Source organism: Flavobacterium glucosi, assembly GCF_048286535.1.
Taxonomy (GTDB): Bacteria; Bacteroidota; Bacteroidia; order Flavobacteriales; family Flavobacteriaceae; genus Flavobacterium.
The window spans coordinates 346,029-403,699 of record NZ_JBLVPK010000004.1; the positions used below are offsets into that span (position 1 = coordinate 346,029).

The following is a 57,671-nucleotide window of genomic DNA, read 5'->3' on the forward strand; positions in this document are numbered from 1 at the left end:
ATTTAAACTGGATTGCAAACGCAATAAACTGGTTGTAACAGTAGATTTCAAAGATGCAATTTGCTGATCCATTTTAACTACAGATGGATTTTCAACGGTGGCTGATTTCAAGATTCGGTTTCGGTCTAAAACTAATTGATTGTAAGAACTTATTAAACCCGACGCGTCGCCTTCACCTGCAATAATATTGCTGGGCAGTAAATCAGAAGTAGTGCTTTTCTTTATAAAGTTCAACATCGAGGAAACCACATTCAGCTGTATTTCTGTTTCTACCCCTTTTTTATCATATTCATTAGAACCCTCAATGAAAAGCTTGGCTTCTGATTCGATATCGGTTAGTTTGTTGGACTTTTTAAAACTCGCAACATCTTGCTCGACTCCATCTAACTCTTGGGTTATCAATGTTAATCGCTCGGCAATAAATTTCGAAGTGTTTTCGGAAATAAAATTCTTATCGGCAGCTGCATCTTCATTATAAATTTGAATTAAATTATCCAGAAAAGCCTCCGATTTTTCAACAACAGGATCAGTGATCGAAACAGCCACTACACTGCTTGTTTTACTGATAGGCTCTACTTTTAGTCGTCCCTGAAAACTCGCAACAACATTCTCCAGAGGATTTATGATAATATCAATTGATTTGTGATTGTCTTTTGCCTTATTATTATATAACTTAGATTTAGTAATAATCAAACGTCCGTGTTGAGTTGAAATTTCTTCCCCATATCGATAGGCTGTTTTATTACTTAGGAGTATCTTTGGAATATCATCTTTAGACTCGTTTTTAAGTTTAAAAGTAGTAGCTGTTACTTCGGTAAACTGTAAGTCAATTTTATTTTCATAAAATTCATTACTTTTATCTACAAAATACACTTCGATTGGAACGTTTTGATAAATTTCTTTATCCACTACGTTTCCTTCAATGCTTAAAGAAGTGTTCAGATTGAGTTTTTTCACAGTACTTCCCACTAATTTTCTGGACTTTAAAATTTCAATTTCATTGTCTAAATTACTTTTCATACCCCCTCCTATTCCCATATCGGCAAAAGCGGACAACTCAGAAAGCATACCTCCTTTTTGTTCGTCTTTTACTAATATCGTGGTGGAAGCTTGGTATTGCGGAATGGTATAGCGTAAATACAAGAAAGCAAAAAGCAAGCATAAACTGACGCTAAAAGCAAACCAGTGCCAATGTATGGAGTACTTATTTAAAATTTCTTTAAATTGAAAATCAGTATCGAAATCTTCATCAAAATTATTGTTTTCCATTCAATATTTATTTGGTAGTAGTAATTATTAAGGTAATCAAGGTAATCAATATGGAAGTGATCGAAATAATTACTCCGGTATTGGAACCAATTGCAGCTCCATTAATTTTAGTTTTATTAGGCTCTACATATATTACATCATTCTGTGCTAAATAATAAAAAGGAGAGTGGATAAACCCTGCTTTTGTAATATCCACCCTGTTATACGATTTCACACCATCTATTTCACGAATGATTAAAATGTTGTCTCTCTTACCATAAATGGTCAAATCCTTGGCCATAGTTAAAGCTTCAATTAAAGTGACCCTATCGGAAGATACCGGGAAGGTGCCAGGCACATTCACCTCTCCTTGTACCGAAATTTTAAAGTTCATGACACGAAGATTAATAATAGGTTTTTTAATGTACGTTGCAATTTTATCCTGTAGCAACTGAAGCACTTGCGTTCGGGTTAAACCGCTCACTTTCAATTCACCTAAAATTGGAAACTCAATAGTACCAGCGGCATTCACTAAATACAATTGCATACTCTGCTGACCGGAAGTAGATTCTGGTGCACTGGCACTGGGAATTGAAATTGATGCTAAATTAAAAGGCATGGCAATTTCTGGATCTTCGGCAGAAACAATAATCATCAGCAAATCATCCGGTTGAATTTTGATTTCGTACGAAGGTGAGTTTTGTGATGAATTTACTCCATCAATATCTTGATAGTACACCAAATCCTTTCGGGCAGCACATGAAAAAAGAAGCAGTGTTAAAAACAGTGGTATTGTTTTATGTAGTAAAAAAAAATATTTCATATGTTTATAATTATTATTCTTTTGCGATTAGACATCAGTAGCATCATTTAACTAAATAACGCTTTGCTTTGTAAACTTATTTTAAATTATTTTAAATTGCAAAAATTGCAAATATAGGTATTAAAAATTGCATCAATTTTAGAAAACAAAAAAATCAATACACTAAATTTTATATAATTTACAGATTGGGTGTAATTAAGATCGTTCCATATTTCATAATTAAATAAAGAAAATCCCAGGCAAGTTTATCATTTGACAGCATATTCACTAAAAACTGATCAATTAACACTGAACACTAAAACTAATAAGCCTTCTCCTCTCCCTTAAATACATTAAGAACTGTTTTATAAATAATTTTGAAATCCAACAATAAACTCCAGTTTTCAATATACCAAATATCATAATCAACACGGTCTTTCATATCTATCAGTTCTTTAGTTTCACCTCGAAAGCCATTCACTTGGGCCCAACCTGTAATTCCAGGCTTGGCATAATGGCGTACTAGATAGTTGTTAATCAATTCCGAATATTGCTCGGTATGCATTAGCATGTGGGGACGCGGACCTACAACCGACATATTACCCCAAAATACATTTAAAAACTGTGGCAATTCGTCCATATTGGTTCGACGCATGACAGCACCTAATTTAGTAATTCGCTTATCCCCTAATGTGGCCTGCTTTTTATCAGCAGAAGCATTCACACGCATCGTTCTGAATTTTAAACAGCCAAATGCACGATTGTCTCTTCCGGAACGTTCTTGTTTAAAAAAAACAGGACCGGGAGAATCCAGCTTAATTAATATCATTAAAACAGGAAAAAGCCAAGGAAAAATCAATACTATTACGAGAAAGGAAAAACCAAGATCAAATGCCTTTTTAAAAAGAAGATTAGAAGTAATTTCTAAGGGTTCTTTCCTGAGCATCAATACAGGAGTATTTTCGTAAAAACTAATTTCAACCTTACGCGACTTAGTGTACAACTGAAAATCTGGAATAAATTTAATCCGCACCATATAACGTTCACAAAGCTCGGTCAACTGATTGATTATTTTTATATTATCAATATGCAAGGCAATATACATTTCATCTACATTTTCAGCGCTGATATAGTCATGAATAGCATTGAATCCGCCTAATAATGGGGCGGATATAAAGGCAAATGGATCTACTTTATCATCAAAAAACCCTAACACACGATAGCCATAAGTAAGATCTTTCGATAAAATCTTACGCATACCCTCACCAGTATCATTTGCACCTACAATAATTACATTCTTAAAATTGTATCCATGAAGCCGAATAAACTTCAACACTTTCATAAAAAGCACCCGTGAAACAAAAAGAAATGCAAAAAATAACAAATAAAAATACAGCAAACGCAAACGGGAAATTTCAGAATATTTTAAAAGAACTATAAACCCAACAATCAGAGCACCATGAATCACTATCAGGCGAATGGTCCGCATCAGTATAGTCTCAATACGCTCAATCCGTATAATCCGGAAGGAATCCTTATACAGCAACAAAACAACCCAAAAAAGATTGGATAATAAGGAAATCGTACGTACTTCCTTTAAATCCAACCGATCCAAATTATCATATCGGCTTAGAAAAGACAGAATAATAGCTGCATTCAATAAAACGATGTCCCACATAAGAAAACAAAGTTTAAAATAACGCGAAAAACGGTAAGCGGCAAGTTCTTTTAAAAGTGACATATAATAATTAACGTATTTATTCCAATACTAATTTAAAATTTAATTGAAAACATAATTTATATAAGAAAATTACTTATATTTTTATAATAATAATAATAATAATAATAGGTAATAGACTGTTCAGTAGCTTTTAACTATTTATTAAAATATTGAACCATTGCTTGTAATTTTTTAAGAAAAACAGTGCGTACAGCTGAAAGATGATGGTATTTATAAATGTTGTAATCCTCAGACAACACTTCAAAAGCTCTTTTATAACTGGTACTTAATCCTCCCATCCTCATTTTTACGACAAATTCATTGAGGTAGGTCATGTTAATTTTATGTTTAAATAAATACCGCAATAAAAACTCGGTATCTGAAGCTATCTTGAATGATAAATCATAACAGCCTAATTTATCCATTACTGATTTCTTTATATAAACAGTTGGATGCAATGGCAACCATCCTGATTTTAATTTTTCGAAATCATATACCCCTCCTATTCGGTTTCGAACGATTCTTTCTTCTGCATCATTGGACACATAAATCCCATCTCCATAAACACCATCTGTATTAGGAGAATTTTGGAAAGTAGCGACGATTTTGGAAACAACAGTAGGATCATAAAACTCATCATCGGAGTGCATAAGTCCTACAATATCCCCAGTAGCCATAGACAAACCTTTATTGATAGCATCATACATGCCGCTGTCAGGCTCAGATATATAAATTGCAATTTTATCCGAATAGGATTGAATAATCTCCCTCGTCCCATCAGTAGAATTACCGTCAATAACAATATATTCAATGTTAGGATAATCCTGATTCAAAACACTTTCCATGGCTTTTGCAATAGTGTCTTTTCGGTTGTAACAAACGGTAATTATGGAAACGCGCATTATTTTATAAATTTTACCAACGATTTTTTATTAACTGAGCGGGATTCCCGCGATAAATTCCATTTCCTTCTAATGACTGGCTTATTACAGAACCGGCTGACACAACTGTATCTGTTCCAATTATCACATTAGGTCCTATAAATGTATTGGCTCCTACCCAACTTCCATCATTAAGAGTTATTGGGCCGTTGCGGTATGGCATAGAAGAAATTTTATAATCATGATTACCTCCGCAAAGAAAAGCTCGCTGACTAATACACACATTATTACCAATAGACAGTAACTCAAAATTCAACAGAAATGCTTCCTCACCGATCCATACATCATCCCCTATCATTAATTTCCAAGGAAAGTGAATATTTACTCGTGGTTTTATAACTAAACCCGCACCTATTTTAGCACCAAAAAGACGTAATAACATCACTTTAAAACTGGAAGGATAGGGAATTGAAGAAAGAAAGAAAATTATTTTGACGAGATACCATATTATTTCAGTTGATTTTTGAACTTCTCTATTTAAACCAATATTGGCATCAAACTTTGATAAATTTACTTTTGATTTCATTTTTAGAATTATTAAACTTTATTAACAAATATCTTAATGAAAAAACGTTAAAATTTTATCTGTAAATATTTTCTCTGTAAAACATTTTTTTGCATAAGCCATATTGGTTGTCGAAAACTCTTCTACATTCACAGCTAGATCTTTTGCTATTTTTTCAACGCAATCTGCAATTGAAAGTGCCGATTTTGGAACCACAAAGAATCCATTTTTAATGGAAATAACATCTGGAATACCACCGTGAGCAGTCGTAACAACAATATTACCCGTTGCCAATGCCTCCAAAATTGAAATTGGCTGTCCTTCCATTTTATAATAAGTCGGAAGTATAAATATGTTACTTTGTTTTAAAATTTTATACTTGTTACTTCCACTAACGGATCCTAAATATTTAACATTATTGTTAAGTACAAGTAGTTTCTCGTGTACTTCCTTCTCAATATCTAATTCGATAGCACCAGCTATAAAAGCTTCAAAATCAATGTTTTTGTTTTTTAAAATTATTAACGCATCCAACAACTCGAGGATCCCTTTTTCTTTCATTAGATTACTTAAATAAACGATACGAGGCTTATCGTTGAGCTTTACAACGTTATCCATAGAGCTGTAAATTCCATTCTCTACAAAGTTTTCTACAACAAATACTTTGGAAGATATAAGTAATCCATCAAAATTCGATCTTAATGATTCTGACAAAACAATCCCTATTGAAGCATTAGAAATTAAATATTTAAAAATATTTCTTTTAATCCCTCTCAATTCCTTAAACTCCGTTCCTAGGTGATTCCCATGCACATGAATAACATATGGTTTCCCTAAAAGGATACAAATTAAAAAAAAAGGAGAGTACTTGACAATACCATAAAACGTTTGCCCCGGCGTGAAATAAATGTGTGTAGCTGAAAAAATTTTGTGAATAAAACCATATAGAGCTAGAAAAGAAAAGCCTTTTTTTAGAGAAAAAGAACTTCCTTGTTTTGACGAAATAGATTTTGTACTCGTGTTCATAACATCATAATCATATCCCCGCAAATTAAGGTTTCTGCACAAAATAAAATTAGCATAAGAACAACCATTAATAGGATTTGGCATCGGACCAATTACTAAAATTTTCATGTTTAATTATTTATAAAGATAAACTACCGTTTCAAAAAAGTATAAAATATTTATTTTCTAACCGCTTTTATTAAATCTACAGCTGATTTAATCATATTGTCCATATTGAGCACTTCGTGTGCATAATTTTTACCATTAGTACCTAGAGTGTTTAGCTCCTCATCAGAAATCGTATTGACAGTCTCTAAAAATGAATTAAAAGAATCGAATATACAACCATTTACATTTTGTTGAATATAATGATATTCTACACATTGTAATATGTCTTGACTCCTTTTAAATGTAAAAGTGGGTTTGCCATAAGCCATTGCCTCAACTACAGAAAGGCCCACCCAACCCGGTTGGAAATAGATATCTGCAATACCAAAAAGTTTATTTTTAAGTTCTCTATCATAAACAGCTCCAAAATCATAGACGTTTCTATACTTACTGAAATCAGGTTTTAGATTTCCCTGCCCTATTATTATAAATCCGAATTTAGAAGAATCTAACTTTTTTATTGTTTCTAGCAGAACATCTATTCTGCGATGTGTCGAATTAAAACGGGCACAAAATATCAATATAGTGCTTTGTTCGATATTGTATTTGTTTTTAATTTGGCTTTTTTCCGATGATTTAGTTTCTACAATATGTTCTATCCCTGAAATAGTGTTGTTGATAGCAATAATTTTTTTAGTTGGAAAAATAGTTTTCCATATTTCAACCTCTTTTTCAGTATACAACCAAATCCCATCGGAGCGTCCAATCATCCATTTTAAAAATATACTGGGATTTCTTTCTTCTTTTTCATATCTTTTTATTGATATTCCATGTCCCCAAAGAATTATTTTTTTTTTATGAATAAATTTAGTGAGTAATAATAGCCATGTCGTCAAATGACCAATATGAAGCATTAAGACAAGTACCTCATATTTATTTTTTAGAAAAGCAAAAGGATTGTAAACCAAAAAACCTCTGTTTTCTATAGCTAGTATTGACCGATTGGGGATATTGGAATTTACAAATTCACTATTTTTTACTTTTTCTCGGTTTTGGTAACAATAAATATCCGTATCCATTTTATTTCTAATCCCCTCAAAAAAGGCTTGTCTGTAATTAGGAATATGGGGCTGCAAAAAAGCGATCATTTTATTTCGTGGTATGTTATTAAAATACTGATTATTTAAAAAAAATAATTTTGTGTTACGAAAGGCGGTCATAAATTCAAAGAATTTATATTATTTAAAAATACAATTTTATGAATTCTTTTTCCAGGGTGGCATAACTAAAGTATTGTTGTGCAAACAATCTATCATATATTTCGAAATTGCTTCTCCATTAATCTTTTTCGACCATTCAAGTCTTGCATTTCTCCCACTTTTAATCTCTTTACTATTTTTAATATAGTAATTTAAAGCTTCTAGGAGTGAGTTTAAGTCTTTATTTTTAAAAACTACACCTCTATCTGAGTTTTCAATCAATGTAATTGCCCCACATGCATCACTTGAAATAATATATAATCCATTTTGCAAGCCTTCATTAATAACTGCGCCCCATCCATCATGAATTGAGGGCAATATCAGAACATCATAGTTAATTAATTTTGCATGTATATCACTCATTGAAAAAGTACCGTGAAAAGTGACATGCTCAGTAAGATTATTTTTAGTAACGAAATCTAATAAATTGCAATGTTCTTCACCATTCCCAATAATATCTAAGTGATAATCGCATTTAGAACTAAGATGGGCAATAGAGCTTAATAATAACGAAACATTTTTCCGTTTAGTTAAACTACCCACATACACGAAACGCATTTTATTACTTTGTAAAGCTGGTAAATCATTGGGAATAACATCTACGCAATATCCAAACAAAAAAACCCTCCATTTTTTAGACCAAAAATTATAATAATCTTCAGCCGTATTTCCCATTGCAAAGACGTAATCAATCTTTGAAACATACTTATAATCGTAAAGTAAAAATCTAATTTTATGAAGTAACATTCGTGCTTTAAACACGAATGGCGACTCTGTAATTAACCCGCGCTTAACATCGTATTTCAAACTAATTTTAAAATACTCATAGACCAACCTATCTGCGCGAATCCCCGAGAATAAATGAATCGAACTATCCTGATTCTCAAAAAAAATACGTTTAATTTCGCTTACTGTTGGTGCAATGATAATTTCTATTCCATCTAGGGTAGAATAATTATGCCAGCCCATCTTTTCTCTTTCTGACAATACTCGAACAGGTGCAATAAGTATAATCCGATTAATTCTTTGATCCCTTACAAGTTCTTTTATATAAGGTATTTGATGCGGACTTAAACAATTTTGCCAAAAAATAATATTCATTGTAATTTCTTCTCTTTTTAAATATATTCACTGTAATTATTAGCCAATTAAATAAGCGCAAAAAAGCCTCTGGTTCTTGAAATAACTCTGCTATTTTAAATTATTTATTATTGCCTTAAATTAGTTGATTTTTTCTAATTTTCGAGAGAGCTATATTTTCGTTGAAAAATAGAGAATAGATAAGGATTATATACAAAGGAGCTATATAAGAAGGTCTTTGCAATAAATTAATAAAAACTATTAATAACATAAAAATAGTGAACTTATCTTTCTTCCTAATTGCAGTAAGTCCAATATATAAAAAAGGCAAAAGATAGAATCCTATACCGAAAATTCCAAAATATATAATTGGACCCCAAAAAGTTTCATGCACAAATTCGGGATAATCTCTACTCACATCCTCTTTGGAAACACCAAAGGAATTTTTATTAAATATTTTCAGACCCAAATCCAACCCACCTTGTCTTCCAGCATCCTCTCCTCCAGAAATAAAATCTGTGAAGCGGCCAATTGTTTTTTCTTTTAAAATTTCACTCTTTTCTGCTGAAAAAGTATTAGCAAAAAACAAAATCATTACCCCAAAAATTCCGACGAAAATCATCATTTTTATGATATTATTTTTATTTAAATGAAAGAGGGCACCAAAAATGAATATTGTAAAAATATGTGCCATCGATGTTGTAAATAATGGTAAGAATATTAATGCGTATTCCCACTTCATATTTTGAAAGTACTTTCTATTTAAAAGTAGTAAAAACATCACTACATAAGCAAATGTACCAGCTTCATCATAATACCCTGCTGGTCTGAATTGATTGTCGATTTCTGATGCTTTTTTAACAAAAAAGTAGCCAAAATTAATAATTGTAGTATTTTGATATTTAAACTCACTAACAATGTTTAATTTTCCAATAGCAAAAGCGATTGTACCAATCAAAATTAGAACTGCTGATAAAATATTAGCTAAAATAAAGTTTTTGATAAAAAACTTAATAGTAATCGTATTCAATAATACCCATAAAAACACCCATGATAATCCCAAATTAAGCATTTGAATAAATATGGATTCAGAGTCATAAATTATTCCGGCGAAAAAGAGGAATATAACTTGAATAAACACTATTTTATTAAAAACACTTGCTGGTAGTATTATTTGTTTGTTAAAAATAAGCATTAAGGCTATCCATATTACAAGAAAAAAAAGTGAAATATACACTTTCAAATCTCCAAAAAAAAGATAGTTATGTACAAAAGGATAAAATGCCCCTAAAGCAAAAAATGCTAAAAGAAGAAATAACCAATTTTTTTTATTTTTATTTCTAATACTATTCAACTATAAAAATATTTTCATTATTATTTGTTCTGCAAACTCATTGGTGTTATGTTTTTCTTTAAAAGACTGGAATCTTGTCTGATCTATAGAATAATCTTTGAGATTAATAATTGCCTTTGCAATATCTTTTGGGTTAACTTCTAAAATCGTAATTCCAAGGTTATTATTTTCTACCAATTCTTTCAAAAGACCTTTTCTTGTAGCAATAACCAATTTGTTGGCTGCAACTGCATGTCCAAGAATCCCGCTTGAAGCCTCGGCATTTTTGTACGGTATCAGTACCGCTGTGCATTGGTCAAAAAGGCTCTTCATCATTTTACTAGAAACAAATTGATTATCCCATAACACAGTAACTTGTGATTCTTCCGCAGCTTTTTCAACGTTTTGGGATATACACTCTGATTCTCGGTCGCTCGCTTTTCCAACTAATAAAATTGCAATTTCACTTTGTTTATCATTCGAAATATATTTTGCTGCTTCTATTATTTCAAAAGTACCTTTCCTATCACCTAATGAACCAATATGCAAAAAAATTTCACGGGTTCTTTCAATATTATAATATTCATATATATCAAAATGTTCTAAAGGGGTTAAAACTGGTATGGGATCTGGTAACATAGTAAAAATAGTAGTATTGAACTCTCTATTTAAATATTCTGCCGTTTTTACATCATTCAGTAGCGAAACACTCTTAAGTTGAGTATTTAAGGCATATAATTTTGTTATATAATATTTACGATAATATTTTAATTTATCTTTAAGACTACTCCTAGACATTCTGTAAAATTGCAAGAACAAAATTCCGCTCATGGAATAATTCGGGCGATAAAAGATACACGGGAGTTGAAAGCTGTTAAAATACAATAGAAAAACATGGTTGACCTTGTATTTGTTCGCATAAGAATCCATTAATCTATGTAAACTAAAAGAACTTCTAATAAGTCCTCCACGCTGGCTTTTATCAAATTCTTCGAAAGTTATTTCGATCCAAGTTACATTTGATAACTGTTGCGCTTTAAAAACTATTTCCGGAAATTCTTTTGAAAAATCAGGATGAACAACAAAAAAATATTCGTCAGTTAAATCATCATTTGCAAATAAATAATCTACTAAATGATTTATATATTCCGAATGGTGTCCGGTGATCTGAATATCAAAAAAAAGTTTTTTCATTAAAAAGAAGTTTTATTTAATCCCAATACTTTTAATATACTTTTAATAAAGAAATTGATCAGATATAAAAAAAAATTTACTTTTCTAGCTAATAAGAAAATTGGCTTATCTATAACTAAATCAGATTCTTTCGTATTTAAATTAAACAACCGGTCTTGTACTAAATATTGATTTGGAAATCTTCCATAATCTGTTGGGTCGGAAAATGGTTTTATTCCCTCGGTTTTAGCTAAGACACTAAGAATTGATTGATCTTCTCGATGTGCTTTAAAAAAAGCGGTCTCCTCATTTTTTTGGATAATTAATAATTTCTCGTCACAACATAAAGACAACCATTTCTCAATAAATGCAACACTAACTTTGTTTTTTTTTAAAACAACAAAACCTCCCATAATCTGATTGGAGAAAACTAACTCGTTTGTAAAATTATCAAAATGTTCAAAAACAGTTTTTTGTGTCCATTGACATTCTAAAAGAGGTAGTTCAAACAACATAATAGATTGATTACTTTGTTCTAAAGCCTTTGTAAGTATCTTCAAATCTCTTAATATAATGGCACCCGAATCGCAATAAATTAAATATTCATTTTCTTTTATATCTTTTAACGCTTTTAAAATAAAATAAGGTTTCCAAAGCCAATGTCCCCCTCCACGCTTCGTGTCTAATATTTTTTTATTTTGATTATAAAAATCGGAATCAATATCTTTAGGAGAAAACTCAATAATTTTGTGTACTTTACCCAGCCATTTTGCAGAAAAACAATTCCATTTTTGTTTTTTTTTAAAATTTAAGTCAGCGAAGTTTATTAATGTAATCATAAATTATTTATACGTTTATTAAGTTCTTATTCATTAAAAGCTCATGTTTATTTGAAGCTATATTTTTTCATAGTAATCATAATACTTATTAATGAATAGTAATCCTTAAAAGGATATTTCTACTTAAAGTTGCTACTTATTCCAAATACCTACAGCTTTTTTATTAATAATTTTATGTACTTGGATTGGAGCAGTAATTGCAAAAGGAATTAAACAAATTGTTGTTGCAATGATAACTCCAGAAACTCCAAAATTCATGTTTTTTGCTAAAAATATCGATAATGGAATATTAAGTATTCCTGCAGCTAAAAAACAGTATAGTTGTAGCTTAATTTTTGCTGTTCCATTTAACACTACATTAAATGGATTACAAAATATATTAATAGCAAAATATAAAGATGTATAGAAGGAAAGAAAAAAAGGTATACTTACTTTATCTCCAATCCAGATTTTATAAATCCAAGGGGATAGTACTAACATAACGACCAATAATAACATAGATAACATAGCTATTTTAATCAATGATTTTACAGATTTTCTTAACCAAACAAGATCTTCTTTTACATAAGCCTCTGTTATCGAGGACCAATATGGAACTATTATCATTGTCAATATCATATTAGAAGCAGAAAAATATTTATAAACTATGTTATAAGGTACTACGGCTTCTGTCCCGTATAATTGTGCTATGATAAAATTATCTGTTGAATACAAAACCATCATTGCCATTTGAATAATGAAAAACTTAAATCCCAATCCAAAAATATCTTTCAAATATTCTTTTTTCCATAATAAAACACTAGGTAAAAACTGCTTATAAGTGCTCCCGAAAGCAAAAAAATTCATTCCCAATAATATCAATACCGGTAATATTGAAAAAACAACACCAAAAACCAACAAAGAATTTTTCTCTGTAAATGTCAATAACCATATCACTAACAATGAGATTGCTTGGGTATAGAAATTAATTTTTCCCTGCATAGAATGGTTTTGGTCTGCTGTATAAATCGTTGTTATTAGTTTTACCACCATCTGTACGCAAAACAAACCGAATACTATCGGCATTAAATAGTTCAAATCAGATGCTAATTTAGCACTAGAATTAAATACTTTAGACCAATCAATAAAAAAGTTAGCTCCTAAAAAAACAATTAGTAAAGCAGTACTTACCGCAGCAATAGTGAAATACGCAGTACTAACATAACCTTTAGCAAGAGTCATATCATCTTTAGCTTTGGCTTCAGCAAACTTATTTCGTAAACCATTACCTAAACCAATATCAAAAAAATAAAACCAAGATACAAAAGAACTTAAAATAAGCCACAGTCCATAACTTTGTGTGTCTAAATAATTCATGGTTATAGGAACTAAAAGAAATGAAGCCAAAATACTTCCTCCTTTATAGATAAAAGAAACTAACACATGTTTAGTGATGTTTTTCGTACGATCACTTTTAACACCCATTTTATCGTACAACTTATGTAACATATTTTTTAATTTACTTTTTTAAAAATTGCAAGAATTATCAGCATTCTACTCAAAATAAATTTAAAGTTGCTGATCCACTGTCTTTGAAATACGGTTCTTAAACTAATACAATTTCAAATCACTCGCCACCATCTCTTTCACCAATGCAGCCAAATCATATTGTGGTTTCCAACCCAATTGTGTTTTAGATTTGGTTGGGTCTCCAATTAACAAATCTACTTCTGTTGGACGGTAATATTCCGGATCTACACGTACCACCACGGTACCTATTTCCAACTGATACAAAGGATTGTTACAAGCGACTACTTTAGCGATTTCACTTTCATTTTCACCTTCAAATCCTAGTTCCACACCAACCTCAGCAAAGGCCATACGAACAAAATCTCTGATATAAGTTGTAACACCCGTTGCGATGACATAGTCTTCAGCTACATCCTGCTGTAAAATACGCCACATCGCTTCTACGTAATCTTTAGCATGTCCCCAATCTCTTTGCGAATTTAAGTTCCCTAGAAAAAGACACTCTTGCTTTCCTTTTGCAATAGCAGCAGTTGCCATTGTAATTTTACGCGTTACAAAAGTCTCACCACGTCTTGGAGATTCATGATTAAAAAGAATTCCGTTACAAGCAAACATATCATAAGCCTCACGGTAGTTTTTAGTAATCCAAAAAGCATAAATCTTAGCCGCCCCATACGGAGAACGCGGATAAAAAGGAGAATTTTCGTCATAAAAACCTTTTACGTTTTTATTCTCTGCTAATCCTCCATACAATTCAGAAGTGGAAGCTTGATACACTCTGGTTTTTTTACATAAACCTAATATTCTCACTGCCTCAAGGATTCTTAATGTTCCTATTCCGTCCACGTTAGCCACATATTCTGGTGAATCAAAAGAAACCTTTACATGTGACATCGCTCCTAAATTATAGATTTCATCCGGCTGTACTTCCTGAATGATTCGTATAATGTTAGTGGAGTCAGTCAAATCGCCATAATGCAATTTAAAATTAACATGTACTTCATGCTGGTCTTGATAGATATGATCGATACGTTGCGTATTAAAAGAAGAAGCGCGGCGTTTCACACCATGAACCATATATCCTTTTTCTAATAATAATTCTGCCAGATAAGATCCGTCTTGACCTGTAATTCCTGTTACTAAGGCTGTTTTTTGTGAAGTGCTGTCCATATTTTTGTCTTGATCGTCCGCTAGAAAAACACACCCCTACCCCTCTCAAGAGGGGGAATAGCTGCATTCATGTATCTGAAACTATTTGTTAATTAGTGTTATTTTTTTTACGTTTTGTATATTGTTCACAAACCAGTCATAGGTTTTTTGTATTCCTTCTTCTAATTGCACCTGATGTTTCCATCCTAAAGCGTGCATTTTAGATATATCCATTAATTTTCGTGGAGTTCCATCTGGCTTGCTACTATCCCATACAATTTCACCCTGATGTCCCGTGATCTTCTGGATGGTTTCCGCCAATTCCTTGATGGTTAAATCCTCTCCGGTTCCCACATTGTATAAATAGTCTGGTAACTTATTTTCTAAAGCAAAAACAACCGCCTGAGCCATATCATCCACAAATAGGAATTCACGCATCGGTATTCCGCTTCCCCACAGAGTTACTGGAGCATGGTTATCCTCCTTCGCCTCATGAAATTTTCGCATCATCGCCGGTAAAACGTGCGAAGAAGTTAAATCAAAATTATCACGCGTACCGTATAAATTCGTCGGCATCAGACTCACGTAATCCTTCCCAAATTGTTTTCTGATAGCTTCACAGGCTTTCACCCCGGTGATTTTTGCAATAGCGTACCATTCATTAGTGGGTTCCAAAGGCCCCGTAAGCAGATATTCTTCTTTTAACGGTTGGGGTGCCAGTTTTGGATAAATGCAGGAACTCCCCAGAAAAATAAACTTCTCCACACCGGACTGTAATGCGGTATTGATTAGATTATTCTGAATTTGCATGTTTTCCATCAAGAACTGGTACGGAAAATTATTGTTGGCCAATATCCCGCCCACTTTTGCGGCAGCATCAATAATCACATCCGGTTTTTCAGTAGCAAAAAAATCCTTTACTGCTTGCTGATTCCTCAGATCCAATTCCTTGCTGGAAGCTCCTATCAGATTCGTATAGCCTTTAGCAGTCAGTGTACGCCAGATAGCACTACCCACCATACCGTTATGCCCTGCTATATATATTTTAGTGTTTTTATTCATATCCTTTTCTAATTCAACAAATCTGGATTTTCTCTTTCCAGCTGATTGTATATATTCTTAACATCTTGAGAACTATCTTTATGCAAAATTAAATTAGCTGTTTCCGTATAGACAAAAATTGTGTTTTTCAATCCCACAAAAGCCGTATAATTACCCGTCCCAATGACCATATTTCCATTTTTATCAACAGAATGACCAGTAGAAACCAGATAGTCATAAACGGACTCAAAAGAACCCAAATCAGACCAAATGAATGTCGAGGATACTACTTTTATTTTTTTACTTCTTTCCATAACTGCATAATCAATGCTAATAGAAGGAATGTCGAGAGACAATTGTAAATCTAAACTACCATTGTTGTTACTCTCCCAGGCCATTTTAGATTTTTCATATACTTCCGGTTGGAATAATTGTAATTCTTCCAAAAACACACTCGCTTTAAAACAAAACATCCCACTGTTCCATAAAAAATTTCCTTTGGCTATGAAATCCTTTGCAGTTACTTGGTTTGGCTTTTCTCGAAAAGAAATCACGTCATCTCCTTTGCGTTCAATATAACCATACCCTATTTCCGGCTTGGTTGGTGTAATTCCAAAAGTGACAATATATCCTTTTGAGGCTTTGGCAACAGCCTCATTGATAGCTGCCTCATAATTTTCCATTGCATCAATAATATGATCGGATGGGGTAACAATTAAAATATCATCCGGATGCGAAGCAAATGCGGCAAAAGCTATTGCGGCAGCCGTATTTCTTGGAGTGGATTCAATGATGTCTATATAAGGAGTATTGGATTTTTCCATCACTTTTCTGCTCAGGTGACAATTATCAATATTACCCACAACCATAATTTGATTGGCAACATTACGATTGCGCTCTACAGTCATTTCAAACAATGATTTACCATCAAATAATTCTAAATATTGCTTAGGTTGACTTTTACGAGATAAAGGCCATAATCTACTGCCAACTCCACCAGTAAGAATGACATGTGTAATTGAAGGCTTATTTTCCATACTTTTTTTTGTAATTAGTACTTTGCAGTGATTTGTTAGGGCTATTTATAATTTACGAAACAGCACTTTGGAGTATTTAAATGATATTTTTATTAAAGCAGAAATCAAATTAAATCCTAATTTTTTTATTTTATTTTTTCTACAACACTTTAAAAGCAGATTATAATTATTGTCAAACTTCTAAAACCATGAACCAAAAGTCTACTTCGCCTTCAGCAATTCTTTTTCCGTAACTTCCTTTCGCAGGCTACTACTTGAAAAGCGATGGTCGCGAATATTGAAAAAAAGTGCGATTCCTTTTTCCTCACAATAGCTTCGTCCGGTAAAATTCTTATCTTTATATTCATCTCCTACGATGCGCACATCAATTTTAAACGAACGTAAAATGTCCTCCAAATCTTGTTCTGTCGCATAAGGAATTATTTCATCAACATACTTACAGCCTTTAAGTTGAATATAACGTTCTACTACAGATTGGGTAGGCCTGTTTTTTTCAGGGCGATCAATAGTAGGATCCGTTTGTAGTCCCACAATTAAATAGTCACATTGTCCTTTTGCCTCTTCTAACATTTTGATATGTCCTGCATGTAACAAATCAAAAGCACTAAATGTTATTCCTATTTTCATGTTTTCCACTATTATAGTTTGAATCTGTAAGTTATTATTCTATAATCTTCCATCAGCTGCATCACCCAAAACCCCTTTTACATCATACAGTAAACTGTTAGCATTTTGCAGCACAGCTAAGTCTAAATCCAAAAATTGATGGTGGGCAACCCCTAAAATCACGGCATCAAATTTCTGCTTTGGTATTAAATTTGTCGTAATTAAGTTATACTCATTTTTTACTTCTAATGGATTAGCAATAGGGTCGTAGGTTGTTACCGTAATTCCGTAATCCGTTAAAGCAGCAATAACATCCACAATTTTTGTATTCCGAACATCTGGACAGTTTTCTTTAAACGTGATCCCTAGCATTAAAACGGTAGCGCCATTAACCGATATTCCTTTTTTTATCATCAGCTTTACCACCTGAGAAGCAACATATTCGCCCATACTGTCATTTAATCGTCTTCCTGCCAAAATAATTTCAGGATGATAACCAAACTCTTGGGCGCGCTGAGCTAAATAATAAGGGTCTACGCCAATACAATGTCCTCCTACTAATCCCGGTTTAAAAGGCAGGAAATTCCATTTGGTACTTGCGGCTTCCAAAACAGCTTGCGTGTCAATATTCATTAAATTAAATATTTTGGCTAATTCATTTACAAACGCAATATTGATATCGCGCTGTGAGTTTTCAATTACTTTGGCCGCTTCCGCTACTTTTATCGAAGGAGCCAGATGCGTTCCTGCGGTAATGACGGATTGATACAGTTCATTTACTTTAATTCCTATCGCTGGTGTGGAACCCGAAGTTACTTTCAAAATTTTTTCTACGGTATGTTCTTTATCTCCGGGGTTAATCCGTTCTGGAGAATAGCCCGCAAAAAAATCAACGTTAAATTTCAATCCGGAGACGCGTTCTAAAACAGGAACACATTCTTCCTCAGTTACCCCAGGATATACCGTAGATTCATAAATAACGATATCCCCTTTTTTTAAAGCCGCGCCCACTATTTCACTCGATTTGTATAATGGCGTTAAATCGGGGCGATTGTTTTTATCTACCGGAGTAGGGACTGTTACAATATAATAATTACAATCCGCAATAGCTGCAACATCAGTGGTGCAGTATAAACCAATAGCATTACTTGGTCGATTTAACAGCACTTTTTGTAAAGTAACATCATCTACTTCAAAAGTGGTATCGATTCCTGATTGTAAGGAGCTAACCCTGGATTGATTAATATCAAATCCTACAACAGCATGTTTGGTTGCAAACAATCTTGCCAATGGCAATCCTACATAACCCAAACCAATTACTGCTATTTTTGTACTAGAATTCATTTTTTTGAACAATTATAATTAGCTATCATTAACATTATGGTACTGCTTCGCACTTCATACTCACAGAAATAAACTGAAAATAGAATAATTGACGAGGGCAAATATAGCTACATTATGCCGGTTTTTTAAGTATTACTTAGCCCTCGAAATCATACATTACTTTTAAAGAAACCAAACAGAAACATAAATAACTGAGAGCCAATAAGAACTGCTTATGAAAATGGTTTAATACCAAATAAAAAATCACCTAAATTAGTGATACAAAAAAAGACTTAAAAGTAGTCTTCTAAAGCCTAAAATCTTAATGAATTATGCGACTGAAAGTTTATAAGTGATTTTGATACAAAATATATTGATTTAATCGTCAGATAGAGAATATGGTTATTAAGCAAATAATCACCTTTAGTTAAATATCCGAAACAAATAAAAACTAAGCGCATTTAATTTAAGTAGAAACCACAAATAACTTAAAATACTGTCAGAAATTCAGTAAATTCCGCGATCTCATACCTCGTCTATTTTATGAACTGAGACAGCCTAACTTAAGTGAGTTAGGCTGTTTAAAATAATCCAAATTTAAAGGCTACTGAGTACTGTATCGCACATACAATTCACAAAAATGGTATAATGGTTCTTATTTAATTTTTATCTTCAACACACAACCCAATGATTCCAAAACCAATACATAATGGGTATTAGTCACCTCTTGGACAGTTGCTTTTTGAGTTGAAAATGGTCCGGAATCCAATTGTACCGCATCACCGACTTTATATGAAAGTACTGAAACTTCATTTCCTGCAGACGGATCCATCCATTTTTTTATAATATTGATCTCTTCATCGCGAACTACAGCCGGTTTTCCCAACCAAAATAAATAACGTACTACTCCTACTGACTGGAATACTGCATTCCTTTCATTATCTGGCAATTGGACAAAAACATAGGAATTAAAAAGTGGCACCTCCACTTTTTTCTTCCTGTCAGACCATTGTCGTACTTGTGTAATCAAAGGACAATAGCACTCAATTCCGCTGTTTCTTAATTGTTCTGCAACTTTCTTCTCCCACTTGGGCTTTGTATAAACTACATACCAATTCATATTGTATTTTGTATTGTACTAAAATTAGTGTTCAGTTTCACTCCGTTCTGTATAACATGTAGACGTACCAATACCTCCACGTCTCATTCTGAAGTAACCTTGTAACTTATTTTTTGTTATTTTACCGCTTTCTAACGTTGCTTTCTTTTTATTTCGCACCCTGTCTTTATGACCCAATAGCCTGATAAACAAAACCAATAGCCTTTAATTCTGATGCATCCAATAAATTTCTCCCGTCAAAAACAAAAGCAGGTTTTTGCATCGAATCGTATATTTTTTGCCAATCGTAATTTATGAATTCATCCCATTCCGTAAGTATCGCAATCGCATGTGCGTTCTGACACGCTTCGTAAGGATTATCAAAAAAACTGACACTATTGCTATTTAATTCCGTACTTCTGGTTTCTAAATAATTTAAATCGTCAATAATCTTTTTCTTGGACACCTTTGGGTCATAAACCGCAATTTTCGCATGTTCATTAATCAAATCATCAGCAACATAAATAGCAGCCGACTCTCTGGTATCATTCGTGTCTTTTTTGAAAGCCCAACCTAGAAAGGTTATTTTTTTATCCGAAACCGTATTGTAAAGCGTTTGCACTATATTGTTAGAAAAACGTCTTTTCTGATGGTCATTCATTATAATTACCTGCTCCCAATAATCAGCAACTTCATGCAATCCATACGATTTTGCGATGTACACCAAATTTAATATGTCCTTTTGGAAACAAGAACCACCAAATCCCACAGATGCTTTAAGGAATTTCGATCCTATTCTGCTATCCATTCCGATCGCTTTTGCTACTTCATTTATATCTGCCCCTGTTTTTTCACATAGCTCAGACATCGCATTTATCGAAGAAATTCGTTGTGCCAAAAAGGCATTTGCCGTAAGCTTAGACAGCTCTGATGACCAAACATTAGTCGTTAATATTTTATCGGAAGCAACCCAATTCGAATATACAGCAACAAGAGATTGAATGGCACACTGTCCTTCTTCTGAAGAATCTCCTCCTATTAAGATTCTATCAGGATTTAGCAAATCCTGAACCGCAGTTCCTTCTGCTAAAAACTCTGGATTAGATAGAATTTGAAACTGAACGCCGTTCCCCGTATTATCTAAAATACTTTTTATCGCTTCGGCTGTTCTTACCGGAAGCGTCGATTTTTCAACTACAATTTTGTTGTCTTTGGCTACTCTGGCAATTTGTCTCGCACACAATTCAATATATTTCAAATCAGCCGCCATCCCTTTCCCTTTTCCATAGGTTTTGGTAGGGGTATTAACCGATATAAAAATAATTTGAGCTTCGTCTATTGCTTTTTCCACATCCGTAGAAAAAAACAAGTTTTTCCCTCTGGCTTCAGCAACAATTTCGCTTAAACCTGGTTCATAAATGGGTATATTATCTACATTTTGATCATTCCATGCCGCAATTCGCTCTTCATTTAAGTCTACTACTGTAACTTGTATTTGTGGACATTTCTGAGCAATGACAGCCATCGTCGGACCTCCTACATATCCCGCTCCAATGCAACAAATTTTTGTAATCTTCATTCTTTTATTATTTTCCATTTCTAATTCCTTCTAACTATTCACCGCTTACTATTCATTTCTCACGCAAGTTCTCCCAATACCATTCCACTGCTTCTTTTAATCCTTCTTGCATGGAATATTTTGGATTATAACCCAATAATAATTTAGCTTTCTCAACACTTGCCAGAGAATGTGGAATGTCACCCGCTCTGTTAGGCCCATATTCTATCTCGACAGCAGCAATTCTTTCATCATAAACACCTAAGAATTCTTTTAAATAATCAACTAAATTATTCAACGTATTCCTGTCGCCATAGGCGGTATTGTAAACCGTATTTATCGCTTCTGGATTTTTCACTAACATGGCCAACTCATTCATTTGAATTACATTATCGATGTAGGTGAAATCACGGGAATAGTTTCCATCCCCATTTATTTTTGGACTTTCTAATTGCATCAATTGCATTACAAATTTGGGGATGACCGCTGCATATGCTCCGTTAGGATCTTGCTTTCGACCAAAAACATTAAAATAACGCAACCCGATAGTCTCTAAACCATAGGTTCGGCTAAAGATTTCAGCATACAGTTCATTTACATATTTAGTAATTGCATAAGGAGACAGCGGTTTTCCAATAACGGTTTCCACTTTAGGTAAAGCTTCTGAGTCACCATAGGTCGAAGAACTTGCCGCATAGATAAACCGCTTCACTTTTGCATCTCTTGAAGCGACTAACATGTTCAAAAAACCGGAAACATTGACATCATTTGTAGTAACAGGATCATTTATAGATCTTGGCACAGAACCTAAAGCCGCTTGATGCAAAACATAATCTACTCCTTGCACTGCATTTTGACATTCCGCTGCATTACGAATATCCCCTTCTATCAAACGAAAATTCGGATGATTTATAAAGTCTTTTAAATTATGTCTGTACCCGGTTGCAAAATTATCAAAACAAACAACCTTATAATCTTTAGACAAAAAATATTCACAAAGATTAGAGCCTATAAATCCTGCCCCTCCCGTTATTAAAACGGAACTTTTCATTTCTATTATCATCTGTTCTTATTTTAAAACAATCAATTACTTCGTTTGTTTATTCAAAATTTTCTGTGCTATCCTTTGATAAATACTCTTAGTTGTACCCTCTTCATAGTATCCATTTGCATAGGTACCATAGCCATACCCGTAGCCATAACCATACCCGTAACCAGTACCATACTTAGCTTTATTCTCTAAACCATTCAAAATAATACTGGTGTTATTCAACTCGCCGCGTTTCACTCTGTTGTTTAACAGCGTTATCATGTCTTTTTTAGTAAAATTTTGTCTTACGATATATAAAGTAACATCGCAATATTGTGCTAACTCCAAAGCATCTGATACCAAGCCTACTGGCGGTGTATCCAGAATAATATAATCGTATTTTTTCTTTAACTCTCCAATCAATTCTCCCATTCCTCCACTCATTATCATTTCAGCAGGATTGGGCGGAACTGGTCCTGACAAAATAACATCTAGAAAAGGGATGTGTGTATGATTTATGATTTCGTCAATCGTTTTTTGCTTTATTAGATAATTTACTACCCCAACTTCATTCGATATATTAAATTCAGCCGACAGTTTTGGTTTTCTTAAATCTAACCCAATAACTACTGTTTTTTTCTCACTGAGTGCAAATACTGTAGCGATGTTTATGGAACAAAATGTTTTTCCCTCACCACTCACAGAAGAGGTGATCATAAGTGTCTTTGCTCCGTCTAGATTTTGCTGTTTATAAAGGAACTGAAGAGAAGAACGAATGGCTCTAAAGGATTCAGATAAAGCTGATTTTGGCTTGTCAAAAACAGCTAAATTGGTATTCTCTTTATTAACCCCAACAACCCCTATTAAAGGGATATTTGTCATTTTACTAATGTCCTCTGTGTTCTGAATCGAATTATTGATAAAGAAAACGGCAAATACAAAAACCAACGGAAAAAGTAGGCCCAGAAATAAAGCCAAGATATAATTAACGGATGTTTTTGGTCCTATAAGCCCTCCGCCAACATCCTTAGCGGGATCTATAAAATGAACATCTGATAGGTTTGCTGCTTTAACAATATCGGCTTCGCTTCTTTTTTGAAGAAAAGTACTATAAATATTATCGCTTAAATCGTATTTTCTTTTAATCTTGATTAGCTCTTGTTGATCCTCCGGAAGTTGCTTTATAGTACTTTCTGTCTCACTTATTTTACTGCTCACCATAGCTAAATCATACTGAAGAGAAGCTTTGGCTGTTGCTATATTTTCTAACAAAACATTTTTGACAGCCTCCATTTGATTGTCAAAATCCTTAAATATTTTATCACTTTTTACAGCATAAGCCATTTCTGATCGTTGAGTAGACAATGCAATTAACTTCGAAACATTTACTACAATATTAGGATCTTCTATTCCTGCAACCGATGGTGCGGGAAGTTTTGCGTAGTTTACACTGTTTTTTAAGTATGCTTTTAATGAATTATAATACGCCATTTTACGATTAACCTCGTCTTTTTTGACATCAAATTCCAAAATCTTTTCTGAAAATTTAGCGCCGCCTTCCTCTATATCGTATATGTTTTTGCCTTTCCTAAAGGTTTTTAGCTCGTTGCCAGTTTCCTTAAGCTGGGATTCCATGGTAACTAATGTGCTGTCTATAAAAGCAATTGTATTGGTCGCAAACTGGTTCTTACTATCTAATTGCCTTTTGATAAGCATTTTTACAGTTGCGTTCAAATACTCAACCATTCTTGCTTTATTAGTTCCTTGCATACCCAAGGTAATTATAGAACCTCCTTTATCGTCTGAGCTTACATTGATGCCTTTGTATGCTGAAACCGTTCCATTAAAATCGCTAAACTGTACAAAATATTCGTTTCCTTTATAGAAGCCTGGGTTTTCATTTATTTGCAACTTCCAATTTAAAAAAGGTAAAGAAACTTTTTCGCCAACCTTATATCTTTTTACAAAATCTCCGGTTGCTACTGCTGTAGTACTGTATGAATTATCAAGATAAGTAATTACAGATGCGTTTGGGTTCTCAAAAGAAATTCTAATTTCATACGTATCTTCACTTATAAACTTAATTCCTATTAAAGTTCCCGCTAGTTGTCCTTTAGACTTATCAATATTCACGTAAAAAGGAACGGAACCATAAGCGTCTACCAAATTATACTCCCCTTGAACTAAGTAATTAATATAATATTGTAATTTATCCACAACCAGTTCATTATGCGATCTGGACTGCAAAGTCGTTGATATCGTCTCAACTTGGTCTGAAGTACCTCCCCAATTAAAGACTAAACTGGTATTTGAAGTAAAAAGAGGATTACTTTCTTCTTTTACGGAAATAAGTGTTTCCATACCGTAAATTTTTTCTTTACGAATATTTACTTGGTAAGCAATCGTGAAAGTGATCAATAAGCTTATCAAAAACCACTTCCAATAACTTCCAATTTTTATTAAAAAACCCTTAAAGTCAAAGCTTACTTGATTTTCAAAAATCGAAAAATCTTTTATATCTAACATTTTTTGAGCGCTGTTTTAATTTTTTAATAATAAAAAAGTAGTTGTAGCTAATGACAGCAATGTAATAATTGTGCCCAGAGATTCTATCCCTGTTTTTCCGGTTCCCCACGTTTTTTGCTTAAGCGGCTTTATATAAATATAATCATTTGGCTGTAAATAAAAATAAGGGGATTGCATCACATTTATATCCGTAAGGTCTAAATCGTGCATTTGAACACCCGTTGGCGTTTTTCGCATAACTGTAACTGCTTTTCTATCTCCGGTAATAGTAATATCTCCAGCATTAGCAATAGCTTCCATAATGGTTACCTGCTCTTGAAACAAAGTTTTAGTACCCGTGCTTCCTATTTCTCCATTAACAACATATCTAAAACCGGCTAATTTAACCGTTACAAAAATATTAGCCTCGGTATTAAAATACTCTGCTAACAATTGCTTTTCAACTCTAACTCTGATTTCATCCAGTGTATACCCTATAACATTTAATTCTCCCAAAACAGGAATTCTTATATTGCCATGATCATCCACTGTAAAACCGTCAAAATACAATCCTGACTCTGATTTACCTGCTGCTGCACCTTCACCGGAAGGACTAAAAATAGCGACCAATTTTGGATCTATTGCTTTTATGGTAATACTCAAAACGTCATTCGTTTGCAATCGGTATGGTTTTGACTCTACAGCGGCAATCACACTTTCGCCATCTGAATTGTTCTTTTTCTGAAGGTAAATTAAATCTTGAGTTGGAATACAAGAAGTGAATAACACACTAACAAACAACAACAAATTGAGTACGGACTTGCTCATTTTCAATATTTTTAACGACAAATATAGCTTTTCATTTACTATTTAAAAAGCATCGCTATTCATTAAATGGATTAATTATTTTTGAACGACTTTTCAAAAGGAACTCTTTGCAAGATACTCCTTCCCAAGGTAACTTCGTCAGCATATTCCAGCTCATCCCCTACAGAAATTCCTCTTGCAATTGTGGACATGATTATTTCACAATCAGCGATTTGTTTATAAATGTAAAAATTAGTGGTGTCGCCCTCCATTGTGGAGCTTAACGCAAAAATTATTTCGTTGACACTACCTGATTTCACTTTCTCGACTAAAGTTGTTATATTCAACTGACTTGGCCCAACCCCGTCGATAGGAGAAATTTTACCCCCAAGAACATGATAAACCCCTCTGAACTGACCCGTATTTTCAATTGCCATGACATCGCGAATATCCTCAACAATACAAATGATTTGGTGATTTCTGCTCTGATTCGCACAAATTTCGCACAGTACACTATCCGAAATATTATGACAGCTATTGCAATACTTTATATCCTCCCGCATAGCAACCAAGGCTTGTGATAAAAAACCCGTTTGTTCTTTGGGCTGTTTTAGCAAATGCAACACCAATCGCAACGCCGTTCGTTTACCAATACCTGGTAATTGAGACATTTCATTAACCGCTTTTTCTATAAGTTTTGAAGAAAATTCCATAACAGCAAAAGTAGTTAATTTGTCCCAAACGTTCGGGATAGAAAATTTGAAAATTTGAAGATTATTTATGTAATTTGGTCCAACCAATTTTTATACAAAATGACTCCCAGCACCATTCTACTACTCATAATCGTTTATTTTGGAATTTTATTTTACATCTCTCATACTGTAAGCAAAAAAGACAGCGGAAATGATGCTTTTTTTAAAGCTAATAAAAACTCCAAATGGTACTTAGTTGCTTTTGGAATGATTGGCACGGCGCTTTCTGGAGTGACTTTTATTTCAGTCCCGGGAGAAGTAGGCTCACCAAATGGAGAACAATTCAAATATTTTCAATTTGTATTAGGCAATGCTATCGGTTTCATTATTATTGCAAAAGTACTGCTACCGCTGTATTATCGAATGAATCTGACTTCTATTTATAGTTATATCGAACATCGATTAGGAATTTACTCCTATAAAACTGCCGCAACTATTTTCCTGATTAGCCGAACAATTGGATCTGCATTCAGATTGTATCTTGTTGTGATCGTTTTGCAACGTTTTGTTTTTGACTTTTATGGTGTTCCGTTTGCAGTAACGGTTTTAATTTCGCTAGCTTTGATATTTGCGTATACCTATCGAGGTGGATTGAAAACCATTATTATTACGGATACTTTACAAACCTTTTTCTTAGTGTCTTCTGTCTTTTTAACGATTTTCTTTGTTTGCAAAAGTTTAAATTTGAATCTTTTTGAAGCTTTTGAAGCAGTAAAAAACAGTAATTACTCTAAAATATTCTTCTTCGAAGATTTTGTGTCCAATAAATTTCATTTTGCAAAGCAAATTCTGGGAGGAATTTTTGTAACCATTGCCATGGTAGGTTTGGATCAGGATTTAATGCAGAAAAACCTAAGTTGCAAAAACATTGGCGAAGCACAAAAAAACATGTTTACTTTCACAGGGATATTTGTACTAATTAATATTTTTTTCCTTAGCGTGGGTGCTTTACTTTATATTTATGCTACTAAAAACGGAATAGAAGTTCCAACTGATTTAGTTACCGGAAAACCCAGAACCGATTTACTATTTCCTGAAATTGCCTTTAACCATTTGACACTAATACCATCCGTTATTTTCTTGTTGGGATTAACGGCAGCCACTTTTGCCACAACAGATTCCGCATTAACAGCACTAACCACTTCGTTCTGTGTGGATTTTTTAGGCATGGATAAAGCAGAAAATCTAGGAAAACCAAATGTAGTACGAACCAGACATTTTGTTCATATTGCCTTTTCGTTTCTAATGTTCCTGGTGATTATTTTCTTTAATGCTATCAATGACAGTTCTGTGGTAGGGATGATTTTTAGGGTTGCATCCTATACGTATGGTCCACTTTTGGGATTGTATTGTTTTGGATTATTTGTAAAATCAAAAACAGTCAAAGACAAGTTTGTTCCGATTATATGCTTATTATCTCCGGTTGTAACGTACTTTATAAGCGAAAATTCGAAAACATTGTTTTTTGGATATGTTTTCGATAACGAACTCATAATCGTAAACGGGCTAATCACTTTCCTTGGATTAGTATTGATTAGCAAGAATGCTACATCCGGAACACGATTTTAGTTTTAGCCCAGATGGAAGCGGCATCCTTTTCTTGTCCCGTTTTTTTAACGGGACAAGAAAAGATATAGCGTACAGCTGGAAGAAGCTCCTAAAATTAATATTGATTTGTTGCCAACATAACTAGTGTACACGCTACCTCGACTTTGATGTCATTTAATTTCAACAATTGATAGAACTCTGGATTCTCAGTTCCTGGATTAAAAACAACTCGTTTTGGCTGTGCCTCAACGATATAATTGTAATAATCACGCTGACGCGAAGGATTCAGATAAAGTGTAACGGTATCGATATTTTTTAAAGGAATAGCCTTCGTTTGAATTTTTATTCCGGCTACTTCTCCCGCATTTTGACCAATCGCAAGAACAGAATGCCCTTTTTCAACCAGTTTTTCAATTGCTATAAAAGAATATCTAGCTGGTTTTGTTGAAGCTCCAAGAACAAGCGTTTTTTTATTTTTTATCATTTTCTGTAATTATATTTTGCAAAAGTAATGAAAAAGGTCCATCAGTTTAGCAATTATTAGGTTTAGTTATAAAAGTAAGAAAAAACATTACCCTAACATTAAAAAGTAAAAAAAGAGTATTTTTACAATCTTAAAAACAAAATATGGATCTATTTATTTATCTGTTTGTCGCACTTTTTTCGGTATTGAATCCTATTGGCACCGTTCCTATTTTTGTAGGACTGACACAAAATGACACTAAAAAGGAGCGTTCCAGAATTTCTTTATGGACGGCAATAAATGTATTTCTTATTCTTATCGTCTCGTTTTTTATAGGGCAATATGTACTACTTTTTTTTGGAATCAGTATTGATGCGCTTAGAATTGCAGGAGGAATTATTATTGTGAACTCCGGATTTTCATTACTTTCCGGACAATTTACTAAGAAGAGAGGTATTAATAAAAAAACAGAAACTGATGCTCAAAAAAGGAATGACATTGCGTTGACTCCACTTGCAATCCCAATGCTTGCCGGACCAGGTTCTATTTCTTTACTTATTGCCTTTTATCAGGAACACAATACAACTACCGACATCCTTATTTCCTCAGCCGCTATTCTTGCCATAGCAGTTGCAATTTTTATCATCCTGAAAAGCGCTCATTATTTAGCAAAAATACTTGGAGCATCCGGAATTGTTGCGATATCAAGAATTGTAGGTTTCATTGTAATTGCGATAGGAATACAATATATTGTGAGTGCAATTATCAATATTATAAAAGGAAATTTAGCCTAAGTAGTTTAATCTGGGCAAAGAATAGTGACTTTGCCCAGATTAAAAAAATTAATTTCTAGGTAAGAAAATTTCTGCCATCATGCACCTTGCGCTTCCTCCGCCACAAGCTTCAATGGTATCTAAACTTGAACTTAAAATTTCAGCATGTTTTTCTAATTGCTCCATTTGTTTTGGACTCAAACTTTGATGTGCAGCTGCACTCATAACCAAATATCGTTTGTCATTTGCTCCAAGAACCTCAAGCATATTACCTGCAAAATTGTTCATTTGGGCTTCGGTGATTAAAATGATTTCTTTACCGTTTTCTTTCAGATTATCCAAAACCATTTTACGCTCTTTCTTATCATCGATACAATCCGAGCAAATTACTGCAAAAGTTTCTCCCAGACACATCATTACATTCGTGTGGTAAATCAGTTTTCGTTCTGAATCGACAGTTTGAAAAGCTTCAAAAATTACTGGCGCATAATCAAAGTCTTCACAGAATTCGATGAATAATTCTTCATCAGCTCTTGGAGACAAAGCACAATATGCTTTTGCGTTGGTTCTATCCAAAAGTAAACTTCCAGTTCCTTCCAAGAAAAATCCATCTTCTTCAGCTGATGTATAATCAACAATGTTGTTAATCACAAAACCTTTATCTTCCAAAATATCCAAAATATCTTCGCGACGCTCCTGACGTCGATTTTCAGCAAACATTGGATATAAAGCTACATCACCATTCTCGTGAAAAGAAATCCAGTTGTTCGGAAAAACACTATCTGGAGTATCTGGATGCAACGTATCATCAACTACCGTAACATCAACACCAACTGCTGTTAATTTTTCGACAAAAGCATCAAATTCTTGCTGCGCTTTGGCATTTACCGTTGCAGGCAAAAGTCCGTCTAATACTTTTTGATAATAATTATTGACTACCGTTTGTTCGTTCATTCTAAACGCAACCGGGCGAATCATCAATATGGAATTTGTAGTTTGTTTCATGATTTTATTTTTTTATTTATTTATTTGGTAGAGACGCACTGCAGTGCGTCTCTACAGTGCGTCTCTACCACAATACGTTTTTACATTGAATTAATCTCTTATTAAAGGTAAGGTTGAACATCGTAATAGTCCTTCTTGTTTTGCAATTTCTGCGTATGGAATTTCTTCGACTACAAAACCGTTTCCTCGCAACCAATTGTTAAGTCTGGTGAAATTTCTTTCTGAAACAACAACATTTGTATCGATAGAAAAAACATTGGAATTCATATTATACATTTCGTCTCTAGTGATGTGAAATAGGTTTTCTTTTCCAAAGAGATTTACCAGAAATAGATAATCTGCTTCTTCACGGAATCCATTTTTATAGATAATTCCTTTGTCATTCCCTAGAGGTTGAAAACAACAGTCTAAATGTAATGCGTTGTCACGAGCTTCTATTTTAGATTTTACTAAATCAAATTCTTTAACAATTTTATTAGGGAATAAATCTTTAATATAGTGCACTCCTTGTATATTCGTTCGTGCAGTAATGTAATCTTTGTAGTCGCTACCTTTATAGGTTCCAATGAAAATATAATCGTTCCACAACATGACATCACCACCTTCTATGTGAACTTCCTCTGGAGGGCGCACCACTTTGTTAGGATTAATTTGGTCAATTATATATTGAATAGCATCTAGTTCTCGTTCTCTATCTGGCAAAATATTTGATTTCACAAAAATGTCATCAATTACAAAACCTATATCTCTTGTAAATATCTGATTGTAATTTTCAATCATTTCTGGACGATAAACGGTCACATCATATTTTTTCAGCACAGTATTAAATGCTTCCATTTCACTCACCATATCTTTTTCTAATGGATAGGTTCCTGCTAATATATGCTCCAATGATTTTGGGTCGTAAGCTTCCTCAACCTTTGGCGTAGGTCCATTATTCACTGCTGAACCCAGAACTACTACTCTAAGCCTCGAAGTTTCATTCTTTATATTTAACTCTAACATGTGTTTTTAGCTTTTGGCAAATATAAAAAAAGCTTCACTAATTAGTGAAGCTTTTTAAACTGATTTTATCTTTTATCTGTTGGCACAAAATCCCTCAAAGGATGCCCTGTGTAAATTTGTCTTGGCCTTCCGATAGGCTCCTTATTTTCACGCATTTCTTTCCATTGTGCGATCCAACCCGGCAAACGCCCTATGGCGAACATTACTGTAAACATATCTGTAGGAATCCCTAAAGCCCTGTAAATAATTCCAGAATAGAAATCTACATTAGGATATAAATTTCTTGATTTGAAATATTCATCTTCTAAAGCTGATTCTTCTAGTTTCTTAGCGATCGCAAGAATTGGATCTTCAACGCCTAAAGTTGCTAAAACTTCGTTAGCCGCTTTTTTAATAATTTTCGCTCTTGGATCAAAATTCTTGTAGACTCTATGACCAAAACCCATTAATCTAAAAGGGTCGTTTTTGTCTTTGGCTTTAGCCATATATTTATCAGCATCTCCACCATTTCTATGGATTTCTTCTAACATTTCAAGAACTGCTTGATTTGCTCCTCCATGTAATGGTCCCCAAAGCGCAGAAACTCCGGCAGAAATCGATGCAAATAATCCTGCATGAGAAGAGCCTACCATTCTAACGGTTGATGTAGAACAGTTTTGCTCATGATCTCCGTGAAGAATAAACAATTTATCTAAAGCATCTATAACTACAGGATTTGCCGTGTAAGGTTCTGTTGGCAGTTCAAACATTAAACACAAGAAGTTTTCTACATATCCTTTGGTATTATCATAATAATTTAAAGGATAGCCCATGCTTTTTCTATAAGTCCAAGTTGCAATAACTAGGAATTTACCCATAGTTTTACATACTGCTTCATACATTTCTTTTTCATTGTCAACATTAACCGATTTAGGGTTAAATGCTGTCAATGCACTTGTCAAAGCAGCCAAAACACCCATTGGATGTGCTGTTTTAGGAAAACCATCAATGATGTTTTTCATTTCTTCATTGACCAAAGTGTATTTTCTAATATCCGTTTCAAATTGCGCTAACTGCTTAGTAGTAGGCAATTCTCCAAAAATTAAAAGGTAAGATACTTCCAGAAAATCAGCTTTTTCTGCTAAATCTTCAATTGAATATCCTCTATAACGAAGAATCCCCAATTCTCCATCTAAAAAAGTGATGTCACTTGTGCAAGAACCTGAATTCTTATAACCAGGGTCAAGTGTTATTATACCGGATAAATCACGTAATTTGTTAATATCGATGGCAACTTCATTTTCACTTCCTACAATTATAGGCAGTTCAATTTTTTTTCCATCAATTTCTAATGTTGCTATTTTTGACATAATATAATTGAAAATAAACTTTTAAAATAATAATTTATCAAATCTAGGGAATTAAACACTAATTAAAAAGACAATAAGACAATGAAAGTGTTAAATATTACCAAAAAAAGCCATTCACGAAATGTGAATGGCTTTAAATAAAAATATCAAAATAAATTATTTGATTTTGAAAGCATTTTTACCAGGAAAATAAGCGGTGTTTCCTAATTCTTCCTCAATCCTTAATAATTGGTTGTATTTAGCCATACGGTCAGAACGAGAAGCTGAACCTGTTTTAATTTGACCACAGTTTAAAGCTACTGCTAAATCTGCAATTGTATTATCTTCTGTCTCTCCTGAACGGTGGGACATTACTGAAGTATATCCTGCATTTTTAGCCATATTAACAGCTGCAATAGTTTCAGTCAAAGTTCCAATTTGGTTTACTTTAATAAGAATTGAATTAGCGATTCCTTTTTCGATACCGGTAGACAAACGCGTTACATTAGTAACAAATAAATCATCTCCAACTAATTGTACTTTATCTCCAATTTTATCCGTAAGCAATTTCCATCCATCCCAATCATTCTCATCCATACCATCTTCAATAGAAATAATCGGATATTTAGCTGCTAATTCAGCTAAATAATCAACTTGCTCAGCAGAAGATCTAATCTTACCTGTTTCGCCTTCAAATTTAGTGTAATCGTACTTACCGTTCACATAAAATTCTGCAGCGGCACAATCTAAAGCGATCATGATTTCATCTCCAAAAGTATAACCTGCAGTTTCAACGGCTTTTTTGATGGTATCCAAAGCATCTTCAGTTCCTCCAGGAAGATTAGGTGCAAAACCACCTTCATCACCTACTGCAGTTGAAAGACCTCTATCGTGTAACACTTTTTTCAAACTATGAAAAATTTCAGTTCCCATTTGCATTGCATGTGAAAAAGAAGTTGCTTTCACAGGAAAAATCATGAACTCTTGAAAAGCAATAGGCGCATCAGAATGTGATCCTCCATTAATAATATTCATCATTGGCACTGGCAATGTATTTGCCGAAACACCCCCTACGTATCTGTATAAAGGCAATCCTAATTCATTAGCAGCCGCTTTTGCTACAGCTAATGAAACACCTAAAATTGCATTTGCCCCTAATTTTGATTTATTTGGAGTACCATCTAAATCAATCATCGTTTGATCAATTAAATTTTGTTCGAAAACTGAAACACCCAAAAGTTCTTCAGAAATAATGGTATTCACATTTTTCACAGCATTCAAAACTCCTTTTCCAAGAAATGCTTTTCCTCCATCACGTAACTCAACTGCTTCATGTTCTCCAGTGGAAGCTCCAGATGGTACTGCTGCTCTTCCTAAAACACCATTATCTGTAATTACATCTACTTCTATTGTAGGATTTCCTCTTGAATCGAAAATTTGTCTTGCGTGAATTTTGATAATAATACTCATATACTAAAATTTTAAATTTTAAAATACAAATATATTCTATCTTTTGGAATGATTTTATCAAAATAATGAATGTTATTAACGAAAACGTTATAATTTTTTGAAAAACAAAACATTTAAACTATTTTAAGAATTTATTTTTACATTATCCGTTATTTTTTTGAATTCCATTAAAATTTAATTCAGGAAATTTCGACTAAAACTTAAGGATATTAGTTTTACTTATAATGAATAAATTCATTCACCAAATTAAATAAAAAAGCACTCATTATCAATTATATACATTAAGTTTATACCAATTTTTATAAGCAAAAAAAACTATCTGTTATTATAGTTTCTTAGGTCAGCAATTATCACAAATCTTTTTCTAAATTAAAAAATAAAAATGTGAGGCAAGCTTTAAAAAACCTTAACAATTTAATAGATTCTAGTGAAATTGTAGCATTATTGAATAAAACGGCTTCTACATTGGAAAACACAGAAGATTTAAACCCACCAGTTGACTATATAGGAGATGCAAAATATGTTCTTTTGAGCGAAGCCTCACACGGCACACATGAATATTATACTTGGAGAGCTAAAATAACACAACGACTCATTCAGGAAAAAAAATTTTCATTTGTAGGTGTTGAAGGGGACTGGCCGGATTGCTATCGTTTAAATCGGTATGCAAAAGGATATTTAGATTCTGCAAAAGATATCTTTAACGTGATGCATGAATTTAATAGATGGCCAACTTGGATGTGGGCAAATTGGGAAATAGCAGCATTCATTGATTGGCTAAAGGTTTACAACGAAAATTTCTCTAAAGATCAAAGAATCGGATTTTACGGATTAGATGTATACAGTTTCAGAGAATCTATGAATTCGATCATTCAATATTTAGAAAAGAATGACCCAAAAGCACCCGCAATTGCAAAAAAAGCTATGAAATGTTTTGAACCCTACAACAGAGATGAAGGGCAATCTTATGCCAGAGCATCTTCTTTCGTCCCGGAATTATGTGAGAACGAAATCCTGCACTTGCTTACGGAAATTATAAAAAATGTCCCCAATTACAATCACGATCCTGAAAATGTTCTGAGTACAGAACAAAACGCATTCATTGCCAGAAATGCTGAGAAATATTATCGCGCCATGATAAAAAGAGGATCTGCCTCTTGGAATATCCGTGATGAACACATGGTTTCGACTATAGAACGCCTCATGATATTCCATGGAAAGGACGCAAAATTATAGTCTGGGAACACAACACCCACATTGGAGATGCACGAGCTACAGATATGGCATCTGAAGGAATGGTAAATGTAGGGCAGTTATTAAGAGAACAACATCTGACTGATGGAGTAGTTGCAGTTGGATTTGGATCTTACAAAGGAAGTGTCGTAGCGGGAAGAGAATGGGGAGATTCTATGCGAAAAATAAAAGTTCCTGAAGCTGTTGTGGGCAGTTGGGAACATGCTTTTCATCTTGCCAGTAATAGAAAAAAACAAATTGTTATTAATGAGTAAAGTAAAGCACGAAAAATGTCTTTCATCATACATAGGCCATAGAGCAATAGGTGTTGTTTATAATCCAGAGCAGGAAAGATTCGGGAATTATGTTCCGACAATACTACCCAAAAGATATGATGCTTTTATTTTTCTTGACGAAAAAAGTGCATTACATCCCATACACATCCAACCAGATGGAAACCAGATTCCTGACACCTATCCTTTCAGTATGTAATAGTAATTAATAAAAAAAGGTTTGACTTTTAATTAAGTCAAACCTTTTTTCAATATCTAATCTAGGAAAATATTCTAATTTATCCTTTTATGTTCTCCATAAATTGATCGAAAAGATAAGAAGAATCATGTGGCCCAGGACTTGCTTCCGGATGGTATTGAACAGAGAAGCAATTTTTATTTTTCATTCGCATACCCGCAACCGTTCCGTCGTTTAGGTGGAGATGTGTAATTTCTAAATCAGGATGATTATCCAATTCTTCCTTATTAACGGCAAAACCATGATTTTGAGACGTGATTTCTCCTTTTCCGGTAATGATATTTTTTACAGGATGATTTATTCCTCTGTGTCCGTTAAACATTTTATAGGTCGAAATTCCATTGGCCAAACCAATAACTTGATGTCCTAAACAGATTCCAAATAAAGGTTTGTCATTTTCAAGAATTTCTTTTGCTACTTGTATAGCACCAGAAAGCGGCTCTGGATCTCCGGGTCCATTGGATAAAAAATAGCCATCTGGATTGAATTCCGATAAATCCTGATACGAAGAATCAAAAGGAAAGACTTTGATATAGCAATCTCTTTTAGCAAGATTACGAAGGATATTCATTTTAATTCCTAAATCAAGTGCAGCAATTTTATAGGTTGCATTTTCATCTCCAAAGAAGTACGGTTCCTTAGTTGATACTTTAGACGCTAATTCTAAACCTTTCATATCCGGAACTTTTGCCAAGACAACCTTTAGGTCTTCAATTGAAGTTTCATCAGTACAAATTACAGCATTCATAGCGCCATTGTCTCGAATGTAACTTACAAGAGCTCGGGTATCTACATCAGATATGCAGATCAGGTTTTGTTTGATAAAATACTCTTCTAAACTCCCCGAAGCATCTTCTCGTGAATAATTGAAGCTAAAGTTTTTACAAATTAATCCAGCTATTTTAATACTTTGTGATTCAACTTCTGAATCGTTTACCCCATAATTTCCAATGTGAGCATTGGTCGCTACCATTAATTGACCAAAATAAGAAGGGTCAGTGAATATTTCCTGATAACCTGTCATTCCTGTGTTAAAACAAACTTCTCCAAAAGTGGTTCCACTGATACCAATAGATTTTCCGTGAAAAATGGTTCCGTCACTTAATAGAACAATTGCTTTTTGTCGTGTTGTATATTTCATTCGTTGATTTCTATTACTTTTTTAATAGTGTCATGGAACTCGCAAAGCTCGTTTCATTTGTAGTTAAATATTGTGCAAATTTAATTCTTTATAGCAATGGATGCAAGTTTTTGAAATTTATTGTAAAATAAAAACATTCTAATCTTGACCTAATGATCCCGTATGCCAGCAGAGATTATTTAGCTTTTTCTTTCAAAGCAAAATGCCGAACAAAGCAGGACAATATCCCGTTAAATCCCGAAGCTTTTGCTCTAAAAAAAAATCAAAAAAAAAGGATAAACTATAAATAGCTTATCCTTGATTTTTATTGAATGATTATTTTCATAATTATTCAGCAGTCTCTGTAGTTGTTTCAGTTTCGGCAACTGGAGCTTCAGTAGCTTCATCTTTCTTAGCTTTACCACCACGACGGCTTTTTGCTTTTTTAACTTCTTTTTTACCACCATTGTAAAGTTCATTGAAATCTACCAATTCGATCATTGCCATATCAGCATTATCTCCTAAACGATTTCCAACTTTAATGATACGAGTGTATCCACCTGGACGGTCTCCTACTTTAGCAGCTACGTCTCTGAACAAGTCAGTTACCGCATATTTGCTACGTAAGTAAGCAAAAACAATACGACGATTGTGAGTAGTATCGTCTTTTGATTTTGTTATAAGCGGCTCAACGAATTGTTTAAGCGCTTTTGCTTTAGCAACAGTAGTGTTAATACGTTTGTGCTCGATAAGAGAACAAGCCATATTAGCTAACATAGATTTTCTATGTGCAGTCTGTCTGCTTAAGTGATTGAATTTTTTTCCGTGTCTCATTGCTATGTAAATTTAAACCTTGCGGCTTAGATTATTCTTTATCTAGTTTGTATTTTGCTAAATCCATTCCGAAGTTCAAATTTTTAATAGCAACTAGTTCATCTAGTTCAGTTAAAGATTTTTTACCAAAATTACGGAATTTCATTAGGTCATTTTTATTGAACGATACTAAATCACCAAGTGTATCAACTTCAGCCGCTTTCAAACAATTTAATGCTCTTACAGAAAGATCCATATCAACAAGCTTAGTTTTAAGCAGTTGTCTCATGTGTAATGACTCTTCATCATACGATTCTGTTTGTGCAATTTCGTCAGCCTCAAGTGTAATTCTTTCGTCAGAAAACAACATGAAATGGTGAATTAAAACTTTTGCAGCTTCAGTAAGGGCATCTTTTGGATTGATAGAACCATCAGTTTTAATTTCAAAAACTAATTTTTCATAATCTGTTTTTTGCTCTACACGGAAGTTTTCAATGGCATACTTCACATTTTTTACCGGAGTAAAAATTGAGTCAGTAAAAATAGTTCCAATTGCAGCATTCTGTTTTTTGTTCTCTTCAGCAGGAACATATCCTCTACCTTTCTCGATAGTCAAATCGAAATTAAGTTTGATCTTACTGTCTAAATTACAGATAACAAGTTCTGGGTTCAGAACTTGGAAACCTGAAATAAATTTTTGAAAATCACCAGCTGTTAATTGATCTTTACCTGAAACAGAAATAGTAACTGATTCATTATCGATATCTTCGATTTGACGTTTGAAACGTACTTGTTTTAGATTAAGGATAATTTCGGTAACGTCTTCAACAACTCCTGGAATAGTAGAAAATTCATGATCTACACCTTCAATGCGAACAGATGTAATTGCATAACCTTCTAATGCTGAAAGCAAAACTCTTCTAAGTGCATTACCAACGGTCAATCCGTATCCTGGTTCTAAAGGTCTGAATTCAAATTTACCTTCAAAATCGGTTGAATCGATCATGATAACTTTATCGGGCTTCTGAAAATTAAATATTGCCATAAATTTCGACTAAGTCAATTATTATTTGTTGTACAACTCTACGATTAATTGTTCTTTAATGTTTTCTGGGATTTGAAGTCTCGCAGGTACAGAAACAAAAGTACCTTCTTTAATATCATTATTCCAAGTAATCCATTCATAAACATGACTTGAATTAGATAAAGAACGTTCGATTGCTTCTAAAGATTTAGATTTTTCACGAACTGCAACTTTATCACCAGGTTTAAGGTGGTAAGAAGCAATATTTACTACATCACCATTCACAGTAACGTGTCTGTGGGAAACAAGTTGTCTCGCACCTCTTCTAGAAGGAGCAATACCCATTCTAAAAACAACGTTATCTAATCTTGCTTCACATAATTGTAAAAGAACTTCACCAGTAACACCTTTAGTAGCTGATGCTTTTTTAAATAAACCTCTGAATTGTTTTTCTAAAATTCCGTAAGAATATTTAGCTTTTTGCTTTTCCATCAACTGGATAGCGAATTCAGATTTTTTACCTCTTTTTTTAGCCATCCCGTGTTGTCCGGGTGGATAATTTCTTTTTTCGAAAGCTTTATCGTCTCCGAAGATTGCTTCGCCGAATTTACGGGCGATTCTTGTACTTGGACCAGTATATCTTGCCATTTTAAATTGTTTAAGGTAGAGATTATGAATTCAGGTCTTATCCTTCGATAATCGGTATTCTGCCTAGGTTATACTAAAAATATATTATTAAACTCTACGTCTTTTAGGAGGACGACATCCGTTGTGAGGCATTGGAGTAACATCGATAATCTCAGTCACTTCAATTCCACCGTTATGCAAAGAACGGATAGCAGACTCACGTCCGTTTCCTGGTCCTTTTACATAAACCTTTACTTTTTTAAGTCCAGCTTCAAGAGCTACTTTACTACAATCTTCTGCTGCCATTTGGGCTGCGTATGGAGTGTTCTTTTTAGAACCTCTAAAACCCATTTTACCAGCTGAAGACCAAGAAATAACTTCACCTTTTTTGTTTGTCAAAGAAATGATGATATTGTTAAAAGTAGCAGAAATATGAGCTTCTCCCGTTGATTCAACGATAACTTTACGTTTTTTTGCAGTTGCTTTAGCCATATTACTTATTATTTAGTTGCTTTTTTCTTGTTGGCAACAGTTTTTCTTTTACCTTTTCTTGTTCTAGAGTTGTTTTTAGTTCTTTGTCCTCTTAAAGGAAGACCAGTTCTATGACGGATACCTCTATAACATCCAATATCCATTAAACGTTTGATGTTTAAAGAAACTTCAGAACGTAATTCTCCTTCAATTTTGAAAGCTGATACTGCTTCACGAATTGCTCCGATCTCATCATCATTCCAGTCTTGAACTTTTTTATCTTGGCTAACTTGAGCTTTTTCTAAAATCTCAATAGCTCTACTGCTTCCTAATCCGAAGATATAGGTAAGTGCTATAACACCTCTCTTATTTTTTGGGATATCTACCCCTGCTATTCTTGCCATAATTATCCTTGTCTTTGTTTAAATCTAGGATTCTTTTTGTTTATTACGTACAATCTCCCTTTTCTTCGCACAATTTTGCACTCGGGACTTCTCTTTTTTACTGAAGCTCTAACTTTCATTTTGAATATCCTTTAATATCTATAAGTAATTCTTGCTTTTGACAAATCGTAAGGGCTCATTTCTAGTTTCACTTTATCACCAGGTAATAATTTGATATAATGCATACGCATTTTTCCAGATATATGGGCTATTACAATATGTCCATTTTCTAACTCTACACGGAACATTGCATTTGATAATGCTTCAATGATTGATCCGTCTTGTTCTATTGCTGATTGTTTTGCCATAAAGTTAAGCTACTGCTTTTCTATTTTTACCACTTTTCATTAAACCATCATAATGCTTATTCAACAAGTATGAATTGATTTGCTGCATTGTGTCTATAGCAACTCCAACCATAATTATTAATGAAGTACCTCCAAAAAACATTGCCCAAGATTGCTGAACATCCATAAGACTTACAACAATTGCTGGGAACACAGCTATCAAAGCAAGAAATAAAGATCCTGGAAAAGTTATCAAAGACATCACCTTGTCAAGATAATCAGAGGTTTCAACTCCTGGTCTAATACCGGGAATAAAACCACCGCTTCTCTTTAAATCATCAGACATTTTGTTAGTAGGTACGGTGATTGCAGTATAAAAGAAAGTAAATACAATTATTAAAGTTGCAAATACAAAATTATACCAGAATCCAAACATATTACTAAAAGCGCCCACAATTGATTGTGAAGCATCTGATTTAGACAAACCTGCTAAAGCAGCTGGAATAAACATAATTGCTTGCGCAAAAATTATTGGCATAACCCCAGAAGCATTAAGCTTCAAAGGAATCCATTGTCTGTTTCCACCCAACATGTCTTGTTCAAAATCACCCGATGTTGTACGACGCGCATATTGAACAGGAATCTTCCTGATCGCCATAACCAATAGTACACAACAAATGATAACTAATAACCAAATAATGATCTCAATAACTAACAACATCGGTCCACCATTATTGTTGGTAACTCTTGTTGTAAACTCTTGAATAAAAGCCTGAGGTAATCTAGCCAAAATTCCAACCATAATTAACAAAGAAATACCATTTCCAATTCCTTTATCAGTAATTTTTTCTCCTAACCACATGGCAAAAATTGTCCCTGTAACTAAAATAATAACTGAAGAAAATAAGAATTCAAATGAATTGAATCCCAATAAAAATGCATTACTAGGTAATGTTCTATATAAATTATAGATGTAAGTTGGACCTTGAACTAAAGTAATCCCAATTGTCAACCAACGTGTAATTTGATTAATCTTTTTTCTACCGCTTTCTCCATCACTTTGAAGTTTTTGCAAATAAGGAATCGCAATTCCCATTAACTGAACCACAATGGAAGCAGAAATATAAGGCATAATTCCCAAAGCAAAAACAGAAGCTTGAGAAAAAGCACCTCCAGTAAACATGTCAAGAATTGAACCAATTCCTTCTTTAGTTTGCCCAGCTAAATTACCTAACTGTGTTGCATCAATACCTGGCAGGGTTACTTGAGCCCCAAAACGATAAACTAAAAGCAAACCCAATGTTATTAGGATTCTATTTTTCAGTTCCTCGATTTTCCAGACATTACTTATTGATTCAATAAATTTCTTCATATTAATTGAAAAATTACATTGTTACAGCTTCTCCACCAGCAGCTTCAATAGCAGCTTTTGCAGTAGCAGTAAATTTGTGAGCGGTTACTTTTAATTTTGCTGTCAATTCACCTCTACCTAAAATCTTAACGATTTCATTTTTAGTAGCTAAACGATTAGCAACATAAACTGTCATATCAACAGTATCTTTAATAACACCATTATCAACTAAAAGTTGCAGTGTATCAAGATTTACACCTTCGTAATCTTTACGATTGATGTTTGTAAAACCAAACTTAGGCACACGTCTTTGAAGTGGCATTTGACCTCCTTCAAAACCAATCTTTTTAGAATAACCAGAACGAGATTTTGCTCCTTTGTGACCTCTTGCAGAAGTACCACCTTTTCCAGAACCTTCTCCTCTACCTAATCTTTTATTTTGATTGTGTGTAGAACCTTCAGCAGGTTGTAAGTTACTTAAATTCATAACAGTATTTGTTATTTAGCTTCTTCAACAGAAACTAAGTGTTTAACTTTATTTATCATCCCAAGGATTGTAGGGTTTGAATCATGCTCTACAACTTGTCCCATTTTACGTAGACCTAAAGCTTCTAATCCTCTTTTTTGTGTAAGGGGACAGTTGATTTTGCTTCTAACTTGTTTTACTAATAATTTAGCCATAATTTCCTTGAATTAACCTTTAAAAACTTTTTCTAAAGAAACGCCTCTTTGTTTTGCAACAGTATAAGCACTTCTCATTTGTAATAAAGCATCAAAAGTTGCTTTTACCACGTTGTGAGGATTTGAAGATCCTTGAGATTTAGATAATACATCATGAATTCCCACTGATTCAAGAACTGAACGAACAGCTCCACCAGCAATAACTCCCGTACCGTGAGAGGCAGGAATTAAGAAAACACGTGCACCACCAAATTTACCTTTTTGTTCGTGAGGAACTGATTGACCATTCAAAGGAATTTTTACTAAATTTTTCTTAGCATCTTCTACTGCTTTCGCAATTGCTTCAGAAACATCTTTAGATTTTCCTAATCCGTGTCCAACCACTCCGTTTTCATCACCTACAACTACAATAGCAGAAAAACCAAAAGCTCTACCACCCTTTGTAACCTTAGTAACACGATTTACACTTACCAGACGATCTTTTAATTCAAGACCACTTGGTTTTACTAACTCTACATTCTTGTATTTACTATTAGACATACTATATTAGAATTTAAGTCCAGCCGCTCTTGCGCCTTCCGCTAATGATTTAATACGTCCGTGATATAAATAACCTCCTCTATCGAAAGTTACTACGTCTATCCCAGCTTTTAAAGCTTTTTCAGCAACTAGTTTTCCAACTGCTGTAGCAACTTCAATGTTCGTACCGTTACCTATTTCTTTTTCTCTTGAAGAAGCTGCCAATATAGTAACTCCGTTTACGTCATCAATAAGTTGAGCGTAAATTTCTTTGTTACTTCTAAATACAGATAGTCTTGGATTAGTAGCAGTACCACTAATTGTCTTTCTAATTCTGAATCTAATTCGTTGTCTTCTTTCAGGTTTTGTTAATGACATAATCTTATTTTTTAAGCTGATTTACCTGCTTTTCTTCTTAATACTTCACCTACAAATTTAACACCTTTTCCTTTGTACGGCTCAGGCTTACGGAAACCTCTGATTTTCGCAGCTACCTGACCTAAAAGTTGTTTGTCAAATGATGTTAATTTAACAATTGGATTTTTACCTTTTTCAGATATCGTTTCTAAAGTCACTTCCGAAGCGATTTCTAAAACTATATTGTGAGAGTAACCAAGTGCTAAATCTAATTTTTGTCCTTGATTAGAAGCTCTATAACCAACTCCTACCAATTCTAATGACTTAGTAAAACCTTCTGTTACACCGATAATCATGTTATTGATTAAAGATCTGTACAATCCGTGTTTTGCTCTTTGGTCTTTGTGATCAGAAGATCTTTCTACTTGAACTAGATCCCCTTCAACCGTTACAGTTACGTCCGAAAACTCCTGAGTTAGTTGACCATTTTTTCCTTTTACCGTAATAATACCATCCGCAACTGTAACAGTTACTCCAGCTGGTATTGTTACTGGGCTTTTACCTATTCTTGACATCTTATATAGTCTTTAAAATTAGTATACGTAACAAATTACTTCGCCACCAACATTCAGTTGTTTCGCTTTCTTTCCAGTCATTAAACCTTTTGAAGTAGAAACAATAGCAATTCCTAATCCGTTAAGGATTCTAGGAATGGTAGAAGAACTTGAATATTTACGTAAACCTGGTTTACTAATTCTTTGGATATCTTTAATTACTGACTCTTTAGTATCTTTATCATACTTCAAAGCGATTTTGATTGAACCCTGAACAGCGTTGTCTTCAAATTTGTAACTCAAGATATAACCTTGATCAAATAAGATCTTAGTTATTTCTTTTTTTAGATTAGATGCAGGAATTTCAACAACTTTGTGGTTTGCAGCCACTGCGTTACGAACTCTTGTCAAATAATCGGCAATAGGATCTGTATACATGTGTATTAATTTGCGGTTTTGGTTTTCGACAAACTATTTATCGAACCTGAAACCAATTTATAAATTTCAATAATTACGAATTTCAAATTACGAATGACATTTAAAATGCAATTCGTAATTTGAAATTCATAATTGATTTTACCAAGATGCTTTTTTAACACCTGGTATCAATCCGTTATTTGCCATTTCACGAAATGTAACACGTGAAAGACCGAATTGACGCATATACCCTCTTGGTCTACCTGTTAATTTACAACGATTGTGCAAACGAACTGGCGAAGCATTTTTTGGTAACTTTTGCAAACCTACGAAATCTCCAGCTTCTAACAAAGCTTTTCTTTTCTCAGCATACTTAGCTACTGTTTTTTCTCTCTTAACCTCGCGGGCTTTCATTGATTCTTTAGCCATGTCTTAATTCTTTTTAAAAGGTAAACCTAGTTCAGCCAATAATGATTTTGCTTCCTTATCTGTTTTTGCAGTAGTTACAAAAGAAATATCCATACCTGAAATTTTGTTTACTTTATCAATATCAATTTCTGGGAAAATGATTTGTTCCAAAACTCCAAGGTTATAATTTCCTCTTCCGTCAAAACCAGTAGCTTTAATACCACTGAAATCTCTTACACGCGGTAATGCAGAAGTAATAAGTCTATCTAAAAACTCATACATTCTTTCTCCACGTAAAGTAACTTTTGCTCCAATCGGCATCCCTTTTCTCAATTTGAATGACGCAACGTCTTTCTTTGAAATTGTAGATACTGCTTTCTGTCCAGTGATCTTTGTCAACTCATCAACTGCATAGTCGATTAGTTTTTTATCAGATACAGCTGCACCAACTCCTTTACTTAAAACGATTTTTTCCAATTTTGGAACTTGCATTACGTTTACGTATCCGAATTCCTCTTTAAGAGCAGCAATTACTCTGCTCTTATATTCTTCTTTTAGTCTAGGTATATACGCCATTACTATAGTACTTGATTAGATTTTTTTGAAAATCTTACTTTCTTATCTCCTTCTACTCTAATACCAACTCTAGTTGTTTCCTTAGTTTTAGGATCAATTAAAGAAATATTAGATATTTGTATAGAAGCTTCTTTCTTTACGATACCACCTTGAGGGCTTTTTGCACTAGGTTTCGTATGTTTTGAAACCATATTTACACCTTCAACAATCGCTTTGTTTTTCTCACGGTACACACGTAAAACTTTACCTTCAGCACCTTTATGGTCTCCAGCTATTACTCTTACAATGTCACCTGATTTTATTTTTAGCTTTATCATCTTAAAAACGAATTAAAGCACTTCTGGTGCTAATGATACAATTTTCATGAATTGTTTTTCACGAAGTTCTCTTGCTACCGGACCAAAAACACGAGTTCCTCTCATTTCACCAGCAGCATTTAATAACACACATGCGTTGTCATCAAATCTAATGTATGAACCATCGGCTCTTCTCACTTCTTTTTTGGTACGTACAACAACTGCAGTTGAAACAGCTCCTTTTTTAACGCTTCCGTTAGGAGCAGTATCTTTGATAGAAACTACAATCTTGTCACCAACAGAGGCATACCTTCTTTTGGTACCTCCTAAAACTCGGATAGTTAAAACTTCCTTTGCTCCAGTGTTATCTGCTACTTTTAGTCTTGATTCTTGTTGTACCATAATTATTTAGCTCTTTCTAAGATTTCAACTAACCTCCAACATTTTGTTTTACTCATAGGACGCGTTTCGCTAATCCTTACAGTATCTCCAATGTTGCAGTCGTTCTTTTCGTCGTGTGCGTGATACTTTTTAGTTTTCAACACGAACTTACCGTATAATGGGTGTTTTACTTTACGCACTTCAGCAACAACAATAGATTTATCCATTTTGTCTGAAGTAACAACACCAACTCTTTCTTTTCTTAAATTTCTTTTTTCTTCCATCTTTCAGCAGATTACAATTATTGCAACTCTCTTTTAGTAAGTTCCGTAGCTAATCTTGCAACTGTTCTTCTTACACTTCTAATTTGAAGTGGGTTCTCAATTGGAGAAATAGCGTGAGCCATTTTTAGGTCGGCATATGCCTTCTTAGTCTGGCTAAGTTTTTCTTGCAACTCCGCTGCAGAAAGATCTTTTATTTCTGATTGTTTCATAATATAATATAAATTATGCTTCGAAATCTCTAGCAACGACGAATTTAGTTTTTACTGGAAGCTTTTGAGCTGCAAGACGTAACGCCTCTTTTGCAACTGACAAAGGTACTCCTCCAACTTCAAACATAATTCTTCCGGGTTTAACAACGGCAGCCCAATACTCAACTGCACCTTTACCTTTACCCATACGTACCTCAAGAGGTTTCTTAGTGATAGGTTTGTCTGGAAATATTTTGATCCATAATTGTCCTTCTCTTTTCATGAAACGAGTTGCAGCAATACGTGCAGCTTCAATTTGACGAGAGGTTAAGAACATTCCATCTTCATGTACAGATTTAATACCAAACATTCCATTAGAAAGTTCATGTCCTCTTTGAGAATTTCCTTTCATTTTACCTTTTTGTACCTTACGGTATTTTGTTCTTTTAGGCTGTAACATTTTTCTTTAGTTTAAAAATTTACTTTCGTTTACGAGCGTCTGGCTTTCCACCTTTGTTAAAAGGTTTTCTGTCTCCTCTAGGAGAATCACCACCTTTACCACCAGCACCAGATTGTTTTTTGTCCATTCCAGCAAGTGGAGAAAGATCTCTCTTTCCATAAACTTCACCTTTCATGATCCACACTTTGATACCCATTCTACCATAAGTAGTATGCGCTTCAGCCAAAGCATAATCAATATCAGCTCTGAAAGTTGATAGAGGAACTCTACCTTCTTTGAAACCTTCTGAACGTGCCATCTCTGCACCATTCAAACGACCAGAAATCAAAACTTTGATACCTTCAGCGTTCATACGCATTGAAGCAGCAATAGCCATTTTGATTGCACGTCTGTAAGAAATTCTGCTTTCGATTTGACGACAGATGCTTGTAGCAACTAGATACGCGTCAAGTTCAGGTCTTTTTATTTCAAAGATGTTGATTTGAACCTCTTTGTCAGTAATTTTCTTAAGTTCTTCTTTTAACTTGTCTACCTCTTGTCCACCTTTCCCGATAATGATACCTGGTCTTGCAGTAGTGATAGTAACGGTTACAAGTTTTAAAGTTCTCTCGATGATTACTTTTGATACACTAGCTTTTGATAAACGAGCATGGATATACTTTCTGATTTTGTGATCTTCGGCAAGTTTATCACCGTAATCATTTCCACCATACCAGTTTGAGTCCCATCCTCTGATGATACCAAGTCTATTTCCAATTGGATTTGTCTTTTGTCCCATCTTGTATTAAATTGCTTGTGTGTTATTAATAGATCCAAGCACGATTGTTACGTGATTAGAACGTTTTCTTATTCTGTGCGCACGACCTTGTGGAGCTGGACGAAGTCTTTTCAACATCATACCACCATCTACTGTAATCGTTTTAACAAATAAACCTGCTTCTTCCATATTAGCGTCAGGGTTTTTTGCTTGCCAGTTGGCAATTACAGATAAAACCAATTTTTCTAATTTTCTTGAAGCTTCTTTAGAACTAAATCTTAAGATGTTTAGTGCTCTTTCTACCTTCTGACCTCTTACCAAGTCCGCTACTAAGCGCATTTTTCTAGGTGAAGTAGGGCAGTTATTCAATTTTGCGAAAGCAATAGACTTATTAGCCTCTTTTCTCGCATCTGCTGTTTCTCTTTTACGAACTCCCATTGCTTCTTATTTTTTACCTTTATTTTTTGCTCCAGCATGACCCCTAAAAGATCTAGTTGGTGAAAATTCTCCTAATTTGTGACCTACCATGTTTTCTGTTACGTAAACTGGTACAAATTGACGACCGTTATGAACTGCGATTGTTTGTCCAACAAAGTCTGGAGTAATCATAGAAGCTCTAGACCATGTCTTTACAACTCCTTTATTTCCACCAGCAATGTTTTCTTGAACTTTCTTGTCTAACTTATAATGAACGAAAGGTCCTTTTTTTAATGAACGTGCCATATCTTATTATTTCTTTCTACGTTCTACGATATACTTGTTACTCGGGTTTTTCTTAGAACGAGTTCTATAACCTTTAGCTGGTATTCCATTTCTTGAACGTGGATGTCCACCAGAAGAACGTCCTTCACCACCACCCATTGGGTGATCGACAGGGTTCATTGCAACAGGTCTTGTTCTAGGTCTTCTTCCTAACCATCTTGTTCTACCTGCTTTACCAGATACAACTAATTGGTGGTCTGAATTAGAAACTGCTCCAATTGTAGCCGAACACGTCAACAAGATTAATCTTGTCTCCCCAGAAGGCATTTTAATTGTAGCATATTTTCCATCTCTTGCCATTAATTGAGCAAATGTTCCAGCCGAACGAGCGATTACAGCCCCTTGTCCTGGTCTCAATTCGATACAAGAAATTACAGTTCCTAACGGAATTCTGCTTAAAGGTAAAGTATTACCAATTTCAGGTTGAGATTCTGGACCAGAAACTAATTTCTGACCAACTTTCAATCCGTTTTGAGCAATAACATACGTTTTCTCACCATCAGCATAAGCCAATAATGCGATAAATGCAGTACGATTTGGATCATATTCAATTGATTTAACCGTAGCAGGAATTCCTTCTTTTGTACGTTTAAAATCAATGATACGATATCTCTGCTTGTGACCACCACCCGTATAACGCATGGTCATCTTTCCTTGACTATTTCTACCACCAGAGTTTTTTATCGGCGCTATCAAAGAGCGTTCCGGCTTATCAGTTGTAATGGCGTCATAACCATTCACAACTCTAAATCGCTGACCTGGGGTAATAGGTTTTAATTTTCTTACTGACATTTTATCTTAGATATTGTTGTAAAAATCAATTGTTTGTCCTTCTTGTACTTGAACAATTGCCTTTTTAATTGCATTAGTCTTTCCACTGATTAAACCACTTTTAGTGTATTTTGTAGTTCTGTCCGGTCTTACGTTCATCGTGTTAACACTCAAAATAGTTACTCCATAAGCAGCTTCAATAGCTTTCTTAATTTGTACTTTGTTTGCTTTTTTGTCAACTACGAATCCGAAGCGGTTTAAAACTTCACTTTCTTTGGTTACTTTTTCTGTTACTATAGGCTTAATTATGATGCTCATATCCTATTATTTACTTAAATTTTCTTCAATTATCTCTAAAGAACTCTCTAAAAGCACTAAATTATTAGCGTTTAATATAGCGTAAGTGCTTAATTCTAAGCTACTTACCACACTAGAGCCTTTTAAATTGCGTGACGACAAATATACATTTTTATTTACATCACCCAACACAAACAGGGATTTTTTATTTTCTAACTCTAAAGCTTTCAAAACATTAATGAAATTTTTAGTGTTTGGTGTTTCAAATTCAAAGTCTGCAAGTACGATAATGTTCGACTCTTTTGCTTTGATTGAGAAAGCAGATTTTCTTGCCAAACGCTTCAAGTTTTTATTCAATTTAAATGAATAACTTCTTGGTCTTGGTCCGAAAACTGTTCCACCACCTTTAAACAATGGATTCTTTGCACTACCCGCACGAGCTGTACCAGTTCCTTTTTGTTTTTTAATCTTACGCGTACTTCCCGCAACTTCAGCTCTTTCTTTAGCTTTGTGCGTTCCTTGTCTTTGATTAGCAAGATATTGCTTTACATCAAGGTATACTGCGTGATTGTTTGGTTCTATACCAAATACTGAATCAGAAAGTTGAACTTTTCTTCCAGTATCTTTTCCGTTGAAATCTAATACTTTTGCTTCCATTACTTCTGAATGATTACGTAAGAGTTGTTATGACCAGGAACACATCCTTTTATAACAAGTAGGTTCTTATCAGCCACTACTTTTAAAACTCTAAGGTTTTGAACTTTTACATTGTCTCCTCCCATTCTTCCAGCCATACGCATTCCTTTGAATACTCTAGATGGATAAGAAGAAGCTCCTACAGAACCTGGCGCTCTTAAACGGTTGTGTTGACCGTGAGTTGCTTGACCAACACCACCAAAACCGTGACGTTTTACAACCCCTTGAAAACCTTTACCTTTAGATACACCTTGTACATCTACAAATTCTCCTTCAGAAAAAATAGAAACATCAATAAGATCTCCTAATTTTTGTTCTGTTGCGAAATCTTGGAATTCAACGACTTTTTTCTTAGCTACAGTTCCCGCTTTTTTAAAGTGACCTAAAGCCGCTTTTGTGGAATGTTTCTCGTTTTTGTCATCGAAACCAAGTTGCAACGCTTCGTACCCGTCAACACCTTTGGTTCTGACTTGGGTAACAACGCATGGTCCAGCTTCGATTACTGTACAAGGAATATTCTTCCCGTTCTCGTCGAAAATGCTAGTCATGCCGATTTTTCTACCAATTAACCCAGACATAATTATTAATTATTAATTATTAAATATAAATATAGAACGCAGCTTTTAACCGATTCCTATTTTTTTAGTGGGTGCAAATGTATAACTTATTTACACACAAACCAAAAAAATAATTTTCGATTAAAAACAGCGTCCTTTTCTTACTAGTAAGCTATTTAAACTTTGATCTCTACTTCAACACCGCTAGGCAATTCAAGTTTCATCAAGGCATCAATAGTTTTAGATGAAGATGAATAAATGTCAATTAATCTCTTGTATGACATTACTTCGAATTGCTCTCTCGCTTTTTTGTTAACGTGTGGAGAACGTAGCACTGTAAAAAGTTTTTTGTGAGTTGGCAATGGAATTGGTCCTGTAACAACTGCACCGGTACTTTTTACCGTTTTTACGATCTTTTCAGCAGACTTGTCTACCAACATGTGATCGTAAGATTTTAATTTTATTCTGATTTTTTGACTCATTTTCTTAAAGATTATGCGTTTCCTTTTGCTTTTTTGATAACTGCTTCTGAAATATTAGAAGGCGTTTCAGAGTAGTGTGAAAATTCCATAGTAGATGTTGCTCTACCTGAAGAAAGTGTTCTCAACGTAGTAACGTATCCAAACATTTCAGATAATGGCACATCTGCTTTGATGGTTTTTGCACCAGCTCTATCACCCATATCATTCACCTGACCTCTACGACGGTTGATATCACCTACGATATCCCCCATGTTTTCTTCTGGTGTAATCACTTCCATTTTCATGATTGGCTCTAATATAACAGCACCAGCTGCTTTAGCTACCTCTCTATACCCCATTCTTGCTGCAAGCTCAAAAGAAAGTGCATCAGAATCCACTGGGTGGAAAGATCCGTCTAATAAAGTTACTTTCAAACTATCAACTTGGTATCCTGCTAAAGGACCTGTTTTCATAGCTTCTCTGAAACCTTTTTCTACAGATGGAATATATTCTTTAGGAACGTTACCACCTTTTACAGCATTAACAAACTGCAATCCTACAGGAGCTTTACCATCAACTTCATCAGCAGGCTCTAGTCTAAATACGATATCACCGAATTTACCACGACCACCAGATTGTTTCTTGTAAGTTTCTCTGTGTTGAGCAGATTTTGTAAATGCTTCTTTGTATTCAACTTGAGGCTCACCTTGATTTACTTCAACTTTGAATTCACGTTTCATTCTATCAACCAAGATATCTAAGTGAAGCTCACCCATACCTGAGATAATAGTTTGACCCGAAGCCTCATCAGTTCTAACAGTAAATGTAGGATCTTCTTCCGCCAATTTAGCCAAAGCCATACCCATTTTATCTACGTCAGCTTTAGTTTTAGGCTCAATAGCAATACCAATTACCGGTGCTGGGAATTTCATTGACTCAAGAATGATTGGGTGTTTTTCATCACACAATGTATCTCCAGTTTTAATATCTTTAAAACCAACTGCCGCTCCAATATCACCTGCTTCGATATAATCGATTGGGTTTTGCTTGTTGGCATGCATTTGGTAGATACGAGAAATTCTTTCTTTGTTTCCTGAACGTGTGTTCAAAACATAAGAACCTGCATCCAAACGTCCTGAATAAGCACGGAAGAAAGCTAAACGACCTACGAATGGGTCAGTAGCAATTTTAAACGCTAAAGCAGCGAATGGCTCTTTAACATCTGGCTTACGCAATATTTTAGTTTGATCTTCTTCTAATAACTCAGCATCATCAGGATGAATCCCTTCGATACCCTCTTTATCCATTGGAGATGGCAAATATTTACATACTGCATCTAACATGAATTGAACTCCTTTATTTTTAAAAGAAGAACCAGCAATCATAGGAATGATAGCCATATCCATTACAGCTGCTCTCAATGCAATGTTGATTTCTTCCTCAGTAATAGAGTTTTCATCTTCCATGAATTTTTCAAGCAAAGTCTCATCATAATCAGCAACTGCCTCAATAAGAATCGATCTGTATTCTTTAACCTCGTCAAGCATATCTTCTGGAATAGGCACAATCTCGTAAGTTGCTCCCATACCTTCTTCATCCCAAACAATAGCCTGGTTTCTAACTAAATCCACAACACCTTTGAAATCATTTTCTTCACCAATAGGCAAAGTGATCGCAACTGCATTTGATTTCAACATATCTCTTACTTGTTGACAAACCATCAAAAAGTTAGAACCTTGTCTATCCATTTTATTAACGAAACCAATACGTGGTACTCTGTATTGATCTGCTAATCTCCAATTAGTTTCTGATTGTGGCTCAACACCATCAACAGCACTAAACAAGAAAACCAAACCATCAAGCACACGCAAAGAACGGTTTACTTCAACTGTAAAGTCAACGTGTCCCGGTGTATCGATAATATTAAAGTGGTAAGGCAATGTTTCAGGTAAAACTTTACCTTGAGTAGTTGGAAAATTCCATTCACAAGTTGTAGCAGCAGAAGTAATTGTAATACCTCTTTCTTGCTCTTGTGCCATCCAGTCCATTGTTGCAGCACCATCGTGTACTTCACCAATTTTGTGTGATTTTCCAGTATAGAATAATATACGCTCCGTTGTTGTTGTTTTACCAGCATCAATGTGAGCAGCAATTCCTATGTTTCTTGTATATTTAAGTTCTCTAGCCATTTCTTAAGAATTAAAATCTAAAGTGAGAGAATGCTTTATTAGCTTCTGCCATTTTGTGAGTATCCATTCTCTTTTTAACAGCAGCTCCTTCTTCTTTAGCCGCAGCTAAACATTCTGAAGCTAACCTTTGAGCCATTGATTTTTCGTTTCTTCTTCTAGAATAAAGTATCAACCACTTCATCGCCATAGAAATTTTTCTATCTGGACGAATTTGCATTGGAATTTGAAATGTAGCACCACCTACTCTACGACTACGCACTTCTACGTGAGGCATAACATTGGTTAACGCATCTTTCCAAATTTCTAATGATGGTTTCTCTGCATCTTGTTTTTTAGACTCAATGATGTCAATTGCATCATAAAATACTTTAAACGCTGTCGATTTTTTTCCATCCCACATTAAGTTGTTCACAAAACGTGTTACCAGTTGGTCATTAAACCTTGGATCTGGTAAAAGTGGTCTTTTCTTTGCCGCTCTTTTTCTCATGTCTTTTTTTTAATAAAATGTCATACCCATACAACTGTGATTAATCACATCCCTATAAGAAATAACTTTTTAAATTACTTTTTTGCTTCTTTTGGGCGTTTTGCTCCGTACTTAGATCTTCTTTGCGTTCTTCCTGCTACTCCTGACGTATCAAGTGCACCACGAACGATGTGATATCTAACTCCTGGTAAATCTTTTACCCTTCCACCCCTAACTAATACTATCGAGTGCTCTTGTAAATTGTGTCCTTCACCAGGGATGTAAGCATTCACTTCGTTACCATTTGTCAAACGTACACGCGCTACTTTACGCATTGCAGAGTTTGGTTTTTTTGGTGTTGTAGTGTAAACACGCGTACAAACCCCTCTTCTTTGAGGACAAGAATCTAAAGCAACCGATTTACTCTTCTTAGTTATCTGAGTTCTTCCTGTTCTTACTAATTGTTGAATTGTTGGCATAATTAATACTAAAAATTTCTTATTATATTAAATTCCCGCTTTTTACGGGGTTGCAAATGTAGAAAATATTTTTTACTCTACAAACGTTAATCTATTAATTTTCAATAAGATTATTTTATCATTTGATTTTTATCACAAACATTAGATATTTGCGTTACTTTTATTAAAAACACTTACTCATTTGAAATCCACTATAATTTTACTATTCCTTATAGTTTTTTGCCTTAATTCATCTGCGCAAAATTTTCGGTTATCAATAAACGGACGCAATTCAGTAGAAACAAAAACCATAGACTCTTTAAAATACAACTCCGAACACAAAAACACAAAATCGATCAACGAAGAGCTGATTCGAGTTTCTAAAAAATTAGCCGAAATAGGATACATAGATAATGCCACGCTGGAATTCACAAAAAAAAAAGACTCTAGTTTTGTCGCCAATTTTTCAATAGGAAAAAAAATAAAATCAATACATATATATATAGGTACAAATAATCAATTTAGCAGCTTGTCTGACATCAGTAAAAAAGATACTTTAACATTGCCTTACACAGAAATCAATTCTTTTCTAAAGCAAGTTATTCAAAAACTAGAGCAAAACGGGTTTGCATTAGCTAGACTAAAACTAACAAACATTAAAAGAATTGATACCGAGATTTATGCTGATTTAAAGTTAGAATCGGATAAAAAAAGAATACTAAACTCGATCACAATAAATTACGCAGAAAACAACGGATCAAAAACATTTCCTAGTGGACCTTTAGCACAAATCAACAGAAAATACAAAAACAGCATTTTTAATCAAGAAATCCTAGAAGAAATTTATACTGATTTTGAAAAATTTAGATTTATTAACCAGGTAAAATATCCCGAGATTTTATTTACAAAAGACACGACGAAAGTTTACGTATATCTGGAGAAAAAAAAATCGAATACATTTGATGGTTTTATTGGGTTTTCCAATAATGAGAATAAAAAAATAACCCTAAATGGTTACTTAGACGTAAAACTAGAAAACATCTTGGGTTCTGGAGAACAATTATCCGTTTATTGGAAAAGCGACGGAAACGACCAAAAAACTTTTAACGCCAGCATTGAATTGCCCTATTTATTCAAAACCCCTATAGGACTAAAAGCACAAATTCAGTTATTCCGACAAGACAGCACCTTCCAAAACACAAAAACAGCAATTGACTTAAGCTACTTTACCAATTACAATACACGATTTTACATAGGATACCAAAAAACTGAATCAAGTGACATTCAGAATTCAGCCGAGACTTTGATAAGTGATTTTAATAATTCCTTTTTAACCTCCACCTTTAATTACACTAAATTAGACTTAACTAGTTTTATTTTTCCAATAAAATCCATTTTCGCTATAACTGCCGGAACAGGAAAACGGGAAATCAACAATCAGTCAGAAAACACAACAAAAAGCAATCAGTTTTTTTTAAACATTCAGGCTAACCATAACTTTAACTTGAGCAAAAAAAATATAATAAATATAAATAGCCAGAATTATTATTTACAAAGCAATAAATATATCGAAAATGAACTTTTCCGTTTTGGAGGACTCAACAGTGTAAGAGGATTTGCAGAAAACAGCTTACAAGCTTATTTCACAACCTCAATTCTTACAGAATACAGGTATATACTCTCTCCCAATCTCTATGTCCACTCCATCCTAGATTACTGTATTTATAAGAACAAATCACGTTTTGAACAAACCGACAACACTGAAAAACTGCTAGGAATAGGACTTGGATTTGGACTACAAACAAAAAATGGCTTATTAAAATTTGCTGCTGCAAATGGCAACACCCAAAACCAACAAATTGAAATTTACAACACTATTATTCACATCTCTTATAAAGTTAAATTTTAATTACAATGAAAATAAATTATATCCCAAAAATCACCTGATTTTATTAACCTTATTCTAATTTCAATTAGAAGATGGACTAAAGTCAACACTCAAAAAAAAATACCTCCCTCTATCATAATACTTATGTCTTTCTTAACAAGAACTCTAGGTTTTTAACCTTCTTTATTAATAAAGAAAACCACTTAAGAAACTTTAATTATTCATCCATTGCCAAAATAAAAAATACAAAAAACATAAATAACATTATTTTAAACACATATAAACATTCAGTAAATAATTATAATAATTATTTACTGAATGTGTTTTTTTTTAAGACTAAATGTATTTTATACTTTATATTTTTTGAATAAAAACATTGAATAATTAACAATAATTATTGATTTTACTGAATTATTCTCAACATTTAACAGGTATCTATTAGGAATATTAAGAAATTATTAAGAAGTTTGAGAAACTAATTCAAAATAATTTAATATGAAATTAATGTTTAACAATTTTTTAGTGCTGGCAATAGCACTGATTTCGCAAGTCACATTTGCACAAGACAGAATAGTATCTGGGCTTGTTTCCGACGAAAGTGGAATGCCAATTCCAGGAGTGAACGTTCTGGTTAAAGGAACCACGAACGGAATTCAAACTGATTTTGACGGTAAATTTCAAATCATGACTTCCCCACAACAAATTTTGGTTTTTTCCTATATAGGCATGATTAATCAGGAAGTCTTGGCTTCAACAACCAATTTAACAATCAAACTGAAAGAGGATGCAGTTCAACTTGAAGGTGTAGTCATAACTGCTCTTGGAATAAAAAGAGAAAAAAAATCACTAGGATACGCAACACAGGAAGTACAAGGCGACCTATTAAATGAAGGCGGTCAAAATAACGCCCTTACTGCTCTTTCAGGAAATGTAGCTGGTCTCCAGATTGTCGCGCCATCAACAATGGGTGGATCATCAAGAATCATAATGAGAGGTATTGGATCAGTTACAGGAGAAAACAAACCTTTAATAGTAGTAGATGGTATTCCTTTAGACAATGGTAATTATAACGATTCCAATACAGAAAGAGGTGCCGGAGGTAGAGATTATGGTGATGCTTCTGCGGATATTAATCCAGACGATATCGAATCTGTAACGGTATTAAAAGGAGGTCCAGCAGCAGCACTTTATGGAAACAGAGCTGGTAATGGTGCCATTTTATACACCACAAAATCAGCTAAAAAAGGAAAAGGTGTAATTGAATTCAATACTGGAATTACTTTAGAATCGATAAATATCATGCCAACCCTTCAAAATTCCTATGGGG

66 protein-coding genes and 1 pseudogene (2 of these 67 cut by a window edge) are annotated in these 57,671 nt (G+C 33.9%); 6 read left to right on the top strand and 61 right to left on the bottom strand.

The window, feature by feature from the left end; genetic code table 11:
* The 23 genes from ACNQGD_RS09715 to recR form a co-directional block, all read right to left on the bottom strand.
* Positions 1-1,269, bottom strand: the 5' portion of a protein-coding gene (locus ACNQGD_RS09715; RefSeq protein ID WP_417999154.1) for a GumC family protein. It extends 1,107 nt beyond the left edge of the window; only the first 1,269 of its 2,376 coding nucleotides appear in the window; the start codon lies at positions 1,267-1,269; its stop codon lies off the left edge, out of view.
* Positions 1,270-1,276: 7 nt separating this feature from the next.
* Complete coding sequence (locus ACNQGD_RS09720; RefSeq protein WP_417996995.1) at positions 1,277-2,071, bottom strand: polysaccharide biosynthesis/export family protein; 795 nt, start codon at positions 2,069-2,071, stop codon at positions 1,277-1,279.
* Positions 2,072-2,372: 301 nt separating this feature from the next.
* Complete coding sequence (locus ACNQGD_RS09725) at positions 2,373-3,728, bottom strand: undecaprenyl-phosphate glucose phosphotransferase (RefSeq protein WP_417999155.1); 1,356 nt, start codon at positions 3,726-3,728, stop codon at positions 2,373-2,375.
* 197 nt (positions 3,729-3,925) lie between these two features.
* Positions 3,926-4,672, bottom strand: a complete 747-nt coding sequence (locus tag ACNQGD_RS09730) for a glycosyltransferase family 2 protein (RefSeq protein WP_417999156.1) — start codon at positions 4,670-4,672, stop codon at positions 3,926-3,928.
* Positions 4,673-4,685: 13 nt separating this feature from the next.
* A complete protein-coding gene (locus ACNQGD_RS09735) occupies positions 4,686-5,237 on the bottom strand; it encodes a WcaF family extracellular polysaccharide biosynthesis acetyltransferase (RefSeq protein ID WP_417999157.1) in 552 nt (183 codons plus the stop codon).
* Positions 5,238-5,270: 33 nt separating this feature from the next.
* Positions 5,271-6,350 carry a glycosyltransferase family 4 protein gene (locus ACNQGD_RS09740; RefSeq protein WP_417999158.1) on the bottom strand — a complete coding sequence of 360 codons (1,080 nt, stop codon included), beginning with the start codon at positions 6,348-6,350 and terminating at the stop codon, positions 5,271-5,273.
* 50 nt (positions 6,351-6,400) lie between these two features.
* On the bottom strand, positions 6,401-7,477 hold the full coding sequence (locus ACNQGD_RS09745; RefSeq protein ID WP_417999159.1) for a glycosyltransferase: 1,077 nt from the start codon (positions 7,475-7,477) through the stop codon (positions 6,401-6,403).
* Positions 7,478-7,585: 108 nt separating this feature from the next.
* Positions 7,586-8,689, bottom strand: a complete 1,104-nt coding sequence (locus ACNQGD_RS09750) for a glycosyltransferase family 4 protein (RefSeq protein WP_417999160.1) — start codon at positions 8,687-8,689, stop codon at positions 7,586-7,588.
* Between the two features lie 115 nt (positions 8,690-8,804).
* Complete coding sequence (locus ACNQGD_RS09755) at positions 8,805-10,022, bottom strand: hypothetical protein (RefSeq protein WP_417999161.1); 1,218 nt, start codon at positions 10,020-10,022, stop codon at positions 8,805-8,807.
* Positions 10,023-11,195 (bottom strand): glycosyltransferase, encoded by a 1,173-nt coding sequence (locus tag ACNQGD_RS09760; RefSeq protein WP_417999162.1) that lies wholly within the window; start codon positions 11,193-11,195, stop codon positions 10,023-10,025.
* On the bottom strand, positions 11,195-12,013 hold the full coding sequence (locus ACNQGD_RS09765; protein WP_417999163.1) for a hypothetical protein: 819 nt from the start codon (positions 12,011-12,013) through the stop codon (positions 11,195-11,197). The genes ACNQGD_RS09760 and ACNQGD_RS09765 overlap by 1 nt, the downstream gene beginning before the upstream one ends.
* 132 nt (positions 12,014-12,145) lie before the next feature.
* The gene (locus tag ACNQGD_RS09770) at positions 12,146-13,501 is read right to left on the bottom strand and encodes a lipopolysaccharide biosynthesis protein (protein WP_417999164.1); all 1,356 of its coding nucleotides are present in this window, start codon (positions 13,499-13,501) and stop codon (positions 12,146-12,148) included.
* A gap of 102 nt (positions 13,502-13,603) precedes the next feature.
* Complete coding sequence (gene gmd / locus ACNQGD_RS09775; RefSeq protein WP_417999165.1) at positions 13,604-14,692, bottom strand: GDP-mannose 4,6-dehydratase; 1,089 nt, start codon at positions 14,690-14,692, stop codon at positions 13,604-13,606.
* Between the two features lie 81 nt (positions 14,693-14,773).
* Positions 14,774-15,733 carry a GDP-L-fucose synthase family protein gene (locus tag ACNQGD_RS09780; RefSeq protein ID WP_417999166.1) on the bottom strand — a complete coding sequence of 320 codons (960 nt, stop codon included), beginning with the start codon at positions 15,731-15,733 and terminating at the stop codon, positions 14,774-14,776.
* 8 nt (positions 15,734-15,741) lie between these two features.
* Positions 15,742-16,749 (bottom strand): mannose-1-phosphate guanylyltransferase, encoded by a 1,008-nt coding sequence (locus tag ACNQGD_RS09785; protein WP_417999167.1) that lies wholly within the window; start codon positions 16,747-16,749, stop codon positions 15,742-15,744.
* A 201-nt stretch (positions 16,750-16,950) separates the two neighbouring features.
* Complete coding sequence (locus ACNQGD_RS09790; protein ID WP_417999168.1) at positions 16,951-17,376, bottom strand: adenylyltransferase/cytidyltransferase family protein; 426 nt, start codon at positions 17,374-17,376, stop codon at positions 16,951-16,953.
* A gap of 39 nt (positions 17,377-17,415) precedes the next feature.
* On the bottom strand, positions 17,416-18,699 hold the full coding sequence (locus ACNQGD_RS09795; RefSeq protein ID WP_417999169.1) for a nucleotide sugar dehydrogenase: 1,284 nt from the start codon (positions 18,697-18,699) through the stop codon (positions 17,416-17,418).
* Between the two features lie 634 nt (positions 18,700-19,333).
* Positions 19,334-19,798, bottom strand: coding sequence for a UpxY family transcription antiterminator (locus ACNQGD_RS09800; RefSeq protein ID WP_417999170.1), 465 nt, complete (start codon positions 19,796-19,798; stop codon positions 19,334-19,336).
* A gap of 166 nt (positions 19,799-19,964) precedes the next feature.
* Complete coding sequence (locus ACNQGD_RS09805) at positions 19,965-21,356, bottom strand: UDP-glucose 6-dehydrogenase (RefSeq protein ID WP_417999193.1); 1,392 nt, start codon at positions 21,354-21,356, stop codon at positions 19,965-19,967.
* Between the two features lie 52 nt (positions 21,357-21,408).
* The gene (locus ACNQGD_RS09810; protein WP_417999171.1) at positions 21,409-22,398 is read right to left on the bottom strand and encodes an SDR family oxidoreductase; all 990 of its coding nucleotides are present in this window, start codon (positions 22,396-22,398) and stop codon (positions 21,409-21,411) included.
* Between the two features lie 24 nt (positions 22,399-22,422).
* A complete protein-coding gene (locus ACNQGD_RS09815) occupies positions 22,423-24,891 on the bottom strand; it encodes a polysaccharide biosynthesis tyrosine autokinase (protein ID WP_417999172.1) in 2,469 nt (822 codons plus the stop codon).
* Between the two features lie 15 nt (positions 24,892-24,906).
* Entirely contained in the window at positions 24,907-25,698 is a 792-nt protein-coding gene (locus tag ACNQGD_RS09820) for a polysaccharide biosynthesis/export family protein (RefSeq protein ID WP_417999173.1), read from the bottom strand.
* Positions 25,699-25,769: 71 nt separating this feature from the next.
* Entirely contained in the window at positions 25,770-26,390 is a 621-nt protein-coding gene (recR, locus tag ACNQGD_RS09825) for a recombination mediator RecR (RefSeq protein WP_417997016.1), read from the bottom strand.
* Between the two features lie 99 nt (positions 26,391-26,489).
* On the opposite strand from recR, the gene ACNQGD_RS09830 reads away from it, so the two are divergent.
* Positions 26,490-27,998, top strand: coding sequence for a sodium:solute symporter (locus tag ACNQGD_RS09830; protein ID WP_417999174.1), 1,509 nt, complete (start codon positions 26,490-26,492; stop codon positions 27,996-27,998).
* 94 nt (positions 27,999-28,092) lie between these two features.
* On the opposite strand, the gene ACNQGD_RS09835 is transcribed toward ACNQGD_RS09830, so the two are convergent.
* Positions 28,093-28,458 (bottom strand): CoA-binding protein, encoded by a 366-nt coding sequence (locus ACNQGD_RS09835; protein ID WP_417997043.1) that lies wholly within the window; start codon positions 28,456-28,458, stop codon positions 28,093-28,095.
* 146 nt (positions 28,459-28,604) lie between these two features.
* Here ACNQGD_RS09835 and ACNQGD_RS09840 point away from each other — a divergent pair, with 146 nt between their 5' ends.
* Positions 28,605-29,234 (top strand): MarC family NAAT transporter, encoded by a 630-nt coding sequence (locus ACNQGD_RS09840; RefSeq protein ID WP_417993324.1) that lies wholly within the window; start codon positions 28,605-28,607, stop codon positions 29,232-29,234.
* A 48-nt stretch (positions 29,235-29,282) separates the two neighbouring features.
* Here ACNQGD_RS09840 and ctlX read toward each other — a convergent pair whose 3' ends face one another.
* From ctlX to eno, 4 genes are all read right to left on the bottom strand, one after another.
* Positions 29,283-30,218, bottom strand: coding sequence for a citrulline utilization hydrolase CtlX (gene ctlX, locus ACNQGD_RS09845; RefSeq protein WP_417997018.1), 936 nt, complete (start codon positions 30,216-30,218; stop codon positions 29,283-29,285).
* A gap of 90 nt (positions 30,219-30,308) precedes the next feature.
* The gene (locus ACNQGD_RS09850) at positions 30,309-31,223 is read right to left on the bottom strand and encodes a dimethylarginine dimethylaminohydrolase family protein (RefSeq protein WP_417999175.1); all 915 of its coding nucleotides are present in this window, start codon (positions 31,221-31,223) and stop codon (positions 30,309-30,311) included.
* A 65-nt stretch (positions 31,224-31,288) separates the two neighbouring features.
* Positions 31,289-32,572 carry a citrate synthase gene (locus ACNQGD_RS09855; protein WP_417999176.1) on the bottom strand — a complete coding sequence of 428 codons (1,284 nt, stop codon included), beginning with the start codon at positions 32,570-32,572 and terminating at the stop codon, positions 31,289-31,291.
* A 156-nt stretch (positions 32,573-32,728) separates the two neighbouring features.
* Complete coding sequence (gene eno / locus ACNQGD_RS09860) at positions 32,729-34,021, bottom strand: phosphopyruvate hydratase (protein ID WP_417997020.1); 1,293 nt, start codon at positions 34,019-34,021, stop codon at positions 32,729-32,731.
* A 384-nt stretch (positions 34,022-34,405) separates the two neighbouring features.
* Between eno and ACNQGD_RS09865 the strand changes: the two are divergent.
* Both ACNQGD_RS09865 and ACNQGD_RS09870 read left to right on the top strand, forming a co-directional pair.
* A pseudogene (locus ACNQGD_RS09865) lies at positions 34,406-35,529 on the top strand (erythromycin esterase family protein).
* Complete coding sequence (locus ACNQGD_RS09870; protein WP_417999177.1) at positions 35,522-35,746, top strand: erythromycin esterase family protein; 225 nt, start codon at positions 35,522-35,524, stop codon at positions 35,744-35,746. Before ACNQGD_RS09865 ends, ACNQGD_RS09870 begins: the two are co-directional and overlap by 8 nt.
* 79 nt (positions 35,747-35,825) lie before the next feature.
* On the opposite strand, the gene carA is transcribed toward ACNQGD_RS09870, so the two are convergent.
* The 33 genes from carA to rpsL form a co-directional block, all read right to left on the bottom strand.
* Positions 35,826-36,926 (bottom strand): glutamine-hydrolyzing carbamoyl-phosphate synthase small subunit, encoded by a 1,101-nt coding sequence (gene carA / locus ACNQGD_RS09875; RefSeq protein WP_417999178.1) that lies wholly within the window; start codon positions 36,924-36,926, stop codon positions 35,826-35,828.
* Positions 36,927-37,253: 327 nt separating this feature from the next.
* Positions 37,254-37,739 carry a 50S ribosomal protein L17 gene (rplQ, locus tag ACNQGD_RS09880; protein WP_417999179.1) on the bottom strand — a complete coding sequence of 162 codons (486 nt, stop codon included), beginning with the start codon at positions 37,737-37,739 and terminating at the stop codon, positions 37,254-37,256.
* 31 nt (positions 37,740-37,770) lie between these two features.
* Complete coding sequence (locus ACNQGD_RS09885; protein WP_417973165.1) at positions 37,771-38,763, bottom strand: DNA-directed RNA polymerase subunit alpha; 993 nt, start codon at positions 38,761-38,763, stop codon at positions 37,771-37,773.
* Positions 38,764-38,784: 21 nt separating this feature from the next.
* Complete coding sequence (gene rpsD, locus ACNQGD_RS09890; RefSeq protein ID WP_073210389.1) at positions 38,785-39,390, bottom strand: 30S ribosomal protein S4; 606 nt, start codon at positions 39,388-39,390, stop codon at positions 38,785-38,787.
* An 87-nt stretch (positions 39,391-39,477) separates the two neighbouring features.
* Complete coding sequence (gene rpsK, locus ACNQGD_RS09895) at positions 39,478-39,861, bottom strand: 30S ribosomal protein S11 (RefSeq protein ID WP_024981527.1); 384 nt, start codon at positions 39,859-39,861, stop codon at positions 39,478-39,480.
* Between the two features lie 8 nt (positions 39,862-39,869).
* On the bottom strand, positions 39,870-40,244 hold the full coding sequence (gene rpsM, locus ACNQGD_RS09900; protein ID WP_039110216.1) for a 30S ribosomal protein S13: 375 nt from the start codon (positions 40,242-40,244) through the stop codon (positions 39,870-39,872).
* A gap of 2 nt (positions 40,245-40,246) precedes the next feature.
* Positions 40,247-40,363, bottom strand: coding sequence for a type B 50S ribosomal protein L36 (gene ykgO / locus ACNQGD_RS09905; RefSeq protein ID WP_008992256.1), 117 nt, complete (start codon positions 40,361-40,363; stop codon positions 40,247-40,249).
* 12 nt (positions 40,364-40,375) lie between these two features.
* Positions 40,376-40,591, bottom strand: coding sequence for a translation initiation factor IF-1 (gene infA, locus ACNQGD_RS09910; protein WP_007136545.1), 216 nt, complete (start codon positions 40,589-40,591; stop codon positions 40,376-40,378).
* A 4-nt stretch (positions 40,592-40,595) separates the two neighbouring features.
* Positions 40,596-41,942: a preprotein translocase subunit SecY gene (gene secY, locus ACNQGD_RS09915; RefSeq protein ID WP_282717546.1), complete on the bottom strand. Its 1,347-nt coding sequence runs from the start codon at positions 41,940-41,942 to the stop codon at positions 40,596-40,598.
* 13 nt (positions 41,943-41,955) lie between these two features.
* A complete protein-coding gene (rplO, locus tag ACNQGD_RS09920) occupies positions 41,956-42,408 on the bottom strand; it encodes a 50S ribosomal protein L15 (RefSeq protein WP_066081007.1) in 453 nt (150 codons plus the stop codon).
* Between the two features lie 11 nt (positions 42,409-42,419).
* Positions 42,420-42,602 carry a 50S ribosomal protein L30 gene (gene rpmD, locus ACNQGD_RS09925; protein WP_027310825.1) on the bottom strand — a complete coding sequence of 61 codons (183 nt, stop codon included), beginning with the start codon at positions 42,600-42,602 and terminating at the stop codon, positions 42,420-42,422.
* 12 nt (positions 42,603-42,614) lie between these two features.
* Complete coding sequence (gene rpsE, locus ACNQGD_RS09930) at positions 42,615-43,142, bottom strand: 30S ribosomal protein S5 (RefSeq protein ID WP_035668102.1); 528 nt, start codon at positions 43,140-43,142, stop codon at positions 42,615-42,617.
* Positions 43,143-43,148: 6 nt separating this feature from the next.
* Complete coding sequence (gene rplR, locus ACNQGD_RS09935; protein ID WP_113636694.1) at positions 43,149-43,499, bottom strand: 50S ribosomal protein L18; 351 nt, start codon at positions 43,497-43,499, stop codon at positions 43,149-43,151.
* Positions 43,500-43,510: 11 nt separating this feature from the next.
* Positions 43,511-44,053, bottom strand: coding sequence for a 50S ribosomal protein L6 (rplF, locus tag ACNQGD_RS09940; RefSeq protein ID WP_417993331.1), 543 nt, complete (start codon positions 44,051-44,053; stop codon positions 43,511-43,513).
* An 18-nt stretch (positions 44,054-44,071) separates the two neighbouring features.
* On the bottom strand, positions 44,072-44,470 hold the full coding sequence (rpsH, locus tag ACNQGD_RS09945) for a 30S ribosomal protein S8 (protein WP_066081018.1): 399 nt from the start codon (positions 44,468-44,470) through the stop codon (positions 44,072-44,074).
* Between the two features lie 138 nt (positions 44,471-44,608).
* The gene (gene rpsN / locus ACNQGD_RS09950) at positions 44,609-44,878 is read right to left on the bottom strand and encodes a 30S ribosomal protein S14 (protein WP_007136553.1); all 270 of its coding nucleotides are present in this window, start codon (positions 44,876-44,878) and stop codon (positions 44,609-44,611) included.
* A gap of 3 nt (positions 44,879-44,881) precedes the next feature.
* Positions 44,882-45,433: a 50S ribosomal protein L5 gene (gene rplE / locus ACNQGD_RS09955; RefSeq protein WP_131917005.1), complete on the bottom strand. Its 552-nt coding sequence runs from the start codon at positions 45,431-45,433 to the stop codon at positions 44,882-44,884.
* Between the two features lie 2 nt (positions 45,434-45,435).
* The gene (gene rplX / locus ACNQGD_RS09960; protein WP_035668111.1) at positions 45,436-45,750 is read right to left on the bottom strand and encodes a 50S ribosomal protein L24; all 315 of its coding nucleotides are present in this window, start codon (positions 45,748-45,750) and stop codon (positions 45,436-45,438) included.
* A gap of 12 nt (positions 45,751-45,762) precedes the next feature.
* A complete protein-coding gene (gene rplN / locus ACNQGD_RS09965) occupies positions 45,763-46,131 on the bottom strand; it encodes a 50S ribosomal protein L14 (protein WP_026717863.1) in 369 nt (122 codons plus the stop codon).
* A 2-nt stretch (positions 46,132-46,133) separates the two neighbouring features.
* Complete coding sequence (gene rpsQ, locus ACNQGD_RS09970) at positions 46,134-46,394, bottom strand: 30S ribosomal protein S17 (protein WP_039110222.1); 261 nt, start codon at positions 46,392-46,394, stop codon at positions 46,134-46,136.
* 17 nt (positions 46,395-46,411) lie between these two features.
* On the bottom strand, positions 46,412-46,603 hold the full coding sequence (gene rpmC / locus ACNQGD_RS09975; protein ID WP_035668115.1) for a 50S ribosomal protein L29: 192 nt from the start codon (positions 46,601-46,603) through the stop codon (positions 46,412-46,414).
* A 13-nt stretch (positions 46,604-46,616) separates the two neighbouring features.
* Positions 46,617-47,042, bottom strand: coding sequence for a 50S ribosomal protein L16 (gene rplP / locus ACNQGD_RS09980; RefSeq protein ID WP_007803637.1), 426 nt, complete (start codon positions 47,040-47,042; stop codon positions 46,617-46,619).
* Between the two features lie 19 nt (positions 47,043-47,061).
* Positions 47,062-47,820, bottom strand: coding sequence for a 30S ribosomal protein S3 (gene rpsC / locus ACNQGD_RS09985; protein WP_282717549.1), 759 nt, complete (start codon positions 47,818-47,820; stop codon positions 47,062-47,064).
* Positions 47,821-47,826: 6 nt separating this feature from the next.
* Positions 47,827-48,237 carry a 50S ribosomal protein L22 gene (gene rplV / locus ACNQGD_RS09990; RefSeq protein ID WP_007136561.1) on the bottom strand — a complete coding sequence of 137 codons (411 nt, stop codon included), beginning with the start codon at positions 48,235-48,237 and terminating at the stop codon, positions 47,827-47,829.
* Between the two features lie 6 nt (positions 48,238-48,243).
* Positions 48,244-48,522 (bottom strand): 30S ribosomal protein S19, encoded by a 279-nt coding sequence (gene rpsS, locus ACNQGD_RS09995; RefSeq protein ID WP_007136562.1) that lies wholly within the window; start codon positions 48,520-48,522, stop codon positions 48,244-48,246.
* A 6-nt stretch (positions 48,523-48,528) separates the two neighbouring features.
* Positions 48,529-49,353, bottom strand: coding sequence for a 50S ribosomal protein L2 (rplB, locus tag ACNQGD_RS10000; protein WP_059114053.1), 825 nt, complete (start codon positions 49,351-49,353; stop codon positions 48,529-48,531).
* 6 nt (positions 49,354-49,359) lie between these two features.
* Entirely contained in the window at positions 49,360-49,650 is a 291-nt protein-coding gene (gene rplW, locus ACNQGD_RS10005) for a 50S ribosomal protein L23 (protein ID WP_073018945.1), read from the bottom strand.
* 6 nt (positions 49,651-49,656) lie between these two features.
* Entirely contained in the window at positions 49,657-50,286 is a 630-nt protein-coding gene (rplD, locus tag ACNQGD_RS10010) for a 50S ribosomal protein L4 (RefSeq protein WP_417993332.1), read from the bottom strand.
* Entirely contained in the window at positions 50,286-50,903 is a 618-nt protein-coding gene (gene rplC, locus ACNQGD_RS10015) for a 50S ribosomal protein L3 (RefSeq protein ID WP_099713444.1), read from the bottom strand. Before rplC ends, rplD begins: the two co-directional genes overlap by 1 nt.
* Positions 50,904-51,058: 155 nt before the next feature.
* On the bottom strand, positions 51,059-51,364 hold the full coding sequence (gene rpsJ, locus ACNQGD_RS10020; RefSeq protein WP_011963470.1) for a 30S ribosomal protein S10: 306 nt from the start codon (positions 51,362-51,364) through the stop codon (positions 51,059-51,061).
* Positions 51,365-51,375: 11 nt separating this feature from the next.
* The gene (gene fusA, locus ACNQGD_RS10025) at positions 51,376-53,532 is read right to left on the bottom strand and encodes an elongation factor G (RefSeq protein ID WP_416846622.1); all 2,157 of its coding nucleotides are present in this window, start codon (positions 53,530-53,532) and stop codon (positions 51,376-51,378) included.
* 10 nt (positions 53,533-53,542) lie between these two features.
* Positions 53,543-54,019, bottom strand: coding sequence for a 30S ribosomal protein S7 (gene rpsG, locus ACNQGD_RS10030; protein WP_035668130.1), 477 nt, complete (start codon positions 54,017-54,019; stop codon positions 53,543-53,545).
* A gap of 74 nt (positions 54,020-54,093) precedes the next feature.
* A complete protein-coding gene (gene rpsL, locus ACNQGD_RS10035; protein WP_007136570.1) occupies positions 54,094-54,477 on the bottom strand; it encodes a 30S ribosomal protein S12 in 384 nt (127 codons plus the stop codon).
* Between the two features lie 181 nt (positions 54,478-54,658).
* Between rpsL and ACNQGD_RS10040 the strand changes: the two genes are divergently transcribed.
* Together ACNQGD_RS10040 and ACNQGD_RS10045 are read left to right on the top strand one after the other, a co-directional pair.
* Positions 54,659-56,365 (top strand): BamA/TamA family outer membrane protein, encoded by a 1,707-nt coding sequence (locus tag ACNQGD_RS10040; RefSeq protein ID WP_417999180.1) that lies wholly within the window; start codon positions 54,659-54,661, stop codon positions 56,363-56,365.
* A 474-nt stretch (positions 56,366-56,839) separates the two neighbouring features.
* Positions 56,840-57,671, top strand: partial view of a SusC/RagA family TonB-linked outer membrane protein gene (locus ACNQGD_RS10045; protein WP_417997025.1) — the 5' end (the start) only. The gene runs 2,288 nt beyond the window's last position; only the first 832 of its 3,120 coding nucleotides appear in the window; its start codon is at positions 56,840-56,842; its stop codon lies off the right edge, out of view.

Excerpts from the sequence above, each read along its gene's own strand:
- rplO (WP_066081007.1), bottom strand. The coding sequence starts at position 42,408 with ATGAATTTAAGTAACTTACAACCTGCTGAAGGTTCTACACACAATCAA.
- rpsE (WP_035668102.1), bottom strand. The coding sequence starts at position 43,142 with ATGTCTAATAGTAAATACAAGAATGTAGAGTTAGTAAAACCAAGTGGT.
- rpsC (WP_282717549.1), bottom strand. The coding sequence starts at position 47,820 with ATGGGACAAAAGACAAATCCAATTGGAAATAGACTTGGTATCATCAGA.
- ACNQGD_RS09850 (WP_417999175.1), bottom strand. The coding sequence starts at position 31,223 with ATGTTAGAGTTAAATATAAAGAATGAAACTTCGAGGCTTAGAGTAGTA.
- rplP (WP_007803637.1), bottom strand. The coding sequence starts at position 47,042 with ATGTTACAGCCTAAAAGAACAAAATACCGTAAGGTACAAAAAGGTAAA.
- ACNQGD_RS09800 (WP_417999170.1), bottom strand. The coding sequence starts at position 19,798 with ATGAATTGGTATGTAGTTTATACAAAGCCCAAGTGGGAGAAGAAAGTT.
- ACNQGD_RS09815 (WP_417999172.1), bottom strand. The coding sequence starts at position 24,891 with ATGTTAGATATAAAAGATTTTTCGATTTTTGAAAATCAAGTAAGCTTT.
- ACNQGD_RS09770 (WP_417999164.1), bottom strand. The coding sequence starts at position 13,501 with ATGTTACATAAGTTGTACGATAAAATGGGTGTTAAAAGTGATCGTACG.
- rpsG (WP_035668130.1), bottom strand. The coding sequence starts at position 54,019 with ATGAGAAAAAGAGCGGCAAAGAAAAGACCACTTTTACCAGATCCAAGG.
- rpsS (WP_007136562.1), bottom strand. The coding sequence starts at position 48,522 with ATGGCACGTTCATTAAAAAAAGGACCTTTCGTTCATTATAAGTTAGAC.
- ACNQGD_RS09725 (WP_417999155.1), bottom strand. The coding sequence starts at position 3,728 with ATGTGGGACATCGTTTTATTGAATGCAGCTATTATTCTGTCTTTTCTA.
- rplF (WP_417993331.1), bottom strand. The coding sequence starts at position 44,053 with ATGTCAAGAATAGGTAAAAGCCCAGTAACAATACCAGCTGGAGTAACT.
- rplQ (WP_417999179.1), bottom strand. The coding sequence starts at position 37,739 with ATGAGACACGGAAAAAAATTCAATCACTTAAGCAGACAGACTGCACAT.
- ACNQGD_RS09840 (WP_417993324.1), top strand. The coding sequence starts at position 28,605 with ATGGATCTATTTATTTATCTGTTTGTCGCACTTTTTTCGGTATTGAAT.
- ACNQGD_RS09750 (WP_417999160.1), bottom strand. The coding sequence starts at position 8,689 with ATGAATATTATTTTTTGGCAAAATTGTTTAAGTCCGCATCAAATACCT.
- rpsL (WP_007136570.1), bottom strand. The coding sequence starts at position 54,477 with ATGCCAACAATTCAACAATTAGTAAGAACAGGAAGAACTCAGATAACT.
- rplN (WP_026717863.1), bottom strand. The coding sequence starts at position 46,131 with ATGGTACAACAAGAATCAAGACTAAAAGTAGCAGATAACACTGGAGCA.
- rplX (WP_035668111.1), bottom strand. The coding sequence starts at position 45,750 with ATGATAAAGCTAAAAATAAAATCAGGTGACATTGTAAGAGTAATAGCT.
- rpmD (WP_027310825.1), bottom strand. The coding sequence starts at position 42,602 with ATGGCTAAATTATTAGTAAAACAAGTTAGAAGCAAAATCAACTGTCCC.
- rplV (WP_007136561.1), bottom strand. The coding sequence starts at position 48,237 with ATGGGAGTTCGTAAAAGAGAAACAGCAGATGCGAGAAAAGAGGCTAAT.
- ACNQGD_RS09720 (WP_417996995.1), bottom strand. The coding sequence starts at position 2,071 with ATGAAATATTTTTTTTTACTACATAAAACAATACCACTGTTTTTAACA.
- rpsD (WP_073210389.1), bottom strand. The coding sequence starts at position 39,390 with ATGGCAAGATATACTGGTCCAAGTACAAGAATCGCCCGTAAATTCGGC.
- ACNQGD_RS09820 (WP_417999173.1), bottom strand. The coding sequence starts at position 25,698 with ATGAGCAAGTCCGTACTCAATTTGTTGTTGTTTGTTAGTGTGTTATTC.
- rpsJ (WP_011963470.1), bottom strand. The coding sequence starts at position 51,364 with ATGAGTCAAAAAATCAGAATAAAATTAAAATCTTACGATCACATGTTG.
- rpsQ (WP_039110222.1), bottom strand. The coding sequence starts at position 46,394 with ATGGAAGAAAAAAGAAATTTAAGAAAAGAAAGAGTTGGTGTTGTTACT.
- carA (WP_417999178.1), bottom strand. The coding sequence starts at position 36,926 with ATGAAATATACAACACGACAAAAAGCAATTGTTCTATTAAGTGACGGA.
- gmd (WP_417999165.1), bottom strand. The coding sequence starts at position 14,692 with ATGGACAGCACTTCACAAAAAACAGCCTTAGTAACAGGAATTACAGGT.
- secY (WP_282717546.1), bottom strand. The coding sequence starts at position 41,942 with ATGAAGAAATTTATTGAATCAATAAGTAATGTCTGGAAAATCGAGGAA.
- ACNQGD_RS09795 (WP_417999169.1), bottom strand. The coding sequence starts at position 18,699 with ATGAATTCTAGTACAAAAATAGCAGTAATTGGTTTGGGTTATGTAGGA.
- ACNQGD_RS09790 (WP_417999168.1), bottom strand. The coding sequence starts at position 17,376 with ATGAAAATAGGAATAACATTTAGTGCTTTTGATTTGTTACATGCAGGA.
- ACNQGD_RS09885 (WP_417973165.1), bottom strand. The coding sequence starts at position 38,763 with ATGGCAATATTTAATTTTCAGAAGCCCGATAAAGTTATCATGATCGAT.
- ACNQGD_RS09745 (WP_417999159.1), bottom strand. The coding sequence starts at position 7,477 with ATGATCGCTTTTTTGCAGCCCCATATTCCTAATTACAGACAAGCCTTT.
- rpmC (WP_035668115.1), bottom strand. The coding sequence starts at position 46,603 with ATGAAACAATCAGAAATAAAAGATCTTTCTGCAGCGGAGTTGCAAGAA.
- ACNQGD_RS09830 (WP_417999174.1), top strand. The coding sequence starts at position 26,490 with ATGACTCCCAGCACCATTCTACTACTCATAATCGTTTATTTTGGAATT.
- infA (WP_007136545.1), bottom strand. The coding sequence starts at position 40,591 with ATGGCAAAACAATCAGCAATAGAACAAGACGGATCAATCATTGAAGCA.
- ACNQGD_RS09765 (WP_417999163.1), bottom strand. The coding sequence starts at position 12,013 with ATGATTACATTAATAAACTTCGCTGACTTAAATTTTAAAAAAAAACAA.
- rplD (WP_417993332.1), bottom strand. The coding sequence starts at position 50,286 with ATGGAAGCAAAAGTATTAGATTTCAACGGAAAAGATACTGGAAGAAAA.
- rpsH (WP_066081018.1), bottom strand. The coding sequence starts at position 44,470 with ATGTATACAGATCCTATTGCCGATTATTTGACAAGAGTTCGTAACGCA.
- ACNQGD_RS09810 (WP_417999171.1), bottom strand. The coding sequence starts at position 22,398 with ATGATAATAGAAATGAAAAGTTCCGTTTTAATAACGGGAGGGGCAGGA.
- rpsK (WP_024981527.1), bottom strand. The coding sequence starts at position 39,861 with ATGGCTAAAGCAACTGCAAAAAAACGTAAAGTTATCGTTGAATCAACG.
- ACNQGD_RS09805 (WP_417999193.1), bottom strand. The coding sequence starts at position 21,356 with ATGAAGATTACAAAAATTTGTTGCATTGGAGCGGGATATGTAGGAGGT.
- ctlX (WP_417997018.1), bottom strand. The coding sequence starts at position 30,218 with ATGAAACAAACTACAAATTCCATATTGATGATTCGCCCGGTTGCGTTT.
- rpsN (WP_007136553.1), bottom strand. The coding sequence starts at position 44,878 with ATGGCTAAAGAATCAATGAAAGCCCGCGAGGTTAAGAGAGAAAAAACA.
- ACNQGD_RS09760 (WP_417999162.1), bottom strand. The coding sequence starts at position 11,195 with ATGAAAAAACTTTTTTTTGATATTCAGATCACCGGACACCATTCGGAA.
- ACNQGD_RS09870 (WP_417999177.1), top strand. The coding sequence starts at position 35,522 with ATGAGTAAAGTAAAGCACGAAAAATGTCTTTCATCATACATAGGCCAT.
- ACNQGD_RS09740 (WP_417999158.1), bottom strand. The coding sequence starts at position 6,350 with ATGAAAATTTTAGTAATTGGTCCGATGCCAAATCCTATTAATGGTTGT.
- rplB (WP_059114053.1), bottom strand. The coding sequence starts at position 49,353 with ATGTCAGTAAGAAAATTAAAACCTATTACCCCAGGTCAGCGATTTAGA.
- ACNQGD_RS09730 (WP_417999156.1), bottom strand. The coding sequence starts at position 4,672 with ATGCGCGTTTCCATAATTACCGTTTGTTACAACCGAAAAGACACTATT.
- recR (WP_417997016.1), bottom strand. The coding sequence starts at position 26,390 with ATGGAATTTTCTTCAAAACTTATAGAAAAAGCGGTTAATGAAATGTCT.
- ACNQGD_RS09780 (WP_417999166.1), bottom strand. The coding sequence starts at position 15,733 with ATGAATAAAAACACTAAAATATATATAGCAGGGCATAACGGTATGGTG.
- rplR (WP_113636694.1), bottom strand. The coding sequence starts at position 43,499 with ATGTCATTAACAAAACCTGAAAGAAGACAACGAATTAGATTCAGAATT.
- rplC (WP_099713444.1), bottom strand. The coding sequence starts at position 50,903 with ATGTCTGGGTTAATTGGTAGAAAAATCGGCATGACTAGCATTTTCGAC.
- eno (WP_417997020.1), bottom strand. The coding sequence starts at position 34,021 with ATGAGTATTATTATCAAAATTCACGCAAGACAAATTTTCGATTCAAGA.
- rplW (WP_073018945.1), bottom strand. The coding sequence starts at position 49,650 with ATGAGCATCATAATTAAGCCTATAGTAACAGAAAAAGTAACCAAAGAA.
- ACNQGD_RS09785 (WP_417999167.1), bottom strand. The coding sequence starts at position 16,749 with ATGGAAAATAAGCCTTCAATTACACATGTCATTCTTACTGGTGGAGTT.
- rplE (WP_131917005.1), bottom strand. The coding sequence starts at position 45,433 with ATGGCGTATATACCTAGACTAAAAGAAGAATATAAGAGCAGAGTAATT.
- ACNQGD_RS09735 (WP_417999157.1), bottom strand. The coding sequence starts at position 5,237 with ATGAAATCAAAAGTAAATTTATCAAAGTTTGATGCCAATATTGGTTTA.
- fusA (WP_416846622.1), bottom strand. The coding sequence starts at position 53,532 with ATGGCTAGAGAACTTAAATATACAAGAAACATAGGAATTGCTGCTCAC.
- ykgO (WP_008992256.1), bottom strand. The coding sequence starts at position 40,363 with ATGAAAGTTAGAGCTTCAGTAAAAAAGAGAAGTCCCGAGTGCAAAATT.
- rpsM (WP_039110216.1), bottom strand. The coding sequence starts at position 40,244 with ATGGCAAGAATAGCAGGGGTAGATATCCCAAAAAATAAGAGAGGTGTT.
- ACNQGD_RS09855 (WP_417999176.1), bottom strand. The coding sequence starts at position 32,572 with ATGTCAAAAATAGCAACATTAGAAATTGATGGAAAAAAAATTGAACTG.